Genomic DNA, 57,671 nt, shown 5'->3' with positions numbered 1-57,671 from the left:
GATGGCATGAAGATGTCCAAAATGACAAGGTCGGGTTTAGACTGCCTGATTTTTTCCAGACCTTCAAGCCCATTTGAAGCTGTATCAACGATTTTAAAGGCAGGCAGGCGCTCGATGAACTGTTTGTTGACCTCTTGGACCATTGGGTCATCTTCAATTAATAGTACACGAATTTCGTTAGTCATTTTGGTTCTCCTCTATATCATGCATCGGAAAAGAAAGAAAAAAGCTTGTTCCCTCATTAGGGCGTGTCGTGAATTTCATTTCGCCGTTCGCTTTTTTTACAATTTGGTCTATTAGATAAAGACCAATTCCTGATCCTTCCGCACCTTTTGTTGTAAAACCATATTCGAAAATATCTTTATGAATGTCCTCGGGAATGCCGGGTCCATTATCCTCAAGCACGATTTGACAATGACGTTCATCCTGGTAGATGGATAGATAAACCTGCTTTGTTTCCTCTGAACAATACTTTAGCGCTGCGAATGAGTTTTCGATCAGGTTTCCGATTATCAAAACAAAATCGTGATGATCCAAACCAGCGGGGAAGCGGTCCAATTTTGTGTGTTTGTCCATGATGAGCTCGATCCCGAGTTCCCGTCCCAAGGAGATCTTACTTAATATCAGCCCCACTAAATTATCATCGTGAATGTGCTTCGTTAAAAACCTGGTCAATTCCTCTTGTTCTTCCGTGATCTGAAAAATGTAATGCAGCGCTTCGTCAAGATTACCTAGCTGGATCAATCCTGCTATCGTATGAAGTTTGTTCATATGTTCATGGTTTTGAACGCGCAGGGCTTCAACGAATGCTTTGACACTAGTCAACTCTTCAGCCAGCTTCGTCACATCGGTGCGATCCTGGAAAATGGCCACGGCACCGATCGTTTTATCCGCAATCTTTATCGGTACCCGGTTGCTTACAATATTCCTGTTTTGAACGGAGATTTCCTGATTGAAGATGGGAGATGTCCGATCGAGCACTTCCGGGAGACGGGTATCGTGTATGATATCATTGATATTCTTGCCTATGACCGCACCTTCGATCTTGAATATCTGCTTAGCCTTTTCATTGAAAATCGTGATGGCCTGATTATTATCTATGGCGATGACCCCTTCATGCATGGCATTGAAAGCGGCTGTCCTTTCAACCAACATCCGTGAAATTTCATGGGGTTCCAGTTGGAAGGTTTCTTTTTTTATCCTTTTTGCCATGAGCCAAGAGCCGCAAACACCGAATAGAAGGGTAAGGACCAGGATAATCGCGATTTCGCCTTTCAGGTCCTTGATTAATTCCGGTATCGTAGGCAGGATATTCCCGACCAGCACGACGCCGATTTGCTCTCTATCTCCATCAAGGATCGGGACAAAGGCGCGGACGGAAATGCCAAGTTCGCCAGCAGCCTTTGAAAGGTATTCGTGTTCAGCGAACGCAGCGCTTTCATCACTGCTGCCAGATGGGGTCCCCAATTGACTGAACACCGGGTGGGAATAGCGTATGTGCTGATTGTTAAGTACAACTATATAATCCGCTTGATGGATTTTTCTTAAGTTTTCAATAATCGGGTTAAGCTGCGTCCATCCTTCAGGCTCACGGACCAATTTCTGTACTTCAGGGAGTTCGGCAATGGTATGGGCTGTGATCATGGATCGTTTGCCGATTTCATCTTCCCTGACCGAAACGATATTTCCGAATATAAAAATCCCGCCTATAAGTATCGAAAAAGCGACGATTACGAATGATAGCAGGGTGATTTTAATTTGAATGGGCATATGAAAGGGTTTATCCATTGGTTTTCCTCCATTACTTCTATATTTAATAGTAACAGAATTTCTATCACTTTTCGCTATTTTTCGCGCAGTGTATTACGACAGCAATAAGCTGTGATAGAATAGTGATAATGTGAAGTGAGCGGTGAGGAGTTGTCGGTATGCGTGCATTATGGGGGTATTTCTTGTTAATTGGCTTGGGGCTGTTGATAGCCGTGTATATATCGTTTCAATCGTTCTTTACAAGCTTCGGTTTCAATTTGCCGAAGGATAAGGAGCAGGTCGGGATGAAGGATCAAATCGTGATTAAGTTCAGTCATGTCGTTGCCGAAAATACACCTAAAGGGCTAGCTGCAAACCGATTTGCCCAACTTGTCGATGAATATACAGACCATCGTGTCAAAATAGAAGTTTATCCTAATCAGTCATTATATAGTGATCAGGAAGAGATTGAGGCATTACAAGAAAACAAGGTGCAGATGATTGCACCGACTGCATCTAAAATCACGAGCATATCAAAGAAATGGATGCTATTGGACCTCCCTTACGTCTTTCCAACGGATGAGGCCTTGCAGGAAGCGTTGAATGGGGAAGTGGGGGAAGAGCTGCTCAAGCAGCTGAATATCATCGATATCGAAGGACTCGCATTTTGGTCGAATAACTATAAACAGATTACAAGCAGTAAGCCGATACGGCATCCAAGTGATTTTGCAGGAAAGCATTTCAGAATCATGCCAAGTGCAGTCCTGGAAAGCCAATTCAAGCATTTTGGAGCGACAACTTCTGTCCTGGAGTTTAATGAAACGTTCAAAAGCCTTGAAATCAACGAAACGGACAGCCAGGAAAATACGATTTCGAATATCTATTCCAAGAAATTATATGAAGTGCAAAAGTATTTAACGATCAGTGATCATGGCTATTTAGGGTATGTAGTCATGATAAACGAGCAGTTTTGGAACAAACTCCCGTTGGATATTCAGCAGCAAATCCAACGGGCGATGGATGATACAACGAAATGGCTATGGATCAAATCAAATGAATTGAATCAGGAACAGCTAAGGGAAATCCAGCAAAAATCGAATATCGACATCTATAAACTGTCAGATGAAGAAAAGAAAGAATGGATGGATGAGATGACCGTCATCTATCCGGAATTCGAATCCACGATTGGAACTGAATTGATGACGAAAATGGAAAAGATCCGTGAGAAGTATTTAAAGGAATAACTAAAGTAAGGGAATCCCATTGAAAGGGGTTCCCTTCTTCTTTATATTTGTTAGGAACCGAAACTCCAAGAACTCTTTAGAGTACCGAGTACAAAAAAGAAGCGAATCCAAAGGGAGTCGCTTCTTTCTCGTCTATTGCAAGGCAGTTTGCAGTGTCTTGACGTTTTTTTCCATTAAACTGAAGTAATCTTCGCCAGCTTCGATATCTTTTTCCGTCAACACGGAAAGGTTATGGAGCTCAAGTGATTTCGCTCCCATTTCCTTTTGGATGATTTCGGTAAGTTTAGAACTGATATTCTGCTCAAAGATGACATAGTTCAAGTCTTCTTTTTCAGCCATGGTTACGATTTTCCCCAGTTCCTTTTGAGAAGGTTCGTTTGAAGACGTTAGTCCTGTGACGCCAATTTGTTCCAATCCGTAGCGTTCCTCCCAATAACCATATGCAGAATGGGAAACGATGATCTTATTGGTACGGCCCGACTCGATCGTCGTCGCGAATTTTTCATCTAGTGCCTCAAGCTTTTCGGAAAGCTCATTGAAATGGCTGTTGAAATATTCTTCCTGTTCCGGCATTTTTTTCGTTAATTCATCCTTGATGGTTTTAGCCATGTCAATGGAATAGATGGGATCTAACCACAAATGCGGATTAACGCCCCCATGGTCATGACCGTCTTCTTCATTTGCATGTTCGTCTTCATGCTCATGCTCCTCTTCATCAAGATGAACCGTTTCACCCACCGCAATTGTGCTGACGCCTTCTTTGCTTAGAATTGGTTCAGCCTTGGTTACAAAGCCTTCAAGATTATAGCCAATATAGAAAAACAGGTCTGATTCAGCCATTTTCACAATATCTTTTTGAGAGGGTTCGAATGAGTGTTCATCCGTTCCTGGAGGATAAACCGTCTCGACATTCACGTACTCCCCGCCAATGGCCTCAGTGAAGTATTGTAAAGGGTAAACTGTCGTATATATATCCAAGGCATCCTTGGTTTCTTCTTTACTCGATTCTCCCTTTGAGTTGCCGCAGGCTGACAGAAATACCGCAGTAACAAGGAAAAGGGAGAGCCATGCTCGAATTTTCATATGATATGCTCCTTTATAATTCGTATTGATTACGATTTGAATTTTATATGGTAAAAACGAAATGATTACGATTTGACTTCTGTATGATACAAAAGATTGCAAAGGAAAGCAAGGTTTTTTTTTATTGGTCCTTACTTTTTTCTTTTTTTTCGGGAACAAGGTCAATGCCCCCTGGATGAAACGGATGACATTTAAGAATCCGGATGAGTGCTAACCAGCTTCCTTTTATAGGTCCGAAACGATTGACCGCTTCCAAACCATAATGGGAACAAGTTGGATAAAAACGGCAGGTGGGCGGTTTTAATGGAGAAATGGCAACTTGGTAAAAACGGATGACTCCCATTACTATTTTTTTCAGCACGATGCTTTCAGCTCTTTTCGAGTAAATTGACTACCCTCAATTATAGCATATTTTCTAAATTTCCCAAAAGGGTAAAAAAGGAATGAGCCTATTGGCAATCCGATTGATATAATGAGAATTAATTTTAAAGGATGAAATATATTGTTATTCAAGGTAAAATAGAGATGACATACAATTAAGGAGTGAATTAAATGCCTTCAGTTGAAAGCTTTGAATTAGATCATAACGCTGTTAAAGCCCCATATGTTAGACATTGCGGTGTCCATAAGGTAGGAACAGACGGTGTTGTTAATAAATTTGATATCCGTTTTTGCCAGCCGAATAAACAAGCGATGAAGCCGGACACGATCCATACCCTGGAACATTTGCTTGCATTCAATATCCGTAAGCATTCCGAGCGCTTCGATCACTTTGATATTATCGACATTTCGCCAATGGGATGTCAAACAGGATATTACCTTGTGGTCAGCGGCGAGCCGACTGTGACGGAAATCATCGATGTTCTTGAAGATACATTCAAGGATGCTGTTACAATTACCGAAATTCCTGCTGCAAACGAAAAACAATGCGGCCAAGCAAAATTGCATGATCTTGAAGGAGCTAAGAAATTAATGAATTTCTGGCTTGCACAAGATAAAGAAGATCTTCATAAAGTTTTCGGTTAATAAAAAAGTTCCTGTCCATTTGTGACAGGAACTTTTTTCATTTTTCGGGTTCTTCTTTTTTTCCCTCATCCTCTGGCAAAGGTTTGACCGGATCGACTGTATGCTTGTAGCTGTAACCTTTTCCGATGGTTAAGACCGATAGTGCCAATACAATCAGAATCACAATAATGGAGATAACTAAAACCGTAATCATACTTTACAGCTCCTAACGTTCACAATTTAGATTCATTTTAGCATAAGAACCGAGTCAGATAATGTTTCAATTTTCGAATAGAGGGAATTATAAAGGTATAACCAACTTACGGAGGTAGATATTTATGGCCCAGAAAAAATTAGGAACTTTAGTGAATAAGGAAATAGCAAACTTCAGTGTTCTTTATACAAAAATTCATAATTACCATTGGTTCGTGAATGGACCGCACTTCTTTGAACTTCACCAAAAATTGGAAGAGTTATATAAAGAAGTGACATCCAACTATGACGAATTGGCTGAAAGACTATTGGCCATTGGTGAAAAGCCGGTTGCTACCCTTAAAGAGTACATGGAATTAACGACGATCGAAGAAGCGACAGGTAATGAAAATACAGAAGATATGGTCCAAAGCGTCATAAGTGATTTTGAAAAGCTTTCCGAAGAGTTCCTGGAAATCATCGAAGTTGCCGAACAAGAAGATCCGGTTACGGCCGATATGCTGACAGGCATGAAGAAAAGCTTAAACAAACATGCTTGGATGCTGCGTGCGTATTTAGGACATTAAGATTTAGGAAAAGCCCTGCTTCGGTAGGGCTTTTTTTTCGGTTAAACCTATAAAAAAGGCATCCATCAAAAGAGGGACACCTGACATGGTATGTATTTAATGAATATTCCTAGGCGGAAAATGTGTAGGTTTCGTGTCGCTCAAACTATTTTGAGCAAACTTCCCTTTTAACGTTTCAATAATGTAAAGGCCCATTAAATTGGTTAGTTCCTGATCATCCATCTCTTGAAGCAATTCGAAAATTTCCTTGCGGTCAAGCTGTTCCAGAACCGCAAACGTAAGCATATCAATATCTTCTTCATCACCAGTCATCTTATCACGGTACATATTGTATAATTCTTCAATTAACTTCAAAACTTTCACCTCACATTTATTAGAAATCCGTTATCTCTTTATATGTAGGTTATCAAAAAAACCTCTGGGTGCATATAAAAATCTTAAGGGATGCTTGGGCTTATTATATGTTTTACCCTTTGAAAGATACTTTAATCTATTATTTAACATCTTTGTTCTTCTGTAAACAAAATTTTCCATCGTATGAAGTGGGGAAATACGTGAAAAATAAGCGTAGGATATATGGAAAGGGTGGATGAATGTGTCTGAAGACAGGAAAAAATATTACATTTGGCTTCCGAATGGCCAGATAACACAAGATAGGGAAAGTTCTCCATGGAACTTCGAAATCGAGGCGACAGATAATGAAATCATCAAATTACGTGAATTATTTGATTACAATTATTCAATAGGGGAAGAAAATTTTTACCGGGCACATGTCCCATACCTTCAATATCATTTTGACCGTGAAAATGATAAGCAGGATATCACCCTTCAAAAAATTTACGAAATGATTTACGCCCTGGGTACTGAAGAAGGAAGACGGCATATAGAAAGCATGGGAATACTACAGGCAAAACCAACAGACGATGGCCTCGAATATTGAGGGTCCATCGTTTTTTTGATGTAATGCAGATTCCCGCTGGATAGTGATTTTTTTTACCCATATAATGAAACAAGGAGCATAGCACCATTTCTTATACGGAGAGAAGGGGAAAAATGAAACGATTTCTTGATAAGAACGGATATAAGGTCGAATTCTCCGAGAATCCTGTCTTTGGAGAGCCTTGGCATGTTTTTGTGCTAAGCCGATATAAGGGCAGGTGGGTATTGACCAAACACAGAGAAAGGGGATTCGAGTTCCCTGGAGGTAAACGGGAAGCAGGGGAATCCATTGAAGAAACGGCCATACGGGAAGTTTATGAAGAAACAGGAGGCTTGGTGGGCCAGCTGCAGTTTTTGGGACAATATAAAGTGCATGATCCAGTGAAGCCATTCGTTAAATCAATATACTATGCCGAATTGCGTGAAATAGAGAAGAAACGGAATTACCTGGAAACGGATGGCCCGATCTTTATGGAATCATTGCCGGATGTACTCGGTGAGGAGTTTAGCTTCATCATGAAAGATGAGATTGTACCTTTGAGCTTATCGAGACTGGATGATGGCACTTTGCAAAGAAACGAGTGAATGTCAGGAACTCACGAGTAAAACGGTAGAATTCACGAGTAAATCACCGAAACTCACGAGTAAATCATCGAAACTCACGAGTAAGTTTCGAAAACCCACGAGTAAAAGTCCGACTCACGAGTAAAATACTGAAATTTACGAGTAAGCTGGCGGAATTCACGAGTAAATCGCGAAAACTCACGAGTAAATCATCAAAACTTACGAGTAAATCGCCGAAACCAACTACATTCATGTTTTAACTCAGTATGAGTGAAAAACTGCCGAGGCTTATCGGCAGTTTGGTCAGTCTTTGATTAATTTTCGCTCGAGCAGTTCGACTAGTTGATACATGATTGTGGCAAAGACTGCAATGATCATCAAGGCAAGCATTACAAGGGTGAAGTTGAAGACTTGAAAGCCATAAATGATTAGGTAGCCGAGTCCTTTGGCCGAAACAAGGAATTCCCCTACGATGACGCCGACCCAGGAGAGGCCGACATTCACTTTCAATGTCGAGATGATCGTTGGGAAGGATGCGGGTAATATGGCTTCACGAAAAGCTTGTGTTCTTGTGGCGCCAAAAGTTTGGAGTACTTTCAGGTAGTTCGGGTCCACTTCGCGAAATGCAGTGTAGACGACGATGGTGGTGATGATGATGGAGATGATCGCCCCCATCGAGATGATGGATGGAAATCCAGGGCCGAATGCTACGATGATGATGGGGCCGAGTGCCACTTTCGGCATCGCATTTAAAATGACGAGATAAGGATCAAGTGTTTTGGATAATCTTGGCGACCACCAAAGCAGGGATGCCAGGATCGTTCCAAGCAGTGTTCCTATGATAAAGCCTAGAACGGTCTCGAATAGCGTCACTCCGGAATGGGATAGCAGGGTTCCGTCACCCAATTTCTGTATGAAAAGATGCCACACTTTAGTCGGGGAGCTGAAGATGAGCGGATCGATCAGTTCCTTCCTGGATAAAAGTTCCCAACTGCTGAAAAAAACGATGAAAATCAGGATCTGATAAAAGCGAATGAGCCTGTTTTCTTTTTTTAATGAGGTTTTATATTGGTTATGAAGCTGTTCAATATTCAAGGCTCTCAAGCTCCTTCCAGATCGTTTGGAATAGCATCGGATACTGCGGATGGTTGCGTGCATGGAAAGGCGTGAGTTCACGCAATTCATCGGGCACCTTGAAGGTTTTGTGCACGCTTCCCGGATTCGCGGAAAACAGAAAGATGCGGTCACTCATTGCAATGGCTTCACCGATATCATGGGTGACGAGGACGGCTGTCTTTCCGAAGGATTTCAGGGTTTCAAAAACAAGGTCTTCCAGCTTCAACTTGGTTTGGTAATCAAGAGCTGAAAACGGTTCATCAAGCAATAGGATTTTTGGGTCGACTGCCAGTGTCCGTGCCAGTGCAGCCCTTTGCCTCATTCCTCCCGATAGTTCGCGCGGATATAATTTTCCGGTGTCTCCCAATCCAACGTCACTTAAAAGTTTAAGCGTTTTTATTCTCTCGAGTCCTTCATCTTTTTTAATCAGTTTCAATCCTAATAAGATATTTTCTTCTATCGTCTTCCATGGAAATAGATAATCCTGCTGCAGCATATAGCCGATTGAAAGGTCGCTGTTGGCTTTCAGCGGTTTGTTTTCGAGCAGGATCTTTCCTGAAGTGGGCGGAAAGAGCCCGGCGATGATGGAAAGCAGGGTGGTTTTTCCGCAGCCGCTCGGACCTAGAAAAGAGACGAATTCACCTTTTTCAATGTCGAGGGAAATGTCCGCAAGTGCGGTCGCTGCCGTCTGATTTGAAAAATAAGTATGGTGAATGTCTTGGATTTTTAAAAAGCTCATCGGACATCCTCCTTACCTTTTGCTATGTTATTTTGTGACTTCTTCAGCAAAGTCGGTATTGACCAGCTCTTCATGGCTAATACGTGTTGGAAGCTCGCCTGCTTCATCCATGATGTTTTGCAGATTGTTCCATTCTTCTTCATCAAGAATGGGATCGGTGGCAAAGGATCCTTGTTCTTTGTAGCGATTGATGACTGTTTCCATCGTCTCGAGATTGGTATCCTCAAAATACGGCTGAATGACTTTGGCAATTTCGGCAGCATCGTTTTCCTGAACCCAATCTTGTGCTTTCTTCAAGGCCCTCGTGAATTTTTCGACAGTCTCTTTGTCTTCTTTCAAATAGCTTTCTTTAGCCATATAAACTGTATATGGAAGATGACCGGACTCGGTGCCGAAAGAAGCGACGATATAGCCTTTTCCTTCTTTTTCAAACACACTGGCCGTTGGTTCGAACAGTTGAACGAAATCACCGGTTCCGGAAGCGAAGGCAGTTGCGACATTCGCGAAATCAATGTTCTGGATGAGGTTCAAATCTTTTTTCGGGTCTATGTTATGTTTTTTCAATACGAACTCTCCGGCCATCTGCGGCATCCCGCCTTTGCGCTGGCCTAGGAAAGTAGTGTCTTTCAGCATATCCCAATTGAAGTTGTCAATTTTTTCACGTGAAACAAGAAACGTTCCATCCGTCTGTGTTAATTGAGCGAAGTTGATGACGGGGTCATTCGAGCCTTGTGCCTGAACGTAAATCGATGTTTCGGAGCCAACGAGAGCAATATCCGCGCCATCGGAAAGAAGCGTGGTCATCGTCTTGTCGCCGCCTGCCGTCGTTTTCAAATCAATGCTGAGGCCCTCATCTTTAAAAAAGCCTTTTTCGATTGCGACATATTGCGGTGTATAGAAAAGGGAGCGGGTTACTTCGGCAACCCTTACCTTCGTTGTTTCCTGTTCCTTGTTGCCGCATGCGCCAAGCGGGATCACCAGCACGCACAGAAGTAAAAATACGACACCTGCTTTACACCATTTTTTCAAAATGCCTTCCTCCTTGATATATGGGTATTTTGCCTACATTATCGTATGAACGGAAGAAAAAAATGTGAATGCCTCTCAGGGGATAAAAACAAGCGGATGTTTTACAATAAGAATAAAGAGAAAGGAGAGTGGAAATTGGAGAACGGAACGATTATTTCAAAACAGCGGTTTCCATCACCGCATCCACGAATCCATCTTTATTCAGTTACGTACATATCACAAGGCCTGAAGGTAAAAGGTTTGCTGGCTGAACCGGTTGATGGCGAAATACATGATGCCTTCTTATATTTACGCGGCGGGATTAAAAATGTCGGCAAGGTGAGGCCTGCAAGGATCGTGCAGTATGCTGTAGAAGGTTTCATCGTTTTTGCTCCTTTTTATCGTGGAAATCAAGGCGGGGAGGGGGATGAGGATTTTGGAGGCGAAGATCGATTCGATGCGATATCAGGATTCAATCTTCTTGAACAGCACCCCAGGGTGAACAAGGATCACATTCATATCCTCGGATTCTCCCGTGGCGGCATCATGGCCCTTTGGACTGGGATATACTGCAGGAATGCAGCGTCGATTGTTACGTGGGGAGGTGTGTCGGATATGTTTTTAACATATGTCGAACGGGTCGATATGCGTCGGATGATGAAGCGTGTCATCGGCGGAACACCTAAAAAATGCCCGGATCAATATGAATACCGTACACCATTGTTTGCGATTGATGATTTGAATATACCCGTCCTGATCATACATGGTGAAAAAGATGACAATGTCGCCATAGAACACGCATACCGGCTGGAAAAAAGGTTGAAAATGCATGACAAAGAGGTCGAAAGCTGGTATTTCCCTCAATTTACGCATTTCTTCCCGCCTGCCGTAAACAGAAAAGTAGTCGAAGATTTAACATCTTGGATGAAAAGTAAAACCGAATAATGATAGAATGAAGGATATACTAAGTATATTGGCAAGAGGAGGAGATACACATGGGCATGCCTATGGAGCTAAATACCATGATCGTTACAAAAGGGAACGAAACCCGTGAAGAAGAAAACATTTTTCGGCTGGCGAAAGCTGGTTACAGGTTATACCCTATCGATATTCCAATCGATGTCCGCAAAACGATCCAATCTGATTCAAGCGGAACAGCCGTTATCCAAAAAATTGAATGGACCAGTGAAAAGACCATCATTACGTACCAACTGCTATCACTGAATTCAACTAACTAAATAGACAAGCGCTTGCCGGGAATCGCCTCCGCTGCAAGCGCTTTTTTTGTTTTGGCGGAATTCGACAGATGCACGGAAAATTCGTGAAAAAAATCCGACTCAAGTAAAACGGGATTTTATCAGCGTGAAATCCCTGGTGGATATTCAATCTTCGAAATGATTGTCACGAAAAGAGTGGTAAAATGGTGTAAAGTGCATGAGGCGGGGTGGTTTGATGATTTTGGTGAGTTCTTGTTTAGCTGGCCTTGAGGTAAGATACAATGGTACTCACAGCTTGGATGATGGAATTATGGCATTGATGAGGGAGAAAAAAGCTATAGCGGTTTGTCCTGAATTGCTTGGCGGTTTTTCGACACCGAGGGAACCTGCTGAGATAGTTGGCGGTGAAGGTGGGGATGTCCTTGATGGAAAAGCGAAGATCATCGAAAAGTCGGGCAGGGATGTAACGGAACTGTACATAAAGGGAGCGAATCTCACGTTATTGAAAGCCCAGGAGGTAGGGGCGACATTAGTCGTTTTAAAAGAAAACAGTCCATCCTGCGGGAGTGCCACGATTTATAATGGGGAATTCAAGGGGAAGAAGAAGGTCGGGAATGGAGTGACCGCGGCTTTGCTTAGGAGGCATGGGTTCACGGTCATTTCAGAAGAAAGGTTATTCGATTATTTGGATGAAAAATGAGTAATGGCATTTTAGATAGTGCTTTTGAAAGAAGGGGAATACATGGAGGATATCAATCTCTATACTTTGCTATTTTTAGTACTTGCGGGTTTTATTGCCGCATTCATCGATTCCGTAGTGGGCGGGGGCGGGTTAATTTCCATTCCTGCTTTATTGTTCACGGGGATATCGCCTTCAGCGGCACTTGCCACTAACAAGCTGGCGGGTACCATGGGGTCTTTAACGAGTACGATTTCATTCATTCGGGCTGGAAAAGTGGATTTCAATTTCGTCATCAAGTTGTTTCCGATCACCGTGATTGGAGCGGCGTTAGGAGCATACGTTGTACATTTCGTTTCCGCAGAGATATTGAAGCCCCTCATTTTGATCTTGCTGGTCATTGTCGCGATTTATACGTTGGTAAAAAAGGATTGGGGTAAAGATGCAAAATATAAAGGGCTGACAAGGAAGAAAATGATACTTTTGATAGTCATAATATTTGCGATTGGTTTTTATGATGGCTTTCTTGGACCAGGCACAGGTTCCTTTTTATTATTTTCATTTCTGATCATTGGGTTTGATTTTGTCCAGGCAGCCGGGAATGCAAGAATATTGAATTTTGGAAGCAATATTGCCGCACTTATCATTTTTTTATCTATGGGGACCGTCAATTTTGCCTATGGAATCCCGATGGGTCTTGCAATGGTCGCGGGAGCATTGGTAGGAACGAACTTCGCCATTAAGAAAGGTGCTTCCTATGTCCGTATCTTATTCATTTGCGTCACGGTTTTATTGATTGGAAAAAATGTCCTTAATTATTTTCATATTTTTTGATGGAGTGTTCAGCGAATGAATTCCTATTAAAAATGGCCGGGGATACAAGGCGTATTTCTGGCTATTTTTAAACAAGGTTTCGCTTCTTCAGGTGTTGGGAAATCCGCTTCCCCGTAGGTTTGCAGTTCGCCATGAAATATTTCTGCATAAGAGGCCAATGCGTCTTTTGCTAATCCTCCTGTTTCGTGTTGACTATCCATTCGACAGACATTTTTTAAATATGCTTTTATTTCAGTCACCCCTTTACGCCTTGGATAACGCATTTTCACAAGAACGACTTCGTCCCCCTTCATTTCTTTACCACATTTACCACAATTGGGATCCTTCCCGAACATTACAACACCTCCAAGGTAATAGATTGACTTCAATGAAATGTTAAATCTCCCCAAACTATCACATATGTATTTACCATTTACAAACCTAAATTGGACTTGGCTTTAATCCTTCGCTAATGAAAATGGAAGCAGCCGTTTCATAATCTGGCTGAATAGAAAAAGCCTGCCGCTTACGTGACAGGCTTTTCTCTCTATTTTATTTTTTATAATGGAAGGGGGAATTTCACTTTGCAATGCGTTAATAGGATATCAACAATCCGCTTTGAAGCGAATCCATCTCCATATGGGTTGGAAGCTGTCGCCATTTTTTTATAGGTTTCTTCATTTGTAAGTAATTCTGAGGCTAGTTGATAAATTCGTTCTTCCTCAATTCCTGCCAATAAAAGGGTACCGGCATCGATTCCTTCCGGACGTTCTGTTGTATCGCGTAACACAAGGACAGGAACGCCAAGTGAGGGAGCTTCTTCTTGCACCCCTCCGGAATCTGTCAATATGAGATGGGCGTGCGCCGCAAAATTATGGAAATCGAGCACCTCAAGCGGCTCTATTAAGTGAAGCCTTTCCGTTTCACCGAAAATCCGGTAAGCAATTTCACGGACAACCGGGTTTTTATGAAGCGGGAAAACAACTTGGATATCCGTGTAATCTTCAAGCAGCCGTTTGACGGAACGGAATATCTCTTCCATTGGTTTTCCGATATTTTCCCGTCTGTGCGCTGTCATCAATAACATGCGATCTCCATTCAAACCAGATAAAATCGGATGATCATAGTCTTTACGTACTGTTGTTTTCAAAGCATCGATAGCCGTATTGCCAGTAATATGGATACAATCACTCTTTTTATTTTCCGAAATTAGATTCTCTGCCGCCTGATTTGTAGGGGCAAAGTGCAAATCGGCCATGACGCCTGTCAGCTGCCTATTCATCTCTTCAGGATATGGAGAATACTTATTACCAGTCCGCAGACCAGCTTCAACGTGACCAATCTGTATCTTATTATAGAAAGCTGCCAGGCTGGCGATGAAAGTTGTCGTGGTATCCCCATGTACGAGGACGATATCCGGTTTTATATCTTTCATGAGCGAACTCAATTTTTCAAGCCCTCGAGTTGTAATTTCTTCTAGTGTTTGTCTATCCTTCATCATATCCAAATCGTGATCTGGATTTATTTGGAAACATTGCAAGACTTGGTCGAGCATTTCCCTATGCTGGGCGGTGACCACCACGATGGTTTCTATTTCTTCTGGATGCTTTTTCAGTTCCAAAACGACTGGTGCCATTTTGATAGCCTCTGGTCTTGTACCAAATACGGTCATGACCTTAATACGTTGTTTAGGCATGCTCATTTCCTCCCCTTCTGAATGTCTCCCCCATTATAACGGGAAGTTCAGGGGAAATATAAAAACGAAACAATTATTAACAGAATTTTTACAATATTAATAATGACTTTATACTTCTTTAACCTTAAGTTAATATCTGGCATTTACAATATAAAGCAGGAAGTAAGCTAAGCAGAATAGAGGTGATAGGCGAATATGAAAAGCGTCCTGATGATCGTGCAAAACTTTTATCCGGAAATCGGAAGTGCGGGAAATAGAATGAAAAATATATATCTCCATTTGAAAAGAAACGGATTCGAGGTAACGGTCATCACATTGAAGCCGAGTTATCCTAATCAAAGTTTATATCAAGATACAAAGTTTTGGGATGAAGATAGCATTGAAGAAGATGTCATCAGGATTAAGCCGGACAAAGTGAAGAGGTATACAAGCAATATGGGGAAGCGGTTGCTTCATTATCTTGAAGCGATGTGGCTTTTCATTTATACAATCATCCGTCTCGAAAAAAAATATGATTATGTGTTTGCCACGACCCCGCCGATCTTCCCTACATTGGCAGCGTTGATCGCCAAGAAAAAGATGAAGGCGAAACTCATTACCGATGTCAGGGATTTATGGCCGGAATCGTTGATAGGTGTAGGCGTATTCAATAATAAGTGGGTATTGAAAATCGCTTTCTTCCTGGAAAGGAAGCTATATAGGCATTCAGATTTTATCATCATCAATAGTCCTGGTTTCAGGGATTATATCGTTGCAAAGGGAGTCAAGGAAGAGGCCATCCAATTCATCCCCAATTCGCTTACTGCGGATGAGCTGACGTTAAAGAACTTGCTTACACCCGTATCGGAAAAGGTAATCAAGGTCGTTTATGCGGGGAATATCGGACTGGCCCAGGATTTGAAAAAACTGATAGCCGTAGCTGAAAAGCTAAGGGAACATAAACAAATCGAGTTCTCGATGATTGGATATGGATATCGGATATCCGAAGTGGAGAAGGAGATAAGCTCTAGAGGGCTGACCAATATTAAGATGATTAATGCGATGAATCGAAGAGTGACTCTTCATGAAGTTTCAACGTCTCATATTGCCTATGTGAGCTTGGTTGAAAAAGAAGTCTTCAATAAGGTCCTGCCTGGTAAAATCATCGATTATATGTGTGTCGGAAAACCCATTGTCGGTGATGTGGACGGCAGGGCCAAGAAGATGCTCATAGAGGCGAAATGCGGGTTGGTGGCAGAGAGCAGAAATGTTGATGAAATCTGTCAGCATATATTGACAATGGCCTCAAACCCGGCCCTTCGTGAAGAACTGGGAGAAAACGGTCATCGGTATGCTAAACAACATTTTCAATGGTCTAAAAATATTAAAGGTCTCATCAACGTGATGGAAGCGTCAGGCTGAAAAATCCGGAAGTGGAGGACAACATGGCGAAGAAAGTATGTATGTTCGTGTGGAATCACTTTACGAACGATGCGAGGGTTCTAAGAGAATGCACAGCACTTACAGAAGCGGGTTATGAAGTCGATTTAATTGCCATTCATAACTGGAAAATCGAAGGTTTGGCCAAAAAGGAGAAACACCAAAATGGTTTCTCGGTCACTAGGGTGAATAACCGCTGGGAGGCGCTTAATAAGATTCTCAGGATCGTAGGCAAATTGAAGAAAAAGAAGTTTGAAATCGCCCTATTTGCCTTAGTGATCTGGAATACGTTGTGGAATTTGAACTTGATCAACGGCTGGGTGGGGTCGGGAATACTGTTCGGTGCATTTGCACTCCTTGCGCTGGGCACCCTGTTCATCACGAAAACGAAGCTGCCGACACTATTAACGAGGAGCTACATTTTTGGTCAAATGATCTATCATGGCCGGAAAAGGAAATATGATTTCTATCATTCAAATGACTTGAATACGCTCATGCAGGGAGCGATCAGCAGTAAATGGCTGAGAAGGAAAAAGCTGATTTATGACTCGCATGAAGTACAAACGAGCAGAACGGGATATAATAGCCGAATTTACGGGATGATGGAGAAATTCCTATTAATGTTCGTCGATGAAATGATCGCCGAAAACCATACGAGAGCTAAGTATAACGAAGACTTATATGGTCTGTATCCCAAGGTGGTCCATAACTACCCGATTCCAACCAATCCGGAGGAAAGTACGGCCGTGAATTTGCATGAGCTGCTCGATTTGCCAGAGAATGAACCGATATTGTTATACCAAGGCGGCGTTCAAATGGGAAGAGGGTTAGAGCAATTGGTTGATGCTGTACCGATGATCGAGGGCGGAACGGTAGTTTTTATCGGGGATGGAAGGATCAAGGATGAATTAATGAAGAAAGTGAGCGACATGAACCTGGAGCATCGTGTGAAGTTCCTGCCGAAGGTTCCGGTCGACGAGCTGCTCCATTATACAAAAAATGCTTATTTAGGTTTTCAGATATTGAATAATGTCTGCTTTAATCACTACTCCGCTTCTTCAAATAAATTGTTTGAATACATGATGAGCGGTGTGCCAGTGGTTGCCTGCAGCTTTCCTGAAATTCAAAAGGTTGTCGATACGGAAAAAATCGGTGTATGTGTCGATTCGCATGATCCAAAATCAATTGCCGAAGGTGTCAATTACTTATTGAAGCATCCTGAAAAAAGGGCGGAAATGAGCCAAAACTGCCTGAAGGCGCGACAAAAATACAATTGGAAACAAGAGAAGGAAATCTTTATCGAAATCTATCAAACAGCCTAACAAATTTGAGTGCAGCAGAAAAATAGATAGGAGTGGTTTATATGAAACTTTGTACAATCGGACTAGGTTATATAGGACTTCCAACTTCTTTAATGTTTGCGAAATACGGTGTCGATGTTGTCGGCGTGGATATCCATCCTGAGATTATTTCCAATTTGAATAGCGGCAGGCTCCATATCGAAGAACCTGGATTGGATGAGGTATTAGAAGAAGTGATTGCTTCCAATAAGTTCCGAGCTGCGTTAAGCCCGGAACATGCGGATGTTTTCATCATCGCGGTGCCTACTCCAAATAAAAAGGACATGCACCAATCCTGTGATTTAACACATGTCATGGATGCAACCTCAAACATTCTTCCTTTTATCAAAAAAGGGAATGTCATCATTATTGAATCGACGATAGCGCCAAGAAGCATGGATGATCATATTAAACCGATGATCGAGAGGACGGGCCTTACCATCGGAAAAGACATTTTCCTCGTACATTGTCCGGAACGCGTTTTACCTGGAAGGATTCTTGAAGAGTTGGTTCATAATAACCGTATCGTAGGGGGCATCACCGAAACATGCTCATATAAAGGAAGTCTTGTTTATAAAACATTCGTTCAAGGGGAGATCATTCAGACCGATGCGAAAACGGCTGAAATGTCCAAACTGATGGAAAACACCTTCAGGGATGTCAATATCGCCCTTGCGAATGAGCTGACGAAAATCTGTTTCGAGCTGGACATCAATGTTTTGGATGTCATATCGATGGCAAACAAACACCCTCGTGTCAATATACACCAACCAGGACCGGGAGTTGGCGGCCATTGTTTAGCGGTCGATCCGTATTTCGTCGTTGCAAAGGCACCAGAGTATGCGAGAATCATTAAATTGGCCCGTGATACCAACGTATCGATGCCTTATTACATCGTAAATTCCGTAAGGATGATGCTAGAGGGGATCCGGAAGCCAAAAGTAGCCGTTTTCGGTCTAGCATACAAAGGAAATGTAGATGATATTCGTGAAAGTCCCGCCATTGATGTAGTCAATATCTTGATGGGGATGGAAAACATGGATGTAGCCTTGCATGACCCGCATGTCAAATCTGGAAAGATGCCAGTCGTATCAGTGGAAGACGCTGTTAATGATGCCGACTTGATACTTATCCTGACGGACCATGATGAATTTAAACAGATGGATTATGATAAGCTATCGAATCTCATGAGCAATAAATTAGTTCTGGATACACGCAATTGCATTGATGCAACTAAAACAGATGTCCCGGTGGCCAACCTGGGCAATATATATCAATACAAAACGGTGTCCATGAAAAAAGACAGGAATAAAGCGATCATCTAAAAACTTGGACAACATCGATAACGGAATAACGATGAAGGGGGCACTGACTATCACAGTGCCCTTTTTCCACTGAAAAAAAGGACCATGCAAGAACGAGGCCCTTTCAGAACGTGGAAACGATCCAGTTGTTTTCAGATCCGCTTCCTGTACGTCAAGCCTCCTCACCGCAAGCATCCTAGCCAGAGTCTCGGCTAGCCAATTATTCGAGCACAGCCGCCATATTTCGAGCTTCAAGGCAGTTATAATTCGACGGTAGATGGCGTATCTCGAGCTGAAAGGCAGTGAATTCGACGGTAGATGGCGTATTTCGAGCTGAAAGGCAGTGAATTCGAGCGCAGCCGCCATATTTCGGGTTATAAGGCAGTAAATTCGACCACAGGCGGCGAATTTCGAGCTGAAAGGCAGTGAATTCGAGCGAAGCCGCTGTGTTTCGAGCTGAAAGGCAGTGAATTCGAGCGAAGCCGCTGTGTTTCGAGCTTCAAGGCAGTTATAATTCGAATACAGATGCCGTATTTCGGGCTATAAGCTAGTAGATTCGAGAGCAGTCGCCGTATTACGTGCTATAAGGCAGAAATTTCGACCACAGATGGCGTATTTCGAGCTGAAAGAGCCTTATTACGTGCTATAAGGCAGTAAATTCGAGCGAAGATGCCGTATTTCGGGTTACTTGGTACTTTATTCGTCAGTAGACGAGGTATTTCCCTTTCCATGGCACTTAATAAAGTAATCCATAATCATGGTTCGGGAAGTGACGTTTCTTACCGACAAACTGAAAGGACCAAGCAAGAGCTTGGTCCTTTTGTGTACAATTTATTAAGCTGTCGGGCCGCCAAGTTCTTCGATTTCACTTGGAACGCTTTTGAATTTCTTGAAGTTTGCACGGAATTGTGCGGCAAGGTCTGTTGCTGCTTCTTTATAAGCGGCAGGATCTGCCCAAGTCTTGATTGGTTGAAGCACTTCATCAGGAACACCAGGAACATGAAGCGGGATATCCAAACCGAAGATATCATCTTTAATCGTTTCGATGTTCGCTAATTCACCTTCAAGCGCCGCTTGTACCATTGCACGGGTGTAAGCAAGTTTCATACGGCTTCCAGTTCCGTATGCTCCGCCAGTCCATCCTGTGTTGACAAGGTATACCTTTGCATTGTGCTCGTCAATTTTATCACCAAGCATCTCAGCATAGCGTGTAGCTGGAAGCGGTAAGAATGGTGAACCGAAGCAAGTGGAGAATGTAGCTTCCGGTGAAGTTACGCCTCTTTCAGTACCAGCCAATTTACTAGTGTATCCGCTTAGGAAGTGGAACATTGCCTGTTCTTTGGAAAGCTTGCTGATTGGAGGCAGAACTCCTGAAGCATCAGCCGTTAAGAAAATGATTGTATTTGGATGTCCTGCAATACTTGGGTTCACGATGTTATCGATTGCTTGCATTTGGTAAGCAGCACGAGTGTTTTCAGTCAATGAACTGTCATCATAGTTTGCTTCACGCGTATCCGGATCAACAACAACATTTTCCAATACAGCACCAAAACGGATTGCATCGAAAATTTGCGGTTCTTTTTCACGTGAAAGGTTGATTGTTTTCGCATAGCAGCCGCCTTCGATGTTGAATACGCCGTTAGAAGACCAGCCGTGCTCATCATCGCCAATCAATTTACGGCTAGTGTCTGCTGATAAAGTTGTTTTGCCTGTACCGGACAGTCCGAAGAATAAAGCGACGTCCCCTTCACGTCCTACGTTGGCAGAGCAATGCATTGGAAGGATTCCAGCCTCTGGAAGTAAGTAGTTCATGATCGAGAAGATCGATTTTTTCATTTCTCCTGCATATTCCGTTCCGCCGATCAGGATCGTACGGCGTTCAAAAGAAACGATGATGAACGTTTCGGATGTAGTTCCGTCCACTTCTGGGTCCGCTTTGAAGTTAGGTGCAGAAACGATCGTGAATTCAGCTTCGTGACCTCTCAGTTCTTCTTCGTTTGGACGGATGAACAAAGTATGGGCGAAAAGGTTATGCCAAGCATATTCATTAACAACACGGATGGGAAGACGTGATGATTCGTCTGCACCAGCGAAACCTTTAAAAACAAAAATCTCTTCTTTTGCTTTTAGGTAGTCAACTACTTTATTATATAGTTTATTGAACACATCTTCGGAAATCGGCCGGTTCACGGGACCCCAATCGATTTTATCTTTAACTGATGCTTCTTCCACGATATATTTATCTTTAGGTGAACGACCGGTATATTTGCCAGTTTCAGCTTTTACCGCGCCGGTTGATGTTAAAACGCCTTCATTTCTGCTTAGTACTTTTTCGACCAATTGAGGAACTGATAGTTGAGTTTGCACATTGTTTCCTGTTAATAATTGGTGTAACTCATTAGAAACATCTACAGAATTCATATATGAGGTACCTTCCTTTGTTTGAGTTTTTAGATTATAATTAGTATAACACATTCATTTAATTAGTCTATACTATTTCTTTTAATTTGTGATTATTTTCAGCTAGCCGCATTAATCATTTTAATCCGGCAGGAACCGAGTCAGGATGATCGCATATACTTTCATGAGGAAAAATTTATTTAAATAGGAAGTAAGTAAACAATTTATGTCTTAAGGAAAAGTCAGGATGTCGTTCCTTTTCGATATTCAATACTTTATTATTAATGGCAATTTACAACATTTCTATTCGTATATTGCATTGTAAACCCCTCTAGGACGTTGTATCAACATGTTTTTTCAAATGAACGCCGTTCTGGGTGGAAATGTTCTTTTTAGAAAAGCATTGACAAATTCCAGCCAGATACGATAATATCTTAAATTGTACGGATTCTCTTATCCCGAGTTGGTGGAGGGACAGGCCCTTTGAAACCCAGCAACCTGCCATATTGAACTTGACTCCAAGATCGATCGCCGAAAATAAAGCGAAGGTCTTCAAGGAATAGTGGTGATGGTGCTAACCTGAGCAAGGTAAAAAACCCTTGAACGATAAGAGTGAAAGGATAGAAGACAGAATTTTAAACCTTTCCTCATTTGCCAGGGAAGGTTTTTGTGTTTTTTATAAGTAATTCTGTGTCTATAGTTGAAACTAATGAGGGAAACGAGTTCCGTAAAAATCAGGCTTATGCCTACAACATACTAACTTCCAAGGAGGAAATATGATGTCAAAGAAACGTCTATTTACTTCTGAATCTGTTACAGAGGGCCATCCGGACAAAATTTGTGATCAGATTTCAGATTCCATTTTAGATGCTATCCTAGCTAAGGATGCAAATGCACGTGTTGCGTGTGAAACTAGTGTAACTACAGGTCTTGTACTTGTTGCTGGTGAAATTACAACGTCCGCTTACGTGGATATCCCGCGTATCGTTCGTGATACGATTAAAGGAATTGGCTACACACGTGCGAAATATGGTTTCGATGCTGAAACTTGTGCCGTTTTGAGTTCCATTGATGAGCAGTCTGCCGATATCGCAGCTGGTGTCGATAAAGCATTGGAAGCTCGTGAAGGAAACATGTCAGATGAAGAAATCGATGCAATCGGTGCAGGGGACCAAGGTCTTATGTTCGGATTCGCTTGTAATGAAACAAAAGAGCTTATGCCGCTTCCGATTTCATTGGCGCATAAACTTTCATTCCGCTTGACCCAAGTTCGTAAAGATGAAACTCTTGCTTACCTACGCCCTGATGGTAAAACACAGGTAACCGTGGAATATGATGAGAATAACCGTCCTGTACGTGTAGATACAATCGTCATCTCTACACAGCATGATGCAGAAGTTACGCTTGAACAAATTCAAGCCGATCTAAAAGAACATGTGATCAAAGCTGTCGTTCCAGCCGAGTTGATCGATGCAGATACTAAGTACTTCATCAACCCGACTGGACGTTTCGTAATCGGCGGACCTCAAGGGGATGCTGGTCTTACTGGACGTAAAATCATCGTTGATACTTACGGCGGATACGCCCGTCACGGCGGCGGTGCATTCTCTGGTAAGGATGCTACTAAAGTTGACCGTTCTGCTGCATACGCTGCACGTTACGTTGCGAAAAACATCGTGGCAGCCGGCCTTGCCGATAAAGCGGAAGTTCAATTGGCATACGCAATTGGTGTGGCAGAGCCTGTATCGATCTCCATTGATACGTTCGGAACTGGTACAGTTAGCGAAGAAGTCCTTGTTGACCTAGTTCGCGCAAACTTCGACCTTCGTCCAGCTGGTATCATCAAAATGCTTGACCTTCGTCGCCCAATCTACAAACAAACAGCTGCATACGGACACTTCGGCCGTACAGATGTCGATCTTCCATGGGAACGCACGGACAAAGCAGAAACATTAAAAGCACAAGCGTAATTCATATAAAAAAAGGTGTCCCGTTATTTGCGGGGCACCTTTTTTATGGATTAACTTAGCCGTCTGCGGGAATAATTCAAGAAATCCCAAAGAAATTAAACTTTTAGGGCCAAACTCGTGAGCTAGAGCGAAATACTCGTGAATTTGGAGCAATACTCGTGAGTTAGAGCGATTTACTCGTGAATTTAGAGCAAATACTCGTGAGTTTCAGCGAAATACTCGTGAATTTGGAGCAAATACTCGTGAATTAAAGCGATTTACTCGTGAGTTGCGTTCACGTATTCGTAATTTTCAGTCAAGTGATCGTGCATTACTTTATTCGTTCCGCCGTTTTATAGTATTGGCCTTTTTCGGCGTATTCGCGTACGATGCGTTCCATATCCTGACGATCTTCTTCGTTGATTTCACGGATGACTTTAGCTGGACGTCCGAATGCCAACATGTTCGGTGGAATGACTTTGCCTTGGGGAACGAGACTGCCGGCACCTATGAAAGCCCCTTCGCCGATTTCGGCTTCATCAAGTACGATCGATCCCATGCCGATTAAAGCTCCTTTGCGGATTTTACAGCTATGTAATATGACCTGATGGCCAATGGTTACTTCATCCTCGATGATCAATGGATTATTTGGGCTTTGGTGCAGGACGCTGTTATCCTGTATACTGACTTTTTTTCCGATGATGGTTGGGGATACATCACCGCGAATGACGGAATTGAACCAGATTGATGTTTCGTCGCCAATTTTGACATCACCTGTGACGACAGCATTTTCAGCAATATAAGCGCTTTCAGCAATTTCAGGTTCTTTGCCTTTATACGGATAAATAATCATTTTCAATCATTTCCTTTCCGAAGTGAATGTTTTTATGTATTATTTTAATATACCGTATGCAAATACACTTGGCTATTTATAATAGCAATGTACAACTTGTTAGATTTCTTTTTTGTCGAAAATCACGAATATGGTTATAATTTATATATATTATTTCAACTATCATGGATCGTACACAACAAGTGAAAAGTGAAAGGGGGATTTCGAATGTGGAAATGGGAGACAGAAGGAGACGCAAAGGGCGTCATTGTCATCATTCATGGGGCAATGGAACATCACGGGCGTTATAAGTGGGTAACACAAATGTGGCTTTCGGCTGGATACCATGTCGTCATGGGCGACCTTCCTGGGCAGGGTATGACTACTCGCGCCTACCGGGGACATATCGATTCCTTTGATGAGTATTTGGACGAAGTGAAAAGCTGGATAGAAGAGGCTTATGAATATTCGTTGCCGGTCTTTTTACTTGGACACAGCATGGGCGGTTTGATTTCGATACGCCTTCTTCAGGAAGAGGAATGGGACATTGCAGGGGTGATTCTTTCTTCTCCTTGCTTGGGCCTCGTGACGAAGCCGCGGAAGTTCCTTACAATGCTCTCGCATGGTTTGAACATCGTTATGCCTCAGTTCAGGGTGGATTCCGGATTGACACCTGAAATGGCGACGAGAAGTGCGGAAATTCGTGAATCCGATAGAAACGATACCTTATATATCACAAAGGTTTCGGTTCGCTGGTATCGCGAGCTTGCACAGGCTATGAAGGATGCTTTTGAAGAGATTCCTGAATTTCAGGATGTTCCGCTTTTGGTGATGCAGGGCGGAGATGACCGAATCGTGAACAAGAAGGCGGTTCGTGAGTGGTTCAATTATAATTTGGCCAGTGAAAAGCAATATAAGGAATGGCCGAAGCTTTATCATGAAATCTTCAATGAACCGGAGCGTGATGATGTATTTCAATATGCGCTGAGTTTTGTTGAAAACCGTTTAAAAATATTAGGGTATGTCGTTTGATTCCGTACATACTTCAGGATAAATGAAAAACTGCCGAAGTTAGCCTTCGGCAGTTTTTTTGGATCAGCCTGCGTTTTTAAGCAATTCGTTCGACTTGATGACCGGTGCCCAGAAAGTAACCGGGTACATTAATTGGTTCAAATGGGGAAGTTCCTTTTTGTTGGATAATGCAGTGGATAGGAGATAAATGGATTTGAAGGTCAAGTCATTGGCGAATAGGTCCAAAAGCGTCGCTTTCATATTCATGATCGCTTCATGGTTTTGGGTGGAAATCATTAAATCGAGCTGTGGCAGGAACTTATCAAAATGATGGTCAAATTGTTTGAGGCCCTCCATGGTTTTTTGTTCCTCTGTCAACGAGTTGAGCGAGCTGACAAAATCCCCGTATTGCTCGCTTGAATCCCTTTTGATTTTTTCAGTCAATATATCCGTCAGTAATGAAGTAGGCAAATGTTCCATTTTCTGCACCCTCTTATCTATTTTCTATCATTATAATCATTAAAGACGAAAAATTCAAAAAGTTAAGATTGGTAATTCTGCTGCCTGCGAGTTCGGATTGAAAAAACACCGTTCGAATAGAACGGTGCCAGATTTATCATCTCTTTTCAATCGCGACAATGAATGGCGGATTGTTTGCTTGGTTGATGAACCCGTATCTCAGGATATGGGCTTTCTGTTGAGGGAAGTTCTCTACATAATCCATCAATGCATCCCGTTCTGCCGATCCCCCTGGATGACCATGGTATATGACGAGGATGATGATGCCTTCAGGCGCCAGCAGTTCGAACAGCTGTTCAATGGCTGATATCGTCGTCTCGGCTTGGGTGATGATTGATTTGTCTCCGCCAGGTAGGTAGCCCAGGTTGAAGATGGCGCCTGTGACCTTTCCGGAATGTTCTTTCCTGATATATTTGCTTACATGTTCATGACCATCGTGAATGAGGGTGCAGTGCTCTTGTAAATTCTCGGCGTTCAGTTTTGCCGTTGTGTTTTCGATCGCTTCTTTTTGAATATCAAAACTATAGACATGTCCGTCTTTACCTGTAAGTCCTGCAAGAAAGACGGTATCAAAGCCGTTGCCCATCGTGCCATCTATGGTTATATCCCCGGGGCGGACCGCTTTTTCCAGCAGAATCCTGGCGAAAGGCAAAATTCGATCTAGCTTCATGATTGTACCTCCATGTGATGATTTTTCCCCTGCCAGCTGTTGCGGCGTTTCAGTTCGGCGTCAATGGCATTCAGGACATCCCATTTATTGACGCTCCACATGGGACCGATCATCAAATCGATCGGACCGTCACCAGTAATGCGGTGAACGATCATTTCTGGAGGGATTATTTCCAGCTGGTCACATACAAGGCTGACATAATCGTCACGGTCAAGAAACTCGAGCAGGCCTTTTTCATATTGTTTGACCATCGGTGTCCCTTTTAATAGATGAAGTAAATGGATCTTTATCCCCTGCACATCGAGTTTGGCGACTTCACGGGCTGTTTCCATCATCATGCCGTAATCTTCCTGAGGCAGGCCATTGATGATATGGGAGCAGACGCGGATGCCATGTTTGCGCAGTTTATCGACGCCTTCTTTGTAGCAATCGAAGTCATGGGCGCGGTTGATCATCGCCGCGGTCTTTTCATGGACCGTCTGGAGACCGAGCTCGACCCAAAGGTAAGTGCGTTCGTTCAATTCCGCTAAATACTCGACTACATCATCTGGAAGGCAATCCGGGCGTGTCGCGATGGAGAGTCCGACGACACTTTCCTGGGTCAATACACTTTCATATTTCTCGCGGAGCTCTGCCACGGGTGCATGCGTATTCGTGAATGCTTGGAAATAGGCCATATATTTTCCATCTTTCCATTTATGGTGCATCCGTTCGCTGATTTTCTTAAACTGGACGTCCAAGGGTTCAACCCTGCTGCCAGCGAAGTCACCAGAGCCTGAGGCACTGCAAAAGGAACAGCCGCCATGTGCGACGGTGCCATCACGGTTCGGACAGTCAAAACCGCCATCCAGGGCAACTTTAAAGACCTTATGTCCAAAATGTTCTCTCAGGTGGTAATTCCATGTATGATATCGTTTGTTGTCCGTTGCATATATAAACGGGTTTGCTTGATTCAAATCAGCAACCTCCTAAATAAAATAAAGCGCAACATATATTATACAACATTCTCGCAGCTAGGTCTTTTTTTGAAAAATAAGCGTATACTGTATACTTGAAGGCTAAATATTTTGCCGCTATTTCCAGTTTATCTTTGAATGACTATATCCAATCGGGAGCTGATGGACATGACCGGTCAAGTTGAAGAAGCGATCAAACAAATGAAAAAGAAATTAGCCGAAAATAATCAGGTGATCGAAGTAAATGAAGATGGGTTCACATACAAAGCCACTTGCACCTTCAATTCACCTGCTTCGGATGAGCAAATTCATTCCTTTGAAAAGAAAACCGGACTGCTTCTGCCTGAGGATTATAAGGAGTTTTTAAAAATAACCAATGGATGCCGTCTGTTCGATAATGTGGAATCAGGCGGGGAAAACGATTTATACAGCTTGGATGATATTATTAATTACACATATGAAAATTCCTACGAGGGATGCTATAAAGTGGCCTGCATTTATCAAGATAATATTGTGATCGATGGGGAAGCCGTCTCCAAAGGCGATAAGGAGTATTTAATGGTAAAAGGCCATATCGATGATTTTGAAGAAGGCGAGAAGCTCCATATGGGCTTTGCCGAATGGATCGAGCAGTTCATTTCCCATCAAGGTGAGAAGTTTTGGGATAAAGGTTGATTGCTCAAAAAAAAATGATAATCCTCCCGTTATTTGCTCAAACTAGAAAAGATGATTCCGAATCATCCAAATGAGACGCGAAGGAGAGGGTTTGAAATGGCAACCAGACAATCCGTCGATCATTTTTTAGAGCAATGTGAAGGGGCTCTCCATTTTGCAGAGTTTGAATTTAACGAGGCCTCACGGCAGGAGCATTATGATGATGAACAATTTCAAAATTCGCAAAGGTATATCGAAGAGGCTTTGACGGATATGGAACGATTGTATGCCAGTTCGAATGACCAGCAACGGGAAATGCTTTCGCGGATGAAGCAGCAGTTGAACGAATTGAGGAATGAAATGATTTTACTGCAACATTAAATGGAAGCAGGGGAGCTATGAATGAATAGCTCCCTTTTTTGCACGAATTTTCCTGAATTCGCATATATAATGAAAAACCTGTCGATAATGTTTATGTACGGCTATTGCAATTATCGGTGAAATTGACTAGAATGAAATAAAATCAATATTCTCATAAAGACTATGATGAGGAATAGTAGCGGTTTAAACCAGTAAAGAGAGTTGACGGGTGGTGCAAGTCAACCTGGGACGGTCGCGAACTCGCCTTGGAGTCCCGGGTGTGAATTAATAAGTAATGCCTGGCGTTTTAATCCATGTTACGGATGTTTTAAGCTGGGCGGATTTTAGCTATCGCCAATGTGGGTGGTACCGCGGGAAGATATACATAATCCTCTCGTCCCTATTTTGGGATGAGGGGTTTTTTATTGTTTTTTAAACGGAAATTAGGAGGAAATCATATGAGTTTTGACCATAGAAGCATAGAAACGAAATGGCAAAAGTATTGGGAAGGCAATAAGACATTCAAAACGGGTGAAGATAGCGGCAAACGCAAATTCTACGCGCTGGATATGTTCCCATATCCTTCAGGGGCCGGTCTTCATGTTGGGCACCCGGAAGGTTATACGGCAAGCGACATCCTGGCACGGATGAAACGGGCACAGGGGTATAATGTATTGCATCCGATCGGGTGGGACGCCTTTGGACTTCCGGCAGAGCAATATGCGATCGATACGGGAAATGATCCAGCTGAATTCACGGAGCACAACATCAACACGTTCCGCCGCCAAATCAAAGCCCTTGGTTTTTCTTATGACTGGGATCGTGAAATAAACACGACAGATCCCGACTATTACAAATGGACGCAATGGATTTTCTTGAAATTATATGAAAAGGGCCTTGCCTATATTGATGAAGTGGCCGTTAACTGGTGTCCTGCACTTGGCACGGTATTGGCGAATGAAGAAGTCATCGATGGGAAAAGTGAGCGTGGAGGCCATCCTGTTGAGCGCCGCCCAATGAAACAGTGGATGCTTCGTATCACGGCGTATGCTGACCGTTTAATCGACGATCTGAATGATGTGGATTGGCCGGAAAACATCAAGGATATGCAGCGTAACTGGATTGGCCGTTCCGAGGGAGCGGAGGTTACATTCAATATCGATGGCTTTGATGAAACATTCACGGTGTTCACGACTCGTCCGGATACGTTATTCGGTGCAACATATGCCGTATTGGCACCTGAACATCCGTTTGTCGATAAAATTACGACAGCTGATCAAAGTGCGGCAGTTGAAGCCTATTTGGATGAAGTGAAACATAAAAGCGACTTGGAAAGAACAGACTTGGCAAAGGATAAATCAGGCGTGTTCACGGGGGCTTATGCGGTTAACCCGGTAAATGGCGAAAAAATGCCGATCTGGATTGCCGATTATGTGTTGATCAGCTACGGAACAGGAGCAATCATGGCCGTTCCTGCCCATGATGAGCGAGATTATGAATTCGCAGTAAAGTTCGACTTGCCGATCAAGGAAGTCGTAGCTGGCGGAGACGTGACAAGTGAAGCATATACAGGCGATGGACTTCATGTGAATTCGGAATTCCTTAATGGGTTGAATAAGGAAGATGCCATTTCGACCATGATCAAATGGCTGGAAGAAAAAGAAATCGGCACGAAGAAAATAACATACCGCCTTCGCGACTGGTTATTCAGCCGTCAGCGTTACTGGGGTGAACCGATTCCAATCATCCATTGGGAAGACGGCACGATGTCTCCAGTGAAGGAAGAAGAACTTCCATTGATTTTACCGAAAACTACGGACATCAAGCCTTCGGGTACAGGCGAATCACCACTTGCGAACATATCGGAATGGGTGAATGTAACGGATGAAAACGGACGAAAAGGACGCCGTGAGACGAATACGATGCCACAGTGGGCAGGAAGCAGCTGGTACTTCCTTCGTTATATCGATCCGGATAACAAAGAAGCACTTGCCGATCCTGAAAAATTAAAAGAATGGATGCCGGTCGACATTTATATTGGCGGCGCTGAGCATGCGGTGCTTCACTTGCTTTACGCTCGTTTCTGGCATAAATTCCTGTATGATATCGGTGTCGTGCCAACGAAGGAACCGTTCCAGAACTTATTTAACCAAGGAATGATCCTTGGTGAGAATAATGAAAAAATGAGTAAATCCAAAGGGAACGTCGTGAATCCGGATGATATCGTGGAAAGCCATGGTGCCGATACACTTCGCATGTACGAAATGTTCATGGGGCCATTGGATGCTTCGATTGCCTGGTCCACAAACGGATTGGACGGTTCCCGCAGATTCCTTGACCGTATCTGGCGTTTATTAGTCAACGATGACGGGACGATCACAGATAAGATGACAGAGACGGATGACACGGGCAAGCTCGAAAAAGTCTATCATCAAACGGTTAAAAAAGTGACCGAGAACTATGAGGAATTGAAATTCAATACGGCGATTTCACAATTGATGGTATTCATTAATGATGCTTATAAAGCGGATTCGCTTCCTAAGGTGTATATCGAAGGCTTCGTAAAGCTGCTTGCACCAGTTGCACCGCATATCGCCGAGGAGCTTTGGTCTAAACTGGGCCATTCCGAGAGCATCACGTACAGAACATGGCCGGCTTTCGACGAAGCGAAGTTAGTGGATAACGAAGTCGAAATCGTCATCCAAATCAACGGAAAAGTCAAAGCGAAATTAATGGTGCCGACTGACACTACGAGAGAAAAACTGGAAGAAATCGCGATGGGTGATGATTCCATCAAAGAACAAATCGATGGGAAAACCATTCGTAAAGTGATTGCCGTACCAGGCAAATTAGTCAATATCGTCGCAAACTAAATAAAAATGATTGGAAGCTGTCCCGCATATGTTTACTGCGGGGACAGCTTTTTTTCGTGGCATTGGCTGATTATAGGGAAAAGGTCATGTTAGGATACTCACCGATTTAACTCTATTAGCGATCAATCTGCCAAATGGACATCTACTATCGTCATGAGAGGAAATCGGAACGTAAATAACTTGCCTAATTGGTTCATGCGAATCATTTTTCAGCTCTTTGGCCAAAGAAATCAAGCATTTGACATAAAAAAGGGAAAAAATTGGTTGATAAAATTTTACAGTGTGATAGTTTGGTATAGTACTATATTTTTTTAACCAATTATTGGAGGGAAAACCGTGAAATTTAAGAATGTGAGTCGAATTACGGCGTTTGCACTAATTTTTGCACTGATTTTCAGCTTGATGGTTCCACTGAATTCTCAAGCAGCAGCTGCAGCACCCATTGAAAATGTAAAAACGATTAAAAATGGGGACACTCTGGACGGAAAGTTTGAAAAACCGGATGTTCAATGGTACCAAATCAGTCCCACAACAGAAGAAGTACAAAAGTTCTCCCATATTGAGTTCGAAGTCAATTCGGACAAAATCTTGAATATCTCCGTATATCAAGATAAAGAAAAAGCAGAAAAAGATGAGAGCAATTATATGGTCTCTGCTTATCCTGATGAAAAAGCTGTAGTCGATTTCCCATATGCATGGGAAGGCACATATTATGTTAAAGTTGAATATTTCGGCGATACGGATGATGAGGGAAATCCCATTCCGGATGCGGAAAATGTAGCTGAATACTCCATCAATGCGCATTCAGTAACATTGCCGCCATCTGCCGGGGACGAAGGGGAGGAGCTTGAATCTTGCCCGGTTGAAGTGAGTGTAAACGATAAGAAAACGGGAGAATCCATGTTAAAAACACTCCGCGTGTTTAGAGATGAAGTTCTCACGAAGTCGTCTGAGGGACGTACCCTTTCCTCTTTATACTATAAAGCTTCGCCATTCCTGGCCCTTCACCTGGCTGGTAATAAAACGGCAAGGGAAGCCGTTTATAAACACTTAGTCGAGATTAAGCCGCTTATTGAGGATCTTAATGAAAATGGAGCAAGCAGTACGGCAGTCATTAGCAATAAGCAGCAAGAAGCGATCAAGGCCTTATTCAAAAAGTCGGCAGACGTTGCTCCGGCCGGATTGAAAAAGGATATGGACGCCATTGCAAAGAAAATCAATCTTGATAAGCTTGCAGGTGAGAGGATCGTTGATATCACAAGCAAAGCGGGAGTCGAACTTCCTGCTTCGAAAAATGTAAAGAACAAATATATCGTCAAACTTAAACCTGGGAAGTCATTAAGCACTGTCCAATCCAAGATAAGCGGAAAAGGATATGGAACATTATCGGCACCTAAGCAACAAGAGGTTCTGTATGATGATATGTATGTCGTCGAGTTAAAGAACCAAGCTAAAATGAGCACAGCAGCTCTATCCGGTATCGAAAAACTTCCAGAAGTGGAATATATCGAAGCGGTAAAAACGTACAAAGCACTTTCTTCCGACATTCAATCACCGTATCAATGGTCTTTGAATAACGCCGGCGGGGAAGAAGGCGTTAAGGGAGCGGACATCGATAACGAAAAACTGCAGAACCTTATCAAGAAACGCAATTTAAAAGATACGTTGGTAGCGGTTATCGACACAGGTGTCGATGATTCACTTGCGGATCTACAGAGTGTCGTTGAAATGGAGTCAGGTAAGAATTTCATCGATAAGAAAGAAAAAGCAATCGATGACAATGGCCATGGTACACATGTATCCGGAATCATCGCTGCCAAAGCAGATAACGGTTATTCCATGCAAGGAATCAATCCGGCAGCTAAAATCATGCCTGTGAAGGTCTTGGACTCTTCAGGATTTGGAGACAATGAGAAAATTGCACTAGGCATTAAATATGCCGTGGATCATGGTGCAAAGGTCATAAACCTTAGCTTGGGCGGAGAATATAGCAGGACGATTGAATATGCCTTGAAACATGCCGCTGCCAAGAATGTAATGGTTGTCGTGGCAAGCGGTAATGATGGGATGGAAGGTCTTTCTTATCCTGCATCATCAAAATACGCCATATCCGTCGGTGCAACCAATGCCCTTGATTTAGTATCCGATTATTCCAATTATGGATCGAAGTTGGACATGGTCGCACCAGGGACAGCCATCCCAAGCCTTGTGCCTAACGGGAATGTTACTTACATGGATGGTACATCAATGGCAGCTCCCCATGTTGCGGCAGCCACAGCCTTATTATTATCCGGAAACCCTGGGTTGAAAGTGAATGAAGTAAGGGAAATCCTTCATGAGACATCGGAATATGTCGCTTTTGAAGAAGAAGATAATGTAGACCCTTATGAGGACTATGTACCGGAAGATGGCGAAATCATCATACCGGAAGAAGAACTTCCTGTCGGAAAAGATTTAGTCTCTGGATACGGAAGATTGAATGCGTACAGTGCACTTAGTACAGTGGACTTGAATGCTAAAGTCAATCTTGTGATGGATACGCAAACAAAACTGACTGGTTCAGCTAAAAAAGGGTCAGTGATCGAAGTGAAAAGCGGAAGCAAAACGCTTGGTAAAGGAACGGCGTCAGCCAACGGAACGTTCAGCGTTACGATTCCGGTCCAAAAAGCTGCGCAGCTGCTTACTGTGAATATCTCTGATTCTACCAAACTAGCAGTATCTTCAATCAAAGTATTCGTGAATAAGGGTGTAACCCCTAACAAGCCAACTGTCAAAGCTTTAAGTGACAAAGATACGTATGTAACGGGTCAATCGCAAGCGGACATGAAAATCTCGATCAAAAATAGTGCCAAAAAAGTGATTGGTTCAGGTAACACGGACAGCAAAGGGAATTTCAAAGTGAAAATCAGCAAGCAAAAGGCCGGAACTAAACTTTCAGTCACGGCTACAGACTTAGCGAAACGTGAAAGCAAGGCGGCAACCGTGACGGTTCTCGATAAAACAGCCCCGGATGCACCGAAAGTGAATGAAGTAAGCGATAAAGCAACGAAAGTAACTGGTAAAGCGGAAATCGGTTCAACCGTTACCGTGAAGCACAGCAATAAAAACATCGGAACGGCAAAAGCTGATAGTAAGGGGAACTTCTCCATCAAAATCAGCAAGAAAAAAGCAGGGTCCGCATTATACGTCTCAGCAAAAGACAAAGCGGGCAATACAGGAAAAGCTGCAAAAGTAATCGTTAAAGATAAAACGGCTCCAGGAGCACCAAAGGTGAATGAAGTAAACGACAAAGCAACAAAAGTAACAGGTAAAGCGGAAATCGGTTCAACCGTTACCGTGAAACACAGCAATAAAAACATCGGAACGGCAAAAGCTGATAGTAAGGGGAACTTCTCCGTCAAAATCAGCAAGAAAAAAGCAGGGTCCGCATTATACGTCTCAGCAAAAGACAAAGCGGGCAATACAGGAAAAGCAACAAAAGTAACAGTGAAAAAATCTAAATAGCAGTGAAGGCCGTTTAACTTACATGTTAAACGGCTTTTTTTTTGTGAGAAAACGAATGAAAACACCGCTCGATGATATGCGGTGTTTTTGTCATGAGCGTGTCATGTGCCTGTGCGTTGTTATAGCATGATATCAGATCTGGAGCTTCGTGTTTTAATTCTGAAACCTCATGTACTCGCCGTTCTTTCATCATTAACTTGTTCAATAATAAATATCAGGAGGGAATATAATGAAAAAAGGAAGAGTGATAGCATAAGGTATTATTTTAGCTTGCTCAATTGGGTTAGGAACACTTTCGGTTGAGGCTGGGAATGAGCGTTTGGGGTAACTTCCTGCTTAAATCCTAATCTCTTACTATGTGCTAAAAATGTTAACATTAACAGTTTAATGCATTATAAGAATCAATCTTTTATAAATGATTCCTTATTTTAAATGTATATACCTAGGGCGGGATTTTCGAGGGTCCATATATCCGCCGTTTATTTGATGTCCGAGAGAGCTTGCAATGACTACTGCTGCAAAGAGGAGGAGGATTTTCTTCAATTAAATATCTTCTTTCCGTTTTTTATTTTTAAAGATTACACCCAAATGCCTTTTTCTTCAACCCCCTTTTTATGGATGTCGAATAATTGTGACAAACATTAAATGATCGTTTTTAACTAATGTATCAAAGATAAAGTAGCTGGTATTAAATTAGAAGTGAAAGACTTTAAATAATTCACTAATATAGATGAGAATAATAAGAGGATGTGAATTTATGGGAGTCAGCTCTTGGGGGACTCTCATATGCTTTTGGATCCGCTAATTCCACCACTTCGATATTGAATTACTCTTAAAGCATGAGTTTTTATCTAGCTTGATGCAGAATATATGTAATTCGTCGGGCTGCTAATTGGGATTACTGTAAGGCTAGGGAGATGACTGAAAGGGGAGGTCTTGATGCGGTAAATAGGGCAGAATGAAAAAACAATGCAGGGGCATGTTCGATTTAACTTGCCCCTTTAATTTGTCAGCTCATTTAGTGAATTCACTTCTCAGGAGGTAGACCACATCGTATTCCTTCAACTCGTCCATATGTCCTTCCATATCACCATAAAAACCAGTGGAAAGTGAACGTATGCCTTCATTTCCGCTGGAGTAACATATACTCGCCAATGCAAGCTTGTTTGTGCTGTTTATTATGAGCTTGCCAGCATTGCCCCATACGCTGGAATCCATTTCATCAATGGTTTCAGGATAAGTAAACGTATCCGTACCATCATGGTTTTGAATGCTTACGTTGAACATCGATCGTTTTTGATCATCATCCGTTTTCGATGTCGTAAAGATGATTGTCCCATTCTTTTCAATCCCCGTTGTCATGCGTCCCATTTCAGGTTTGACAAGTTTGCCAAATTCATATTTTTCGACCCAGACGGACATTTCCTTGTATGTATCATCCACACTGAAATCGATAAGAAAGGAATGTTCACTTGAATTCTCCAGGATGGCTTTCTCCCTTGCTGTCAGCTCTGGAACTGAAAGGATATTCTCGGACTTTTGATCATCGGCCTTACAAGCAACTAAGGAAAATGAGAGCAGGGAAAGGATAATGGATAAAATGATTTTTTTCATATTTTCACCCCTTGAATACTAATGACCTAATTAAATCCAATTCTCGTATATTATAACATTATAATGAAAAACGGAATCGGAATGCGGCAAAAAAGGCAAGCAATCGGAATGCTTGCCTTTTTTCGTATTTAGAAAGGTTGGGAAAGAGCCTTATTGGCAACATCGACGTCATTTTGAAGCAATTGGTTCAAGTCGTAAGCAGGATAGAGATTTCTTTCATAAAGGTAGTTGAAAATCTTGGCATGGGTATCGATGGCTCCATTTAAATGTTTCTTAAATACCTTTCGAAGGGAAGGGGTGGCTGTTTCCGTAATCGCCATTGCGTAATTTTTGATAGATGATTTGGCAAAGCCCAGCAATTCCCCGGCAGCGGCGGCCGATGTTTCATCTCTTGATGCGTCGTCATCCCTGCCCGTTTTAGGCGTCAACGGGTAAAATTGCAGCAGCTCCATGAGGTTTTGGGTAAGGGTGTCGATCGTTTGCTTATATATCGTTTTTAGAATGGGGTCTTTTATTTTTGGATAAGCAATTTTAAATTTCATAAGGGCATTGGACTGGGCGGCGACCAACTCATGAAGCTCGAGTGTCTCATGCCAAGCAAGATGTGAATGGGTGGGTTGCATGTAAATTCCTCCTGAACGAATAATCTTCATACATTATTCGTTCAGTGGGCTATAGGTAAGTTGTCTAGTGAAATATTTATGGGAAGATCTGTCCCATCTTTAATTTCCATTAACAGTTTTGAAGGCCAAGTTTTATTGATATTGTTCGAGAACAGAGAAGAACTTTTTGGCAAATTGGTAAAAAAGTTTTTCTGATGGAGCCAAGTCCCTGTTTCTAGGAGTGATGATGCCGACCGTCCGTTTGACTTCGGGCGTATCGATCGGGATCTTGACAGTGAGTCTTGGAATGACTTCATAAAAGGTACTGTCAGGGAGCAGACTGACTCCGATTCCGGCAGAAACGAGCCCTTTTATGGAATCCATGTCTTCACCTTCCGAGGCGATGTTCGGTGTGAAACCGGCTGCTTTGCACGCTTCGAGAGCGATAGTGTGAAAGATATATCCTTTTGGAAACAAGACGAAGGGATCATTTCTTAAATCACTAAGGCGCACACTCTTCCTATCAGCCAATGGGTGAGTGATTGGCAGTAAAGCGGATATGTTTTCCGTGAACAGGATATGACCATCGATATCTGGATCGTTTGTCGGGATCGGTCCAAGGAAGGCTAATCCTATTTCGCGATTTTTGACAGCTTCCTTTAAAGAGGAATAAGATCCCTGTCTTAAGTGGAAGCCGATATTCGGCTGCTCATCTTTAAAAGCGGAAATGACGGTAGGCAGTAAATGGGTGGAGAGGCTGGTCGGGAACCCGATTTTAATGCTTCCGTGTTCAGGGTCCAAAAACTCCTCAATTTGATATTTGGCATATTCAATCGCCTGTATCGCTGTTTTGGCATGGATCAAGAAAATTTTACCAATAGGGGTCAACTGAATATTCCGGCCGACTTTCTCGAATAAAAGTACGCCAAGCTCATCTTCCAGTCTGGAGATTTGCCGGCTGATTGCTGATTGTGCGATATGCAGGTGCTCTGCGGCTTCTGAGACGTGTTCCCTCTCGGCGACTTCAACAAAATAACGTAATTGTCGTAGTTCCATTTATTCATCCTCCTGCCATTCATCTCAAATTGAGATGGATTATACTAGAATTATATATTGTTTATATCGATTTGAAAACCTAGAATAAATGTAAGTGACATAACGGTGTAAGAATACGATGGGGGCGATTAATATGACATACAATCAAATACCAAAAGCACAAGGGCTCTACCATCCTGAATTTGAACATGATGCATGTGGGATCGGTTTATACGCTCATTTAAAAGGGCTTGCTACACATGACATCGTCAAACAAGGACTGAATATGCTGTGCCAATTAGATCATCGCGGCGGACAAGGCAGCGATCCTCTTACAGGAGATGGCGCAGGATTAATGGTACAGATTCCTGATGAATATTTCAGGCTGGCATGTCCGGAAATGAATTTGCCGGCAAAAGGACGCTATGGTGTAGGCATGCTCTTTTTCTCTAACAATGATGATGAACGGAATGAAATCGAAGCTCGTTTGAATGCATTTATCGAACAAGAGGGCCAAACGTTATTAGGCTGGAGAACGGTTCCTGTTGATGCAACGAAAATCGGGGAGGTCGGCAAGGAGACATGTCCGACGATCCGCCAAGTATTCATCGGGGCAAGCGTAGAGATTACCGATGATTTAGCTTTTGAGCGCAAATTGTTCGTTATCAGAAAACAAGCTGAAAACTGGGCCCGGGAACGCGGCAATCGTTTTTATTTTGCCAGCCTTTCAAGTGCTACGATCGTATACAAAGGATTGTTGACGCCAGAGCAGGTGGATGCTTTTTATCTTGATCTCCAACAGGAGTCTTTCGTTTCCGCTTTCGCTTTAGTGCATTCCCGCTTCAGTACGAATACTTTTCCTAGCTGGGAACGGGCACATCCAAACCGTTACCTGATCCATAATGGTGAAATCAATACGCTTAGAGGCAATGTGAATTGGATGAAAGCGCGTGAGCAGCAGTTTGTTTCGGAAGCATTCGGGGATGACCTGCAAAAGGTCCTGCCTATTCTGGATATAGACGGCAGTGATTCCTCGATTCTTGATAATGCACTTGAATTCTTCGTGCTTGCCGGGCGTAAACCGGCACATGCGGCGATGATGCTCATTCCTGAACCGTGGACGGAAAATCCGCATATGACGAAGGAAAAGAAAGCATTTTACGAATATCATAGCATGCTCATGGAGCCATGGGATGGACCGACGGCCATATCCTTTACGAATGGCAAGCAAATCGGTGCCATCCTTGATCGAAATGGTTTAAGGCCGGCAAGGTATTATGTAACAAAAGATGATTACATCATTTTCTCCTCTGAAGTCGGCGTGATCGATGTGGAGCCGGAGAATGTATTATATAAAGATCGTTTAAGTCCAGGCAGAATGCTTTTAATAGATTTAGAGGAAGGCCGTATTGTTTCCGATGAAGAGATCAAGTCGGAAATGGCCGAGGAAAATCCATACCAGCAATGGCTGGACGAACAGCTTGTTCAATTAAGTGACGAAGAACCTGTGCTCGAAGGGGAGCCTTTGAGTGATTTATTATTCAGGCAAAAAGCGTTCGGATACACGTATGAAGATGTCCAAAAGTATTTACTGCCGGTCATTAACGAAGGCAAAGATCCACTGGGCAGCATGGGCAATGACATTCCGTTAGCGGTCTTATCAGATCGCCCGCAATCGCTTTTCAACTATTTCAAGCAATCTTTTGCACAGGTAACCAATCCGCCGATCGATTCGCTGCGTGAACAGATCGTCACGTCAACGATGACATTTCTCGGTGCGGAAGGAGATTTGCTGAAGCCGGATGAAACGAACAGCCGCCGCATTCAATTGGATTCGCCTGTTTTGACGCCGGGTCAAATGCAGCAGTTGAAAGAAAATGCCTATCCTGAATTCAGGAGCAAAGTCATTCACACTTTATTTTCGGAAGATTTAGAGAGTGGACTCGATCGCATCTGCCGTGAAGCGGAACAAGCGATCGCTGATGGTGTCAGCCTTTTGATATTATCTGACAAGGATATGAGCAAAGAAAAAGCTGCGATTCCTTCCCTGCTGGCTGCGAGCGCCCTTCATCAAGAGCTGATCCGCCATGGTAACCGTACGAAGGTGAGCATTATCGTTGAATCGGGGGAAGCAAGGGAAGTCCATCATTATGCATCCCTAATCGGGTATGGAGTGGATGCGATTTACCCGTATCTTGCCTATGAAACATATAAGCAGGCGGTATTGGAAGGCAGTTTGGCCACCAGCTATGAAGAAACGGTAAGGAAATATGTAAGCTCTGTGACAGAAGGCATCGTAAAAGTGATGTCGAAAATGGGGATTTCAACGATTCAAAGTTATCGCGGCGCACAAATTTTCGAAGCGGTCGGAATCGGTGCTGATGTGATCGAACGCTATTTCAGCGGTACGGCATCGCAGCTTAGTGGAATCGATTTGGTAACGATCGCAGATGAAGCGTTGATTCGCCATAGGAAAGCTGCAGCCGATTCCCTTGATGAAACGCTTGAAAGCGGAAGTGATTTTCAATGGAGAAAAACAGGGGAACATCATGCTTTCAATCCTAAAACGATCCATACATTGCAATGGGCGTGCCGGAAAGGCGATTATAATTTATTTAAGCAATATTCAAACTTGGCGAATGAAGAGAGACTTGGGTTTTTACGGAATTTATTCTCGTTCGATCAAAAACGCCAAAGCATTTCAATAGATGAAGTGGAATCCGTGGAAACCATCGTCAGCCGATTCAAAACGGGCGCGATGTCATTCGGTTCATTGAGTCAGGAAGCACATGAAACATTAGCGATCGCGATGAACCGTTTAGGCGGAAAAAGCAATAGCGGTGAAGGCGGGGAGCATCCTAGCCGTTACCAACTGGATGAAAACGGCGATAATCGCCGCAGCGGTATTAAACAAATTGCGTCCGGCCGTTTTGGAGTGAAAAGCCATTACCTTGTTAATGCCGATGAACTTCAAATCAAAATGGCGCAAGGTGCTAAGCCGGGTGAAGGCGGCCAGCTGCCCGGAAACAAAGTATATCCTTGGGTTGCAGAGGTCCGCGGTTCCACACCGGGTGTCGGCCTGATTTCACCGCCTCCGCATCACGATATCTATTCGATTGAAGATTTGGCACAGCTGATCCATGATTTGAAAAATGCGAACCGTGAGGCCAGGATCAGCGTCAAGCTTGTGTCAAAAGCAGGCGTAGGCACGATCGCAGCCGGCGTGGCCAAAGGAGCCGCAGATGTCATCGTTATCAGCGGGTACGATGGCGGTACGGGTGCATCACCAAAAACGAGTATCAAACATACTGGTCTTCCTTGGGAGCTGGGTCTTGCCGAAGCACACCAAACATTGATGCTGAATGGCCTGCGCAGCCGTGTTGTCCTTGAAACGGATGGGAAGTTAATGACGGGACGCGATGTGGTCATGGCAGCTATCCTTGGAGCGGAAGAATTCGGCTTTGCTACAGCACCGCTTGTGGTCCTAGGCTGTGTCATGATGCGTGCTTGCCATTTGGATACATGTCCTGTCGGGGTAGCTACCCAAAACCCTGAACTTCGCAGCAAATTCACTGGAGATGCGGATCATGTCGTGAATTTCATGCGCTTCATCGCTGAGGAAGTCCGGGAAACGATGGCTGAGCTTGGCTTTAGAACACTGGAAGAAATGGTCGGCCGCACTGATGTTTTACAAGTGAGCGAGCGGGCGCAAAACCATTGGAAAGCGAAGCATCTGGACTTGACGACACTTCTTTTCCAACCGGAGGGGATTCGTACGTATCAACTCCCGCAAAACCATAAAATAGAAGAATCTTTGGATATCCGTGAGATTTTACCTGTTGTGGAGCCTGCTTTAAATGACCAAACCCAGGTGGATGTCAGCTTCCCGATTACCAATGTGAACCGTGTGGTCGGAACGATCGTCGGCAGTGAAGTATCCAAACGCTACGGTGAGGAAGGGTTGCCTGAAGATACGATCACACTTCGTTTTACAGGATCGGCGGGCCAGAGCTTCGGTGCATTCATTCCAAAGGGGATGTCGATGTATTTGACTGGAGATGTGAATGACTATGTTGGGAAAGGCTTATCTGGCGGGAAGATCATTGTCACGGCACCTTCTGGCAATCAGATCGAGGCCGGGGACAATGTAATTGCCGGAAATATCGCCTTATATGGTGCAACAAGCGGCGAGGCCTACATTAATGGGCGTGCGGGAGAAAGATTTGCCGTACGGAACAGTGGAGTCAATGTCGTCGTTGAAGGAATTGGAGATCATGGCTGTGAGTATATGACTGGCGGACGCGTGGTCATTCTGGGCGACGTCGGCAAAAACTTTGCGGCAGGCATGTCAGGCGGCATCGCTTATGTACTTGCTGATGATGCAGAAGAATTCAAGGCATTATGCAATGGCGAAATGATAGAATTCGAGACGCTTGATGATATGGATGATGCCAATGAGGTAAAAGAAATGCTTTACAGCCACCTTCATTATACAGAAAGTGCCAAAGCATCGTATGTACTGGAGAACTGGGAGGATTTCGCAAAGAAATTCGTAAAAGTCATTCCGAAAGATTACAAACGGATGATCAAAAGCATCAATGAGCAGAAGCGTGCAGGGCTATCGGATGAAGAAGCGATCATGAGTGCATTCCAAGCAAATGCCGTTCAAGATAAAAAAATCACTAAACAAGCTGTGATGCAGTAAGGAAGGGGAGAGAAAGATGGGAAAAGCAACAGGATTTATGGATTATCCGCGAGAAAAACCAAAAGACCGGAATCCTCTCACTCGTTTAAATGACTGGAGAGAGTATACAGCTCCTTTCTCTGACGAAAAGTTAAGTACACAGGGAGCGCGGTGTATGGACTGCGCCACCCCTTTCTGCCATATGGGCATGGAATTGAACCGAGTCACTACGGGCTGTCCGATTCATAACCTTATTCCCGAGTGGAATGATTTGGTGTACCGCGGCAGATGGAAAGAAGCATTGGACCGTTTATCGAAAACGAATAATTTCCCTGAATTCACCGGGCGCGTCTGCCCGGCCCCTTGTGAAGGGTCTTGTACGGTAGCGATAAGCGATCCTGCCGTTACCATCAAGAACATAGAACGGACCATTATCGATAAAGGATTTGAAAATGGCTGGATAACGCCTCGCATCCCTGAAAGCAGGACCGGCAAGAAAATTGCCATCATCGGTTCGGGCCCGGCAGGAATGGCGAGTGCCGACCAGTTGAATCAAGCAGGTCATTCGGTTACGGTTTATGAGCGCTCAGACCGTGCAGGCGGGCTGTTGACATACGGAATCCCGAACATGAAACTTGAAAAGGATATCGTTGCACGCCGAATCAAATTATTGACCCAGGAAGGCATCGATTTCATTACCAATACAGAAGTAGGCAAAGATATAACAGCCGAAGAACTGCAAGATCAGTATGATGCAGTCATCCTTTGCACAGGTGCCCAAAAGCAGCGTGACCTGGTAATTGAAGGACGGGGGGCATCAGGCATTCACCTTGCAATGGATTACTTGACTACATCGACTAAAAGCCTGTTGGACTCCAATTTTGAAGACGGCAAGTTTATAGACACAAAGGGGAAGGATGTCATCGTCATCGGCGGCGGGGATACAGGAGCTGACTGTGTCGCAACTGCCCTTCGCCAGGGATGTAAGAGCGTCGTACAATTCGGGAAGCATCCAATCCTTCCGACGGCCCGTACATCTGATAATATGTGGCCGGCCTACCCGAATGTCTTTTCCCTTGATTATGCGTATGAAGAAGCGGAAGCGAAATTCGGTGCAGATCCGCGTCAATATTCAATCCAAACAAAAAAAATCGTCGCCGATGAAAATGGCAACGTTAAAGAACTGCACACAATCTCCATGGAAAAAATCAAAGGCGATGACGGAATGTACATTTTCAGGGAAGTTCCAGGAACTGAAAAAGTATGGCCTGCACAATTCGTTTTCATCGCAATCGGATTTGAAGGAACGGAAATGCCGCTATTAACTCAATTTGGCGTAGAAGCAGTCAATCAAAAAATTGATGCCGTCTATGGCGAATACAGAACGAATGTCGAAGGGGTTTTCGCTGCCGGAGATGCAAGAAGAGGGCAAAGCCTCATCGTTTGGGCAATCAATGAAGGCCGAGAAGTGGCAAGAGAAGTGGACCGCTACTTGATGGGGGCAACCGTATTGCCTTAAACTCAAAAAAAGAAGTGCCATTATGGCGCTTCTTTTTTCTGTGGTGGGAAATATGTACTCACGAGTAAAGCACCAAAACTCACGAGTAAATGCCCGGAATTCACGAGTAAAGCGCCGAAACTCACGAGTAAATGCCCGGAATTCACGAGTAAAGCGCCGAAACTCACGAGTAAAGCACCAAAACTCACGAGTAAATGCCCGGAATTCACGAGTGAAACGCCGAAACTCACCTCACGTATAAAGATACCGTATTGATGGTATACAAAATAGGCGAGCAGCATAAATACTGTTCGCCTAATTTACTTTCAGTCAGCTTCTATAGTCAGCTTCTTGAAGAACGCCAAGTGATGTGTGATTCAGTGCGTGGACAGCCGCTATTATTTTCTCTGTCTCTACTTCATCTCCTATGGCTTTATGCAATTTTTCTATTAGCTGGGGTTTTGTTAATGGGTTCCCAGGACTTCCTTTAGGTGTATCGATTCGTTTCGATAGTACGTCCCCACTCGTTGTGGTCACGGTCACAATTGTAAATCTTCCCACTGGGAGTGCTGCTTTGGAAGGCTTGATCGTTGCATCCGTCTCCCTATTTACTTTTTGCAAGGATTTTCTCCATGAATGGGGAAGAGGTTTCGATTCAAAAGAAGCAAAGGTCAGGGGCTTGCCTGTAAGCGCGAGCCATACAATATACTCAATCGAAAATCTTCCTTCTTCACCGGTTGAAGGGCTATGGTGAATCAAAGCGGAATCACCATTTGGAGGAAAGCAAACACTCACCGATTCAATATCTTCTTCCGACAAATCGTACGTCTTATGTAAAAAGACAGCTGCATCAGCGCCATGTGCCGCAGCAGAACAAAAAGGGTACTGTTTAAACCATAATCCCGGTGTTACGATCCGCCATGTCTTTCCCCAATTTTCCGTCAAATCGGGAACTCCATTTTCTGCATATACCTCAAAGAATCCATTCTTATCATTCAAAAAGTCGGGGTTGCTATGTAATCCCATCCGAATCCAATCAGCGGAATCCACAGCGTTTTTAGCAGCAATCCCTACATGGAGCGGCTTTATTACAGTGCCAAATTGGAGTCGTAAACCCGCCGATTGGGTAGCTGCAAGACTCATGGTTTCAGCTATTAAGCGTGGTGAGTATTCCCGTAAATACGCAACCGCACCAGCTGCAGCTATTACGCCAAGTGTAGCTGTATTATGCCAGCCTTTTGTATAATGATATGGGTTCATAGCTTCCCCGAACCGAGCCATGATTTCCACACCAACCACATAGGCAGCTAAAAAACGTTTTCCTGTCATTTCAGGTTCTCCAACTGCTAACAATGCAGACAAAATGACTGCGCTTGGATGACCTCGTACGTCTGAATGTACATCATCATAATCTAGTAAATGAGCTTGAAAGCCATTGAAGAGTGCGGCCTGGGATCTTGTTGCATGTATGTGACTTCCAATCAAGTAACTCGTCCCATTTCCGCCTTCTTCCAAAATGATTTGCTTTAAAATCGTAATTTCCTTTTCGGATTTCGTTTGATAGGAAACAGCAAGATAATCAAGAAGTCCATCAATTGCAGCTTGTAATACTCCTTCATTTACCAACGGATTGGAATGATAAATCATTTCAGATAACCTTTCCGTGTTCATGCACTTCACTTCCTTTTTTGCCTGGCAGATCCTTCCGTTTCATCTCCCATCTGCCGTAAAAAACGCTGAGTTCGCGGATTAAGAGAATGCTCAATTACTTGTTCTGGGGTGCCTTGTTCGATAATATGTCCGTCTGCCATGAATATGACATGGTCAGCAACTTCCTTGGCAAATTGCATTTCGTGCGTCACGATCACCATTGTGGTATCCTCTTTCGCTAACTCCCGTATGACTTGTAAAACCTCATTAACCAATTCGGGATCTAGAGCGGAGGTAGGTTCATCAAATAAAATGGCATGTGGTTTCACAGCTAATGCTCTAGCGATGCTGACACGCTGCTGTTGTCCGCCGGATAAGGTAGCGGGGTATTGTTGGGCTTGTTTTTCCAAGCCAACCCGATTCAATAAATCAACGCCGATTTGAATGGCTTCCTCTTTTTTCATTTTTTTGCTGACAAGCAATGCTTCAATCACGTTTTTTAAGGCCGTTTTATTTTTAAAAAGGTTATAGTGTTGGAATACCATCGCTGTTTGCTGTCTTAATTGATAGGCGTCTTTCTCTTTATATTTTTGGGTATCCAATTTTACATCCTTGATTTCGATGGTGCCGCTGTTGGGCTTTTCCAACAAGTTCAGACAGCGTAATAACGTTGATTTTCCAGAACCTGAAGGGCCAATAATGGCGACAACTTCCCCGGTTCTTATTTCCAAGTTAATATCGTTCAATACTTGTTTATCACCAAAATATTTAGATAAGTTTCTTACTTTTATCATATGATCACCTTCTAAGTGGTTTGCTGAGCCAAATTTCCAGGTATTTTTGTATCCAAGAATAAAGAATAACCAATAGCCAGTAAATCAAGCCAACCACCAAATACGTCTCGAAAAAGCGCATGTTAGCGGATGCAATAATTTTTCCCTCTGCAAATAATTCCGTAATTCCTAATGTAAAGGCAAGGGACGTTTCTTTAATCAAAGATATAAATGTATTCCCTGTTGCGGGCAATGCATTTAAAGCAGCCTGTGGTAATATGATTCGCGAGTAAATCTGCACTCTTTTCATGCCTGTTGCAAGGCCCGCTTCCATCTGCCCTTTGTCCACGGAGTTCAAACCAGCTCGGAAAATTTCTGCTAAATAAGAGGATTCCTTCAAACTGAATCCAATGATTGCCGCCGTCATTGCTTCCATCGTTGACAACGACGGGAATAACTGTGGTAAACCGTAATAAATGATGAATAATTGTACCAATGTTGGCATTCCACGGAATAAAGAGATATATAAGCCTGCCAATTGGGTGATTCCAAAAATATTGCTATTTCTTATCAAGGCTACTACAAGTCCGATAATAATGGCTAAAGCCATCGAAATGATGGCTAAAACCAGAGTGATTGGAATAAATTTTGCGATTTGCAGGGAAATTTCCAACATATATTGTAAATCAAAATTCATAATGCTTTAAAACCTCCGCTATGCTTATTCGCCGGAATTCGTGGTGATGTCTTCACCAAAATATTTATTGGACAGCTTCGCTAATGTACCATCTTCTTTAAGTTTTTTGATTTCTGTCGTGAATTCATCATTTAATTTTTTGCCTTTTTCTGTTTTGGTAAATGGATACCCTACATTTTCATAGGCCACTGGATCGCCAACCAGTTTTAGCGGAAGATCATTTTTCTTTATCTCGGCAACCAGGATTGGGCGGGAATTGATATAGCCATCTACACGGTTGTTAATGGCATCTTGCATCGCACCATCCCGGGTTTCATAGGTTCGTATTTTGATTTCGCCATTTTTATCATATTTTTCTAGGTTTGTGACGTTATTAGACCCCAGCACACCGGAAACGGTCTTGCCTTTAAGATCAGCCAAACCTTTAATATCATCGTTTTTTGTGCTTGATACAATTTGTGCACCATAATAACTATACGGCTCTGTAAAATTAAATTGCTCTTCGCGTTCTGGTGTTATAGCAACGGCATTCGCAACGGTGTCCAGTTTACCTGATCCCAATTGCCCCATTATCCCACTGAAATCAGAAGTGACCCACTCTACCTTGTATCCTAAATTCTTGGCGATGAGTTCTGTAAGTTCTACGTCAAAACCTATTAATTTACCATCCTCTTGATAACCATTTGGATAGCTTTGGCCAGTGGACCCTACTTTAATTGTTTTTTGTTCGGAATCATTGGCCGCATTCTCTTGTTTTGAATTGCCACATGCTGCAAGTACTAATATGAAAAGTAATGCAAGTCCAAGGGAAAGAATTTTTTTCATCGTTATTTACCTCCTGTTATTAAATGGTTTGATTATGTTTTTCGGTCCAAGCTTGATATTGTCCAGGCTGCAAGATTTTCCTCAAATAAATTGTGAGATGGCCTTTGCCTAAATCTTTTTGCCCGATCTCTTCAAATCCACTTTTTTCGTACATTTCCTTTAGCCATGGATGATTATCCGCGGTTCCGAGCGTAACCGCAGGGGCTCGCAGTTGCTTCTTCAAAATTTCTTCTTCGAGCCATGACAGCACTTTTTTTCCTATTCCTTGACGCTTATACGCAGGGTTTGTAGCGAACCAGCCTATGTGTGGCAATACGAGCGGGCCAGGATTAGGGCCCCAAGGCAACCGGATCGATACGGTCGAAATAAATGTCCCGCTTTCCTCCAGGACATATACCTTATTTTCGGATATATGCTTTATCGCTTCCTCCCTCGTGGCCGTTGCTGCAGAGAAGTGAATATCCAACTCTCTTATACTCGCATAAGCATCCAATGTTAATTGGAGGAATTTATCCACATCTTCTACACGTACTTCACGAAATGTTTGACTCATCTTGCGCCTCCTATACTCTATCTAGTTAATTCCTCTTCGGGTGGGTGATTCCGTCTTTGAGAACTATCCGCCAGGTGTAAGTGTTTAAAGCTGGGAATATTGGTTGGCCGGTTTATCCAAGCCAAGATTCCCTCGTAATGTGTTGCTTTCATATTCAGTACGAAAAATTCCTTTCGATTGCAGTTCAGGGACAACAAGTTCTACAAAATCCGTTAAAGAATCAGGCAAGAGGGCTGGCATGATATTAAAGCCATCAGCCGCATTTCCATTCACCCAATCTTCAATCTTATCTGCAATCTGCGTTGGTGTTCCAATTGCGATATGATGTCCACGTGATCCTGCAACCCACTGATATGTCTGACGTAACGTCAAATTTTCATTGATCGCCCGTTTAACGATCAAATCATATTTACTTTGGATGCCGTCTACATGTTCTGGTAGCGTAATATCAGCGAACGGTGTATCCAAAGGGATGTTCGAAAAATCCACATTTCCAAAATATCTTCCCATAACAGCCAATCCTATTTCGGGAATGATCAGCTCCTGCAATGCCTCGTACTTTTCTTTGGCTTCCTTCTCGGTCTGTCCCACAATCGGGAACAAACCTGGCATGATGCTCAAGCTGTTTTTCTCCCGATTGAAAGCGGCCAATTGACCTTTTAATTCATGGTAAAATGAAACCGCGTCCTCCTTGTTCTCCTGGGCAGTAAAGACGATCTCTGCGTGCTTTGCTGCAAGCAATTGCCCAGGGCCAGAAGAGCCTGCTTGTACAATGACCGGATGCCCCTGAGGGGAGCGGGAAATATTTAATGGTCCTTTTACATTGAAAAACTCACCTTGGTGATTGATTTCATGAAACTTGCTTTCATCAATGAATTGGCCAGTTTCTTTATCGATGACCAATGTATCGTCTTCCCATGAGTCCCACAATTTCTTGGTAACTTCAACAAATTCAGTCGCCCTTTTATAACGGAGTCCATGTTCTAAATGTTCTGATTTATTGAAGTTTACTGCAGTGGAGGCAAGGGACGTTGTGACTACGTTCCAGCCAGCGCGGCCGGAGGTAATATGGTCTAAAGAAGCAAATTTCCTAGCAACATTAAAGGGTTCTTCGTAAGTGGTGGAGGCCGTTGAAACCAAACCAATATTGGAAGTCGCCGAGGCTAGATAAGATAACAAGGTCAATGGCTCGAATCGAGTCAGAATATTAGGATGCGAGTCCTTTGCAACTGACAAACTATCTGCCAAAAATAATAAGTCAAATAAACCTTTTTCGGCAGTCTGGGCCAACCCTTTAAAATAATCGATGCTCATATTACCTTTCGGATTGGCGTTAGGATGTCTCCAGGAAGCAACGTGATGTCCTGTTCCGGCCAAAAATACACCAAGCTTTACTGTTTTCTTTTTCATGTGTCAATTGCTCCTTTATGTCTTCACTTTTAAACGCAGGGGATTTATAATGGTAATATCCTTACTGGTTTACTATGAATTAATGCTGAAATAAAACCCGCTTCAGTTTAGAAGAGGGTTTCTTCCGACTATATATTTCCTTACTTGTTTTCTACTAAATTGAATCCTTTTTCGGGTTGATACGTTAATATAATATAGAAATTAAATCAAATGGTAGCATCTTATATAATAAATTGTCAATGTTAAATATTCGGAATATACACATTTATGATCTCCGGAAAATATTGTTATGGTGCTTATGACTCGACCTAAATTAGAGCTCAGTTTTTATACGTTAATCAAATAGCTTATTTGAAAGCTGTTTCAATTGATATTCCTTGGCTATTAGCTTTCGTTCTTTACTATTCGGATTTTTAAGGAGATGGACAACCGTTGACCATGAGCAATGTAGAATTGGAAAATTATTTATTGGAATTCAGACGCGATCTTCATATGACACCTGAATTATCAAACCAAGAATTTGACACGACAAAAAAAATTAAAGAAGCGCTTCAAACTCAAGATATCAAGATACTTGATTTCCCATTGAAAACTGGTGTCGTAGCTGAGATAAAAGGGAGTAAGCCGGGACCTACGATAGCACTTCGCTCCGATATTGATGCTTTACCAATTTTAGAGCAATCTGAGGTGGATTTTCCTTCAAGGCACAGCGGCGTTATGCATGCATGTGGTCATGATTTTCACACTTCCGTCATTTTGGGGACTGCTTTTTTATTAAAAAAAGAAGAAAGAGATCTATCCGGAACGATTCGCTTGATTTTTCAGCCTGCGGAGGAAACGGGGCATGGTGCAAGTGCTTTAATGGAAACCGGTGTGCTGGATGATGTGGATGTGATTTTTGGCCTTCATAATGATCCGACATTGCAAGTTGGGGAGTTAGGGACAAAACATGGCGCTCTGACAGCGGGAGTCGATCGCTTTGAAGTGCATGTTAAAGCAACTGGTTCCCATGCGGCCAAACCGGAAGAGGGTAATGATCCGATTATCATAACAGGACATATTATCTCAACGTTGCAAACCATCATCAGCCGCAATGTGGCGCCAAAAGAGTCCGCGGTTTTGAGCATCACCCAAATTCATAGCGGCTCAACGTGGAACGTTATCCCGGATAGTGCATATATGGAAGGAACCGTCCGCACCTTCAGTAAAACTCAACGAGAGTTCATTCAGAAACGTATGAAACAGGTCCTGCACGGTATTAGTGAAACATTCAATGCAAATGTTGAATTATCATGGCATCCTGGCCCGCCATCAGTTGATAATACGCCTGAATGGGCAGATTTGGCGCTTCAGGTTGGAGACACAGCAGGTTACACGACAAAAACCTTGGAAGCTAGTTCAATAGGGGAAGACTTCGCTTTTTACCAAGAAAAAATTCCAGGTGCTTTCGTCATGATAGGGTCGGGCGGTCCTTATGACCTGCATCATCCTAAGTTTATAGTAGATGAAAAAGCACTTTTTCCAGCTGCTTCTTATTTCCGCTTATTGGCTTTAGAAGCGTTAAAAAAAATTCCTGAATGAAATATTAGAAGAGAAGGTGGTCCAGTCATCAAAACGTATCCATTGAATGAGTCGATCGTGATTTAATAGAAGCTGCAAGTGCAAAAATTAGAGATCTTTACAAGGAAAATAGGCATCATGTTGGCGCTGCATTAAAAACGAGTTCAGGAAAAAAGTTGCTGCGGTACATATTGAAGCATATATTGGCCGGGTTACTGTAGTACAGAAGCCATTGCGATCGGCAAGGCGATATCGGACGGGGAAAAGGGATTCGATACCATCGTGGCGGTTAAGCATCCCTATTCCGATGATGAAGAAAGAGCTTTTAAAGTGGTTAGCCTGTGTGGGATGTGTCGGGAATTAATCTCGGATTATGCAAAAGAGTGCTTTGTCATCCTGAATATTAATGGGGAAACGGTAAAGACGAAGATCGGTGAATTAATTCCGTATAAATACACGAGGGATTCATGATAAATGCAACGGAAAAAACACGCTTAGGGGAATTCCTAAGCGTGTAAGTGTATTATTTCAAGCTAGATGACAAGTATTGTTCACAGATGGTGATATCATCGTCTTCTAGAACATAAGGATGTGTTTCCAGCAAAATGGTTTTCAGGTATTCTGGCATCCTATCACCTTTGTACGCACAAATTAATGTAAATGACAGCAGATTTACAGCTTTGTCTACTGTTCTCTCAAATTCCTCTATGATATGCAGGGGCTCTTCCAAGGTTGTCCATTCCACATGTGCCCATGATCGGAAAGAGATTTTATTTTCGACATAGGGCTGAACCGTTTTATTAAAGTATTCTTCGATTGCAGGAGGATGATAACTGCCGCTTGAGCAATAGAAATCGAAGTTGTTCACAAAGTGAAGGAGCTTCATTTGATCTTTTGTTAACCGAGTGCTTAGTTCTTTATGGATAATGGGGTAAATACGGTCATTTTCAACAAGAATGACGTAATCCCCCGCCGTGATGCCATCTTGGATATAACTTAAAACTTGTTTAATGTAATTTTCCATTTCATTATAGGAATATAGCACATGAACATTTTTTTGGTCTTCGAACAACTGATTCATTTTGCTTTTCAATATATCAATCCTTCTTTCATGTATCGTTTCCATTATACTAGAATTCCATAGCAAGAGTTTTTTAACAAGGGCAAAAAGCAATCCTTCTTCATTGAAGGATTGCTTTTCCGTTTTATTTCAGCCGTTCGATCAGGTCGGTCATTTTATCCAAAGTGGTTATGTTCTGGTTGCATTTCATGCTGTCCAGACAAATATAATTCCCTTTTTTAATGAATGTCCCTTGGACGGTTCCTTTTGTTTCAGACATGAACATCCCTACTTCTTCAAAGCGGCTGCATATGGCACAGATCCCTTTTTTGTTGGCAGGTTTAATGGTTCCATGCAATCCGGTGAGTTTATGATGATGGGGGGCAATGATGAATTTCTTTCCGGATCCGACATCATCCCATCCCAGGTATGAAATCTCTCTCAAATCGATGTTTTCCAACAAAGGGGTTTTTAATTTCTTTGCTTTAGGAAATAGTTTTTTTATCGTTTTTTCGGTTACTTCTTTAAATGGGATCACAAATGGCTTTACCTGTAGTAGAAAGGCTTCGGCTTGTGCGGGATCTTTGATGGTATCCACTGGGTCCAGCAGTTGTTTTTGCTCTTCGCTCAAGTCACTGAATAAGCTTAGTACCCTTTCTTTGGCGACTGTTTTCAGGGTGTTGATCACATCCTTATCGTTGGCAGTCGCGTGTCCATTTATGAGAATTTGTGTTTGGGATTTTATGAAGTTATACTGCTCGCTCCTGATAAAAGGTTCCATTTTCTTCACTCCTGTTTCTTCAAGTGTTACCGTTTCTCTTTACTTTACATAAATTGCATCTGCTTTAAAAGGGGGGAAACGACTAAGAAACATACTCGGCATACAAATAGCACTGATATCATTATCAGTGCTACCCGTGTAATTTTTATTTAGAATATACGATTTTCTTGATGGTTTCCGCGGAGAGAAAATGTTCCTCGGCTAATTGATGGATGGAATGCCCGTCTTTGAAAGCATATTTTATAGAGGCATTTCGGTCATCGATCAATTCCCTTGATCCCGAACGGGTTCCCCATTTGTGATGGGCTTTTTCGGGTTTAGGGATATATATGGTTTCACCTTGCACATACTTTTGAATTTCAACGATCAGCTTTTCAGGTAAAACGGCCGTCGCTTTTACATACTTCATTTCTGCCAGCCCCTTATTCTTTATTAAGAATGAAATAAGGTGCAAAGCCGAATATTAGAAATGATAAGGCGGGCGATTAAATTTAGCTTAATTCAACCCCATGCAAAGTATCGCCTCCAATACTAGGCTTTGCATGAGACGCTGCAGAAGGTGGCATTAACATTCGTATTGCCATCTTTACACCTCCCCTTTGTGTTTCTGAAGAACACGTGTTGTTCTTATTATAAAATAGAATAGGGTGAGTTGCCAAACTTTTTCCAATGTTAAAGCTGAATCGGCGGGCTGATTGTTTGATAATGTTCTGAGTCCATGAAATAATTTGGAGGGAAACCAAACTAAACATTATGGGAGCTGACTTTATGAAAGTATTCGTAGTTGGGGCAAATGGGCAGATCGGTAAACATCTTGTAGATTTATTAAAAGACAGCCCGGATCATAGTGTACGGGCAATGGTTCGCAAAGAAGAACAAAGTGAGCATTTAAAGAAAAATGGAATTGAATCTGCAGTCGTCAGTTTAACTGGATCAGTGGATGAGATTGCGAATGCGGCAAAAGGCTGCGATGCCATCGTGTTCACAGCAGGGTCCGGAGGTAGCACCGGTGCTGATCAAACGCTGTTGATTGATCTGGATGGTGCAGTTAAAACGATTGAAGCGGCAGAAAACCTGGGAATCGACCGATTCATCATGGTGAGTGCTTTTCAGGCCAATAATCGCGAAAACTGGAATGAAGCCATCAAACCATATTATGTGGCCAAGCACTATGCGGATAGGGCATTGTTACAAAGCGATTTAAATTATACGATCATTCGGCCTGGCGGTCTGGTTAATGAACCGGGAACGGGCAAAGTGACCGCCGCCGAGGAATTGGAAAGAGGATCGATTGCCCGTGAAGATGTGGCTCGAACGATTCTTGCTTCATTGACCGATGAAAATACCTATAAGCGTTCATTTGATTTAATCTCTGGCGATACTGCAATCGCGGAAGCCTTGAGGAAAATTTAACGTAAAACAGGGGCAGAGCCACTCAGTGGACTCTGCTTATTTAATTCCTTCGATATTCTTGATGACCTTCGCTGGATTTCCACCGACAACAACGCCTTCAGGAACATCCTTTGTTACGACGGCCCCTGAGGCGACAACGGAATGACTCCCTATTGTAACGCCAGGATTGATGATGGCCCTTCCTCCAATCCATACATGATCCCCTATCGTAACCGGTTTTCCGTATTCCACTCCAGAACTGCGTTCAAAGGGATCCAGCGGATGTGTAGCTGTATAGATATGCACTCCGGGAGCCAACATGCAGTCCCTGCCAATTTTCACTTCGCAAACATCCAAAATGACACAATCAAAATTAGCATAAAAGTTTTCCCCGACAGAAATATTGTATCCATAGTCACAACGGAAAGTGGGTTCAATATATACATTTAGCCCAGTGGAACCTAAAAGCCGTTTCAGCAGTGCGGTCCGTTCATCTCCTTCGCTTTCCGTTGTCTGATTGTATAACCGGGTCAACTTTCTGGCATTTTCCCTATCTCTGATTAATTCCGGATCAGCGGCGATGTAAGGTTTCCCGCTCACCATCTTTTCTTTTTCAGTATTCATGTATGCGCCTCCTGTTTCTTTTTTTATATAGTTTGAAAAAAATCTGAATATTAAAACATTTTTCCTGCAAAATAAATTGCAGTGCTTTTTACTCAACTTTTCTGTTGAATCTAAATGCCTCTCTCGTTTTTTAAAAAAGAAGTTAGAAAAGAAAGATTTTTCCGAATAATGAATGAAATAGCTTTGACAAACGTTCCACCGGATTTTATAGTAAGAAGAGTTATGGATGATTCATAGTTTCATGAAGGTCCATTTTAACAGATCAGTAGAATGGTTCGAAGTTCATGTCATTTTTTTTCGGAAATTGTGGACAACTCTTTTCTTGGTTAAGATAATCACAAAACAATGGAGGGCTCTATATGTCACAGAAAGCACCGCTGTCATTCGTCATTGTAACAGGATTAATGCTTTTTGCTTTATTTTTTGGTGCAGGAAACTTAATTTTCCCTGCCATGCTCGGTCAATCAGCCGGGACCAATTTATGGTCAGCCAGTTTAGGATTCATCATTACTGGTGTTGGACTGCCATTCATTACAATATTGGCCTTTGGTTTTTCAGGAAAAAATGATGTTCAATCGCTTGCAAGCAGGGCACACCCCTTATTCGGCATCATTTTCACCGTCGTTCTTTATTTATCTTTGGGACCGCTTTTCGCACTTCCCAGAACGGGGAGTGTATCCTACGAAATAGGGATTAAACCTTTCCTATCTAATGATGTCGGTTTTTTACCATTGCTGATATTCACGATCATATACTTTGGGATTGCCTGTTTATTATCCATCAATCCATCAAAAATGCTCGATATCGTCGGAAAAATATTAACACCTTTATTATTGATTTTCATCGGGATTCTCATTGTGGTCGCAATTATTAACCCAATGGGTGAAATCCAGGCCCCAGCGGCTGATTATTCAGATAATTCTTTCTTTAAGGGATTTAAAGAAGGATATTTGACCATGGATACGCTGGCCGGATTTGCATTTGGGATCATCGTCATCAATGCGATCAAAGATAGAGGGATAACATCAAGAAAAGAAGTGTTGGGCTTCTGTCTGAAAGCCGGCTTAATCGCTGCCAGCTTGTTGGTGATCGTTTATGCGTCTATAACTTATGTCGGGGCAACAAGTGTGGAAAACCTCGGTCAACTGGGTAATGGCGGAGACGTTTTGGCCCAAGCCTCGAACCATTTTTTCGGACCGGCTGGTGCCGTGTTGTTAGGGTTGATTGTGATCGCTGCTTGCCTGACTACAAGCATCGGTTTGATAACGGCTTGTGCCACGTATTTCAATAAAATACTGCCTGCCGTATCGTATAAATCATATGTCGTCATCTTCTCCGTTTTCAGTGCGGCCGTTGCCAATGTAGGTTTGACCAAGCTGATTTCCATTACAGTGCCTGTGTTAACTGCGCTTTATCCCGTGGCGATCGTTTTGATCGTTCTTACGTTCTTCCATTCCTTATTTAAAGGGAAATCGGAGGTATATTTAGGAAGCTTATTATTAACGGCCATCATCAGCATAATGGATGGAATAGTGGCATCAGGCATTAAACTGGATGCCATTTCGGACCTTTTCACTCAATACCTTCCACTATATAGTGTAGGGGTGGGCTGGGTGATTCCTGCCATCATCGGCGGTGTATTGGGCTATATGGTATACCTATTGAAAGGTGACCCTAAGGAAGCCTATTAAGGGATATCAGAGTGGACCTCGAATAACGTTGATTTCCACTCCAGGCACTCGCTTTCCGCGGGCGATCCGGGAGCCTCCTCGGCGCTCTTTGCGCCTGTGGGGTCTCCCTTGGCCGCGCTTTTCCACAGGAGTCTCGTACCTTCCGTTCCAATCAACTGGATTGTCTTTAAAGAAAAAACTGTAGTCGGCGGAAAGGGAGCGGATTTCAGAAATCAAGCTGAAACGTCTTTTACATAAAAAAACTGCAGCGAACTAGTTCTATATGGTTTTTTATTGTTTTATGAACCCTTGTTGGATTGAAGAAATTTGCGACACTCCTGCCGAATATCTGGCTAGCCAAGACCCCACAGCCGCATGCGGTGAGGAGGCTTGGCAGACAGTCGGCGGAAAGGGAGCGGATTTCAGAAATCAAGCTGAAACGTCTTTTACATAAAAAAGCTGCAGCAATCTAGTTCAATATGGTTTTTTATTGTTTTATGAACCCTTGTTGGATTGAAGAAATTTGCGACACTCCTGCCGAATATCTGGTGGCTAGCCAAGACCCCACAGCCGCTTGCGGTGAGGAGGCTTGGCAGACAGTCGGCGGAAAGGGAGCGGATTTCAGAAATCAAGCTGGAACGTCTTTTTCATAAAAAGCTGACGCGAACTAGTTCTATATGGTTTTTTAATGTTTTATGAACCCTTATTGGATTGAAGAAATTTGCGAGACTCCTGCCGAATATCTGGCTAGCCAAGACCCCACAGCCGCTTGCGGTGAGGAGGCTTGGCAGACAGTCGGCGGAAAGGGAGCGGATTTCAGA

52 protein-coding genes, 1 pseudogene, 1 riboswitch and 1 other annotated feature (1 of these 55 only partly in view) are annotated in these 57,671 nt (G+C 42.9%); of the genes and pseudogenes, 24 read left to right on the top strand and 29 right to left on the bottom strand.

Features of this window, described 5'->3' with window-relative positions; all coding sequences use genetic code 11:
- Both AC3WLU_RS14215 and AC3WLU_RS14210 read right to left on the bottom strand, forming a co-directional pair.
- Positions 1 to 185, bottom strand: the 5' end (the start) of a protein-coding gene (locus AC3WLU_RS14215) for a response regulator (RefSeq protein WP_057279187.1). The gene continues 511 nt to the left of window position 1, outside the view; only the first 185 of its 696 coding nucleotides appear in the window; it begins with the start codon at positions 183 to 185; its stop codon lies off the left edge, out of view.
- The gene (locus AC3WLU_RS14210) at positions 178 to 1,788 is read right to left on the bottom strand and encodes an ATP-binding protein (protein WP_492597443.1); all 1,611 of its coding nucleotides are present in this window, start codon (positions 1,786 to 1,788) and stop codon (positions 178 to 180) included. Before AC3WLU_RS14210 ends, AC3WLU_RS14215 begins: the two co-directional genes overlap by 8 nt.
- 140 nt (positions 1,789 to 1,928) lie before the next feature.
- Between AC3WLU_RS14210 and AC3WLU_RS14205 the strand changes: the two genes are divergently transcribed.
- The gene (locus tag AC3WLU_RS14205; protein WP_063574838.1) at positions 1,929 to 2,993 is read left to right on the top strand and encodes a DctP family TRAP transporter solute-binding subunit; all 1,065 of its coding nucleotides are present in this window, start codon (positions 1,929 to 1,931) and stop codon (positions 2,991 to 2,993) included.
- Positions 2,994 to 3,125: 132 nt separating this feature from the next.
- On the opposite strand, the gene AC3WLU_RS14200 is transcribed toward AC3WLU_RS14205, so the two are convergent.
- Both AC3WLU_RS14200 and yidD read right to left on the bottom strand, forming a co-directional pair.
- Positions 3,126 to 4,076 carry a metal ABC transporter solute-binding protein, Zn/Mn family gene (locus AC3WLU_RS14200; protein WP_145504256.1) on the bottom strand — a complete coding sequence of 317 codons (951 nt, stop codon included), beginning with the start codon at positions 4,074 to 4,076 and terminating at the stop codon, positions 3,126 to 3,128.
- A 121-nt stretch (positions 4,077 to 4,197) separates the two neighbouring features.
- A complete protein-coding gene (gene yidD, locus AC3WLU_RS14195; protein ID WP_206758824.1) occupies positions 4,198 to 4,419 on the bottom strand; it encodes a membrane protein insertion efficiency factor YidD in 222 nt (73 codons plus the stop codon).
- A 209-nt stretch (positions 4,420 to 4,628) separates the two neighbouring features.
- Here yidD and AC3WLU_RS14190 point away from each other — a divergent pair, with 209 nt between their 5' ends.
- Positions 4,629 to 5,102, top strand: coding sequence for an S-ribosylhomocysteine lyase (locus AC3WLU_RS14190; protein ID WP_034310515.1), 474 nt, complete (start codon positions 4,629 to 4,631; stop codon positions 5,100 to 5,102).
- Between the two features lie 37 nt (positions 5,103 to 5,139).
- On the opposite strand, the gene ytzI is transcribed toward AC3WLU_RS14190, so the two are convergent.
- Positions 5,140 to 5,295 (bottom strand): YtzI protein, encoded by a 156-nt coding sequence (gene ytzI / locus AC3WLU_RS14185; RefSeq protein WP_034310518.1) that lies wholly within the window; start codon positions 5,293 to 5,295, stop codon positions 5,140 to 5,142.
- Positions 5,296 to 5,419: 124 nt separating this feature from the next.
- Between ytzI and AC3WLU_RS14180 the strand changes: the two genes are divergently transcribed.
- On the top strand, positions 5,420 to 5,860 hold the full coding sequence (locus AC3WLU_RS14180) for a Dps family protein (RefSeq protein ID WP_048686502.1): 441 nt from the start codon (positions 5,420 to 5,422) through the stop codon (positions 5,858 to 5,860).
- Positions 5,861 to 5,956: 96 nt separating this feature from the next.
- On the opposite strand, the gene AC3WLU_RS14175 is transcribed toward AC3WLU_RS14180, so the two are convergent.
- Complete coding sequence (locus tag AC3WLU_RS14175; protein ID WP_372464619.1) at positions 5,957 to 6,223, bottom strand: DUF6154 family protein; 267 nt, start codon at positions 6,221 to 6,223, stop codon at positions 5,957 to 5,959.
- A gap of 226 nt (positions 6,224 to 6,449) precedes the next feature.
- Here AC3WLU_RS14175 and AC3WLU_RS14170 point away from each other — a divergent pair, with 226 nt between their 5' ends.
- Together AC3WLU_RS14170 and ytkD are read left to right on the top strand one after the other, a co-directional pair.
- Positions 6,450 to 6,800, top strand: a complete 351-nt coding sequence (locus AC3WLU_RS14170) for a hypothetical protein (RefSeq protein WP_048686500.1) — start codon at positions 6,450 to 6,452, stop codon at positions 6,798 to 6,800.
- A gap of 113 nt (positions 6,801 to 6,913) precedes the next feature.
- Positions 6,914 to 7,384, top strand: a complete 471-nt coding sequence (ytkD, locus tag AC3WLU_RS14165; protein WP_403188566.1) for an RNA deprotection pyrophosphohydrolase — start codon at positions 6,914 to 6,916, stop codon at positions 7,382 to 7,384.
- Positions 7,385 to 7,666: 282 nt separating this feature from the next.
- On the opposite strand, the gene AC3WLU_RS14160 is transcribed toward ytkD, so the two are convergent.
- Genes AC3WLU_RS14160 through AC3WLU_RS14150 form a run of 3 tightly spaced genes read right to left on the bottom strand, consistent with a single transcriptional unit; the run spans position 7,667 to position 10,247 of the window.
- Entirely contained in the window at positions 7,667 to 8,458 is a 792-nt protein-coding gene (locus tag AC3WLU_RS14160; protein WP_223255909.1) for an ABC transporter permease, read from the bottom strand.
- Positions 8,448 to 9,218 (bottom strand): ABC transporter ATP-binding protein, encoded by a 771-nt coding sequence (locus tag AC3WLU_RS14155; protein WP_057279181.1) that lies wholly within the window; start codon positions 9,216 to 9,218, stop codon positions 8,448 to 8,450. The genes AC3WLU_RS14160 and AC3WLU_RS14155 overlap by 11 nt, the downstream gene beginning before the upstream one ends.
- Positions 9,219 to 9,245: 27 nt before the next feature.
- Entirely contained in the window at positions 9,246 to 10,247 is a 1,002-nt protein-coding gene (locus AC3WLU_RS14150) for an ABC transporter substrate-binding protein (protein WP_492597442.1), read from the bottom strand.
- A 135-nt stretch (positions 10,248 to 10,382) separates the two neighbouring features.
- On the opposite strand from AC3WLU_RS14150, the gene AC3WLU_RS14145 reads away from it, so the two are divergent.
- The 4 genes from AC3WLU_RS14145 (at position 10,383) to AC3WLU_RS14130 (ending at position 12,956) form a co-directional block, all read left to right on the top strand.
- Entirely contained in the window at positions 10,383 to 11,171 is a 789-nt protein-coding gene (locus AC3WLU_RS14145; protein WP_492597441.1) for an alpha/beta hydrolase family protein, read from the top strand.
- Between the two features lie 50 nt (positions 11,172 to 11,221).
- A complete protein-coding gene (locus AC3WLU_RS14140) occupies positions 11,222 to 11,464 on the top strand; it encodes a DUF2584 domain-containing protein (RefSeq protein ID WP_034310541.1) in 243 nt (80 codons plus the stop codon).
- A gap of 214 nt (positions 11,465 to 11,678) precedes the next feature.
- The gene (locus AC3WLU_RS14135; RefSeq protein ID WP_063577584.1) at positions 11,679 to 12,143 is read left to right on the top strand and encodes a 2-thiouracil desulfurase family protein; all 465 of its coding nucleotides are present in this window, start codon (positions 11,679 to 11,681) and stop codon (positions 12,141 to 12,143) included.
- Between the two features lie 42 nt (positions 12,144 to 12,185).
- On the top strand, positions 12,186 to 12,956 hold the full coding sequence (locus AC3WLU_RS14130; RefSeq protein ID WP_057279177.1) for a sulfite exporter TauE/SafE family protein: 771 nt from the start codon (positions 12,186 to 12,188) through the stop codon (positions 12,954 to 12,956).
- Between the two features lie 26 nt (positions 12,957 to 12,982).
- Here AC3WLU_RS14130 and AC3WLU_RS14125 read toward each other — a convergent pair whose 3' ends face one another.
- Positions 12,983 to 13,291 (bottom strand): hypothetical protein, encoded by a 309-nt coding sequence (locus AC3WLU_RS14125; protein WP_492597440.1) that lies wholly within the window; start codon positions 13,289 to 13,291, stop codon positions 12,983 to 12,985.
- Positions 13,292 to 13,494: 203 nt separating this feature from the next.
- Complete coding sequence (gene wecB, locus AC3WLU_RS14120; protein WP_492597439.1) at positions 13,495 to 14,631, bottom strand: non-hydrolyzing UDP-N-acetylglucosamine 2-epimerase; 1,137 nt, start codon at positions 14,629 to 14,631, stop codon at positions 13,495 to 13,497.
- Positions 14,632 to 14,826: 195 nt separating this feature from the next.
- Between wecB and AC3WLU_RS14115 the strand changes: the two genes are divergently transcribed.
- The 3 genes from AC3WLU_RS14115 to AC3WLU_RS14105 are packed head-to-tail and all read left to right on the top strand — an operon-like array spanning position 14,827 to position 18,715.
- On the top strand, positions 14,827 to 16,032 hold the full coding sequence (locus AC3WLU_RS14115) for a glycosyltransferase family 4 protein (RefSeq protein ID WP_306804729.1): 1,206 nt from the start codon (positions 14,827 to 14,829) through the stop codon (positions 16,030 to 16,032).
- Positions 16,033 to 16,055: 23 nt separating this feature from the next.
- Positions 16,056 to 17,372, top strand: a complete 1,317-nt coding sequence (locus AC3WLU_RS14110) for a glycosyltransferase (RefSeq protein WP_057279174.1) — start codon at positions 16,056 to 16,058, stop codon at positions 17,370 to 17,372.
- A gap of 41 nt (positions 17,373 to 17,413) precedes the next feature.
- Positions 17,414 to 18,715, top strand: a complete 1,302-nt coding sequence (locus AC3WLU_RS14105) for a nucleotide sugar dehydrogenase (RefSeq protein WP_487373553.1) — start codon at positions 17,414 to 17,416, stop codon at positions 18,713 to 18,715.
- A gap of 813 nt (positions 18,716 to 19,528) precedes the next feature.
- Here AC3WLU_RS14105 and pckA read toward each other — a convergent pair.
- Entirely contained in the window at positions 19,529 to 21,115 is a 1,587-nt protein-coding gene (gene pckA / locus AC3WLU_RS14100; protein ID WP_063574849.1) for a phosphoenolpyruvate carboxykinase (ATP), read from the bottom strand.
- Between the two features lie 429 nt (positions 21,116 to 21,544).
- Positions 21,545 to 21,707, top strand: a riboswitch (SAM riboswitch).
- Between the two features lie 163 nt (positions 21,708 to 21,870).
- On the opposite strand from pckA, the gene metK reads away from it, so the two are divergent.
- Complete coding sequence (gene metK, locus AC3WLU_RS14095; protein WP_492597438.1) at positions 21,871 to 23,064, top strand: methionine adenosyltransferase; 1,194 nt, start codon at positions 21,871 to 21,873, stop codon at positions 23,062 to 23,064.
- Positions 23,065 to 23,374: 310 nt separating this feature from the next.
- Here metK and AC3WLU_RS14090 read toward each other — a convergent pair whose 3' ends face one another.
- On the bottom strand, positions 23,375 to 23,893 hold the full coding sequence (locus AC3WLU_RS14090; RefSeq protein WP_063234974.1) for a gamma carbonic anhydrase: 519 nt from the start codon (positions 23,891 to 23,893) through the stop codon (positions 23,375 to 23,377).
- Between the two features lie 210 nt (positions 23,894 to 24,103).
- Between AC3WLU_RS14090 and AC3WLU_RS14085 the strand changes: the two genes are divergently transcribed.
- Positions 24,104 to 24,907: an alpha/beta hydrolase gene (locus AC3WLU_RS14085; RefSeq protein ID WP_034310569.1), complete on the top strand. Its 804-nt coding sequence runs from the start codon at positions 24,104 to 24,106 to the stop codon at positions 24,905 to 24,907.
- A gap of 63 nt (positions 24,908 to 24,970) precedes the next feature.
- Here the strand turns inward: AC3WLU_RS14085 and AC3WLU_RS14080 are convergent, their stop codons facing one another.
- From AC3WLU_RS14080 to mnmL, 3 genes are all read right to left on the bottom strand, one after another.
- On the bottom strand, positions 24,971 to 25,366 hold the full coding sequence (locus tag AC3WLU_RS14080; protein WP_492597437.1) for a hypothetical protein: 396 nt from the start codon (positions 25,364 to 25,366) through the stop codon (positions 24,971 to 24,973).
- A 136-nt stretch (positions 25,367 to 25,502) separates the two neighbouring features.
- Positions 25,503 to 26,075, bottom strand: a complete 573-nt coding sequence (mnmM, locus tag AC3WLU_RS14075) for a tRNA 5-(aminomethyl)-2-thiouridylate-methyltransferase MnmM (protein ID WP_492597436.1) — start codon at positions 26,073 to 26,075, stop codon at positions 25,503 to 25,505.
- Positions 26,072 to 27,031: a tRNA modification radical SAM protein MnmL/YtqA gene (gene mnmL / locus AC3WLU_RS14070; RefSeq protein ID WP_492597435.1), complete on the bottom strand. Its 960-nt coding sequence runs from the start codon at positions 27,029 to 27,031 to the stop codon at positions 26,072 to 26,074. Before mnmL ends, mnmM begins: the two co-directional genes overlap by 4 nt.
- A gap of 168 nt (positions 27,032 to 27,199) precedes the next feature.
- Here mnmL and AC3WLU_RS14065 point away from each other — a divergent pair, with 168 nt between their 5' ends.
- The 4 genes from AC3WLU_RS14065 to AC3WLU_RS14050 all read left to right on the top strand — a co-directional run bounded on the left by AC3WLU_RS14065 (position 27,200) and on the right by AC3WLU_RS14050 (position 34,422).
- Entirely contained in the window at positions 27,200 to 27,706 is a 507-nt protein-coding gene (locus AC3WLU_RS14065) for an SMI1/KNR4 family protein (RefSeq protein ID WP_492597434.1), read from the top strand.
- A 96-nt stretch (positions 27,707 to 27,802) separates the two neighbouring features.
- Positions 27,803 to 28,066: a DUF2524 family protein gene (locus tag AC3WLU_RS14060; RefSeq protein ID WP_063574855.1), complete on the top strand. Its 264-nt coding sequence runs from the start codon at positions 27,803 to 27,805 to the stop codon at positions 28,064 to 28,066.
- A gap of 153 nt (positions 28,067 to 28,219) precedes the next feature.
- Positions 28,220 to 28,450 (top strand) — a binding site (T-box leader).
- 53 nt (positions 28,451 to 28,503) lie between these two features.
- The gene (leuS, locus tag AC3WLU_RS14055; protein WP_492597433.1) at positions 28,504 to 30,918 is read left to right on the top strand and encodes a leucine--tRNA ligase; all 2,415 of its coding nucleotides are present in this window, start codon (positions 28,504 to 28,506) and stop codon (positions 30,916 to 30,918) included.
- Positions 30,919 to 31,254: 336 nt separating this feature from the next.
- A complete protein-coding gene (locus AC3WLU_RS14050) occupies positions 31,255 to 34,422 on the top strand; it encodes an Ig-like domain-containing protein (RefSeq protein ID WP_492597432.1) in 3,168 nt (1,055 codons plus the stop codon).
- 1,014 nt (positions 34,423 to 35,436) lie between these two features.
- On the opposite strand, the gene AC3WLU_RS14045 is transcribed toward AC3WLU_RS14050, so the two are convergent.
- The 3 genes from AC3WLU_RS14045 to gltC all read right to left on the bottom strand — a co-directional run bounded on the left by AC3WLU_RS14045 (position 35,437) and on the right by gltC (position 37,694).
- The gene (locus AC3WLU_RS14045; RefSeq protein WP_106027618.1) at positions 35,437 to 36,036 is read right to left on the bottom strand and encodes a YgaN family protein; all 600 of its coding nucleotides are present in this window, start codon (positions 36,034 to 36,036) and stop codon (positions 35,437 to 35,439) included.
- 128 nt (positions 36,037 to 36,164) lie between these two features.
- On the bottom strand, positions 36,165 to 36,659 hold the full coding sequence (locus tag AC3WLU_RS14040) for a spore coat protein (protein ID WP_492597431.1): 495 nt from the start codon (positions 36,657 to 36,659) through the stop codon (positions 36,165 to 36,167).
- 132 nt (positions 36,660 to 36,791) lie between these two features.
- Positions 36,792 to 37,694 carry a glutamate biosynthesis transcriptional regulator GltC gene (gltC, locus tag AC3WLU_RS14035; RefSeq protein ID WP_492597430.1) on the bottom strand — a complete coding sequence of 301 codons (903 nt, stop codon included), beginning with the start codon at positions 37,692 to 37,694 and terminating at the stop codon, positions 36,792 to 36,794.
- Between the two features lie 133 nt (positions 37,695 to 37,827).
- Here gltC and gltB point away from each other — a divergent pair, with 133 nt between their 5' ends.
- Positions 37,828 to 42,378 (top strand): glutamate synthase large subunit, encoded by a 4,551-nt coding sequence (gltB, locus tag AC3WLU_RS14030; RefSeq protein ID WP_492597429.1) that lies wholly within the window; start codon positions 37,828 to 37,830, stop codon positions 42,376 to 42,378.
- A 16-nt stretch (positions 42,379 to 42,394) separates the two neighbouring features.
- On the top strand, positions 42,395 to 43,876 hold the full coding sequence (gene gltD, locus AC3WLU_RS14025; protein ID WP_400449017.1) for a glutamate synthase small subunit: 1,482 nt from the start codon (positions 42,395 to 42,397) through the stop codon (positions 43,874 to 43,876).
- A 309-nt stretch (positions 43,877 to 44,185) separates the two neighbouring features.
- Here gltD and AC3WLU_RS14020 read toward each other — a convergent pair whose 3' ends face one another.
- The 6 genes from AC3WLU_RS14020 to AC3WLU_RS13995 form a co-directional block, all read right to left on the bottom strand.
- A complete protein-coding gene (locus tag AC3WLU_RS14020; protein WP_283929514.1) occupies positions 44,186 to 45,526 on the bottom strand; it encodes an MmgE/PrpD family protein in 1,341 nt (446 codons plus the stop codon).
- 5 nt (positions 45,527 to 45,531) lie between these two features.
- Positions 45,532 to 46,299: an amino acid ABC transporter ATP-binding protein gene (locus AC3WLU_RS14015; protein WP_492597428.1), complete on the bottom strand. Its 768-nt coding sequence runs from the start codon at positions 46,297 to 46,299 to the stop codon at positions 45,532 to 45,534.
- A 4-nt stretch (positions 46,300 to 46,303) separates the two neighbouring features.
- On the bottom strand, positions 46,304 to 46,975 hold the full coding sequence (locus tag AC3WLU_RS14010; RefSeq protein WP_057279163.1) for an amino acid ABC transporter permease: 672 nt from the start codon (positions 46,973 to 46,975) through the stop codon (positions 46,304 to 46,306).
- A gap of 24 nt (positions 46,976 to 46,999) precedes the next feature.
- The gene (locus AC3WLU_RS14005) at positions 47,000 to 47,800 is read right to left on the bottom strand and encodes an amino acid ABC transporter substrate-binding protein (protein ID WP_187050188.1); all 801 of its coding nucleotides are present in this window, start codon (positions 47,798 to 47,800) and stop codon (positions 47,000 to 47,002) included.
- Positions 47,801 to 47,819: 19 nt separating this feature from the next.
- Positions 47,820 to 48,353 carry a GNAT family N-acetyltransferase gene (locus AC3WLU_RS14000; RefSeq protein ID WP_095679320.1) on the bottom strand — a complete coding sequence of 178 codons (534 nt, stop codon included), beginning with the start codon at positions 48,351 to 48,353 and terminating at the stop codon, positions 47,820 to 47,822.
- An 84-nt stretch (positions 48,354 to 48,437) separates the two neighbouring features.
- Complete coding sequence (locus AC3WLU_RS13995) at positions 48,438 to 49,763, bottom strand: LLM class flavin-dependent oxidoreductase (protein ID WP_095679319.1); 1,326 nt, start codon at positions 49,761 to 49,763, stop codon at positions 48,438 to 48,440.
- A gap of 438 nt (positions 49,764 to 50,201) precedes the next feature.
- Here AC3WLU_RS13995 and AC3WLU_RS13990 point away from each other — a divergent pair, with 438 nt between their 5' ends.
- Together AC3WLU_RS13990 and AC3WLU_RS13985 are read left to right on the top strand one after the other, a co-directional pair.
- A complete protein-coding gene (locus AC3WLU_RS13990; protein WP_413004737.1) occupies positions 50,202 to 51,344 on the top strand; it encodes an amidohydrolase in 1,143 nt (380 codons plus the stop codon).
- Between the two features lie 27 nt (positions 51,345 to 51,371).
- Positions 51,372 to 51,794: pseudogene (locus AC3WLU_RS13985) on the top strand (cytidine deaminase).
- Positions 51,795 to 51,846: 52 nt separating this feature from the next.
- Here the strand turns inward: AC3WLU_RS13985 and AC3WLU_RS13980 are convergent.
- The 3 genes from AC3WLU_RS13980 to AC3WLU_RS13970 all read right to left on the bottom strand — a co-directional run bounded on the left by AC3WLU_RS13980 (position 51,847) and on the right by AC3WLU_RS13970 (position 53,573).
- Complete coding sequence (locus AC3WLU_RS13980) at positions 51,847 to 52,449, bottom strand: MEDS domain-containing protein (RefSeq protein WP_492597427.1); 603 nt, start codon at positions 52,447 to 52,449, stop codon at positions 51,847 to 51,849.
- 79 nt (positions 52,450 to 52,528) lie between these two features.
- Positions 52,529 to 53,164 carry a FusB/FusC family EF-G-binding protein gene (locus tag AC3WLU_RS13975; RefSeq protein WP_034310600.1) on the bottom strand — a complete coding sequence of 212 codons (636 nt, stop codon included), beginning with the start codon at positions 53,162 to 53,164 and terminating at the stop codon, positions 52,529 to 52,531.
- A 145-nt stretch (positions 53,165 to 53,309) separates the two neighbouring features.
- Positions 53,310 to 53,573, bottom strand: coding sequence for a CD3324 family protein (locus tag AC3WLU_RS13970; RefSeq protein ID WP_034310602.1), 264 nt, complete (start codon positions 53,571 to 53,573; stop codon positions 53,310 to 53,312).
- A 359-nt stretch (positions 53,574 to 53,932) separates the two neighbouring features.
- Here AC3WLU_RS13970 and AC3WLU_RS13965 point away from each other — a divergent pair, with 359 nt between their 5' ends.
- Complete coding sequence (locus AC3WLU_RS13965) at positions 53,933 to 54,577, top strand: SDR family oxidoreductase (RefSeq protein WP_096340928.1); 645 nt, start codon at positions 53,933 to 53,935, stop codon at positions 54,575 to 54,577.
- Positions 54,578 to 54,613: 36 nt separating this feature from the next.
- Here the strand turns inward: AC3WLU_RS13965 and AC3WLU_RS13960 are convergent, their stop codons facing one another.
- Positions 54,614 to 55,180 (bottom strand): sugar O-acetyltransferase, encoded by a 567-nt coding sequence (locus tag AC3WLU_RS13960; protein WP_057279159.1) that lies wholly within the window; start codon positions 55,178 to 55,180, stop codon positions 54,614 to 54,616.
- 359 nt (positions 55,181 to 55,539) lie between these two features.
- Between AC3WLU_RS13960 and brnQ the strand changes: the two genes are divergently transcribed.
- Complete coding sequence (gene brnQ, locus AC3WLU_RS13955; RefSeq protein WP_400449014.1) at positions 55,540 to 56,871, top strand: branched-chain amino acid transport system II carrier protein; 1,332 nt, start codon at positions 55,540 to 55,542, stop codon at positions 56,869 to 56,871.
- Positions 56,872 to 57,671: the final 800 nt, after the last annotated feature.

The sequence above is a fragment of the Peribacillus sp. FW305-BF15 genome (assembly GCF_058783805.1).
This window is presented reverse-complemented; position numbering and strand designations above follow the sequence as displayed.

What these genes read in the sequence shown, in the direction of transcription:
- AC3WLU_RS14210 (WP_492597443.1), bottom strand. Translation starts at nt 1,788, where the DNA reads ATGGATAAACCCTTTCATATGCCCATTCAAATTAAAATCACCCTGCTA.
- AC3WLU_RS14205 (WP_063574838.1), top strand. Translation starts at nt 1,929, where the DNA reads ATGCGTGCATTATGGGGGTATTTCTTGTTAATTGGCTTGGGGCTGTTG.
- AC3WLU_RS14200 (WP_145504256.1), bottom strand. Translation starts at nt 4,076, where the DNA reads ATGAAAATTCGAGCATGGCTCTCCCTTTTCCTTGTTACTGCGGTATTT.
- yidD (WP_206758824.1), bottom strand. Translation starts at nt 4,419, where the DNA reads ATGGGAGTCATCCGTTTTTACCAAGTTGCCATTTCTCCATTAAAACCG.
- AC3WLU_RS14190 (WP_034310515.1), top strand. Translation starts at nt 4,629, where the DNA reads ATGCCTTCAGTTGAAAGCTTTGAATTAGATCATAACGCTGTTAAAGCC.
- ytzI (WP_034310518.1), bottom strand. Translation starts at nt 5,295, where the DNA reads ATGATTACGGTTTTAGTTATCTCCATTATTGTGATTCTGATTGTATTG.
- AC3WLU_RS14180 (WP_048686502.1), top strand. Translation starts at nt 5,420, where the DNA reads ATGGCCCAGAAAAAATTAGGAACTTTAGTGAATAAGGAAATAGCAAAC.
- AC3WLU_RS14170 (WP_048686500.1), top strand. Translation starts at nt 6,450, where the DNA reads ATGAATGTGTCTGAAGACAGGAAAAAATATTACATTTGGCTTCCGAAT.
- ytkD (WP_403188566.1), top strand. Translation starts at nt 6,914, where the DNA reads ATGAAACGATTTCTTGATAAGAACGGATATAAGGTCGAATTCTCCGAG.
- AC3WLU_RS14155 (WP_057279181.1), bottom strand. Translation starts at nt 9,218, where the DNA reads ATGAGCTTTTTAAAAATCCAAGACATTCACCATACTTATTTTTCAAAT.
- AC3WLU_RS14140 (WP_034310541.1), top strand. Translation starts at nt 11,222, where the DNA reads ATGGGCATGCCTATGGAGCTAAATACCATGATCGTTACAAAAGGGAAC.
- AC3WLU_RS14135 (WP_063577584.1), top strand. Translation starts at nt 11,679, where the DNA reads ATGATTTTGGTGAGTTCTTGTTTAGCTGGCCTTGAGGTAAGATACAAT.
- AC3WLU_RS14130 (WP_057279177.1), top strand. Translation starts at nt 12,186, where the DNA reads ATGGAGGATATCAATCTCTATACTTTGCTATTTTTAGTACTTGCGGGT.
- AC3WLU_RS14125 (WP_492597440.1), bottom strand. Translation starts at nt 13,291, where the DNA reads ATGTTCGGGAAGGATCCCAATTGTGGTAAATGTGGTAAAGAAATGAAG.
- wecB (WP_492597439.1), bottom strand. Translation starts at nt 14,631, where the DNA reads ATGCCTAAACAACGTATTAAGGTCATGACCGTATTTGGTACAAGACCA.
- AC3WLU_RS14115 (WP_306804729.1), top strand. Translation starts at nt 14,827, where the DNA reads ATGAAAAGCGTCCTGATGATCGTGCAAAACTTTTATCCGGAAATCGGA.
- AC3WLU_RS14110 (WP_057279174.1), top strand. Translation starts at nt 16,056, where the DNA reads ATGGCGAAGAAAGTATGTATGTTCGTGTGGAATCACTTTACGAACGAT.
- AC3WLU_RS14105 (WP_487373553.1), top strand. Translation starts at nt 17,414, where the DNA reads ATGAAACTTTGTACAATCGGACTAGGTTATATAGGACTTCCAACTTCT.
- pckA (WP_063574849.1), bottom strand. Translation starts at nt 21,115, where the DNA reads ATGAATTCTGTAGATGTTTCTAATGAGTTACACCAATTATTAACAGGA.
- metK (WP_492597438.1), top strand. Translation starts at nt 21,871, where the DNA reads ATGATGTCAAAGAAACGTCTATTTACTTCTGAATCTGTTACAGAGGGC.
- AC3WLU_RS14085 (WP_034310569.1), top strand. Translation starts at nt 24,104, where the DNA reads ATGTGGAAATGGGAGACAGAAGGAGACGCAAAGGGCGTCATTGTCATC.
- AC3WLU_RS14080 (WP_492597437.1), bottom strand. Translation starts at nt 25,366, where the DNA reads ATGGAACATTTGCCTACTTCATTACTGACGGATATATTGACTGAAAAA.
- mnmM (WP_492597436.1), bottom strand. Translation starts at nt 26,075, where the DNA reads ATGAAGCTAGATCGAATTTTGCCTTTCGCCAGGATTCTGCTGGAAAAA.
- AC3WLU_RS14065 (WP_492597434.1), top strand. Translation starts at nt 27,200, where the DNA reads ATGACCGGTCAAGTTGAAGAAGCGATCAAACAAATGAAAAAGAAATTA.
- AC3WLU_RS14060 (WP_063574855.1), top strand. Translation starts at nt 27,803, where the DNA reads ATGGCAACCAGACAATCCGTCGATCATTTTTTAGAGCAATGTGAAGGG.
- leuS (WP_492597433.1), top strand. Translation starts at nt 28,504, where the DNA reads ATGAGTTTTGACCATAGAAGCATAGAAACGAAATGGCAAAAGTATTGG.
- AC3WLU_RS14045 (WP_106027618.1), bottom strand. Translation starts at nt 36,036, where the DNA reads ATGAAAAAAATCATTTTATCCATTATCCTTTCCCTGCTCTCATTTTCC.
- AC3WLU_RS14040 (WP_492597431.1), bottom strand. Translation starts at nt 36,659, where the DNA reads ATGCAACCCACCCATTCACATCTTGCTTGGCATGAGACACTCGAGCTT.
- gltC (WP_492597430.1), bottom strand. Translation starts at nt 37,694, where the DNA reads ATGGAACTACGACAATTACGTTATTTTGTTGAAGTCGCCGAGAGGGAA.
- gltB (WP_492597429.1), top strand. Translation starts at nt 37,828, where the DNA reads ATGACATACAATCAAATACCAAAAGCACAAGGGCTCTACCATCCTGAA.
- gltD (WP_400449017.1), top strand. Translation starts at nt 42,395, where the DNA reads ATGGGAAAAGCAACAGGATTTATGGATTATCCGCGAGAAAAACCAAAA.
- AC3WLU_RS14020 (WP_283929514.1), bottom strand. Translation starts at nt 45,526, where the DNA reads ATGAACACGGAAAGGTTATCTGAAATGATTTATCATTCCAATCCGTTG.
- AC3WLU_RS14015 (WP_492597428.1), bottom strand. Translation starts at nt 46,299, where the DNA reads ATGATAAAAGTAAGAAACTTATCTAAATATTTTGGTGATAAACAAGTA.
- AC3WLU_RS14010 (WP_057279163.1), bottom strand. Translation starts at nt 46,975, where the DNA reads ATGAATTTTGATTTACAATATATGTTGGAAATTTCCCTGCAAATCGCA.
- AC3WLU_RS14005 (WP_187050188.1), bottom strand. Translation starts at nt 47,800, where the DNA reads ATGAAAAAAATTCTTTCCCTTGGACTTGCATTACTTTTCATATTAGTA.
- AC3WLU_RS14000 (WP_095679320.1), bottom strand. Translation starts at nt 48,353, where the DNA reads ATGAGTCAAACATTTCGTGAAGTACGTGTAGAAGATGTGGATAAATTC.
- AC3WLU_RS13995 (WP_095679319.1), bottom strand. Translation starts at nt 49,763, where the DNA reads ATGAAAAAGAAAACAGTAAAGCTTGGTGTATTTTTGGCCGGAACAGGA.
- AC3WLU_RS13990 (WP_413004737.1), top strand. Translation starts at nt 50,202, where the DNA reads ATGAGCAATGTAGAATTGGAAAATTATTTATTGGAATTCAGACGCGAT.
- AC3WLU_RS13980 (WP_492597427.1), bottom strand. Translation starts at nt 52,449, where the DNA reads ATGGAAACGATACATGAAAGAAGGATTGATATATTGAAAAGCAAAATG.
- AC3WLU_RS13975 (WP_034310600.1), bottom strand. Translation starts at nt 53,164, where the DNA reads ATGGAACCTTTTATCAGGAGCGAGCAGTATAACTTCATAAAATCCCAA.
- AC3WLU_RS13970 (WP_034310602.1), bottom strand. Translation starts at nt 53,573, where the DNA reads ATGAAGTATGTAAAAGCGACGGCCGTTTTACCTGAAAAGCTGATCGTT.
- AC3WLU_RS13965 (WP_096340928.1), top strand. Translation starts at nt 53,933, where the DNA reads ATGAAAGTATTCGTAGTTGGGGCAAATGGGCAGATCGGTAAACATCTT.
- AC3WLU_RS13960 (WP_057279159.1), bottom strand. Translation starts at nt 55,180, where the DNA reads ATGAATACTGAAAAAGAAAAGATGGTGAGCGGGAAACCTTACATCGCC.
- brnQ (WP_400449014.1), top strand. Translation starts at nt 55,540, where the DNA reads ATGTCACAGAAAGCACCGCTGTCATTCGTCATTGTAACAGGATTAATG.